Source organism: gamma proteobacterium symbiont of Axiagastus rosmarus (genome assembly GCF_059730925.1).
This window is the reverse complement of the sequence record NZ_AP035925.1, coordinates 57,672-114,112: the sequence shown is the minus strand read 5'-3', so window position 1 is coordinate 114,112 and position 56,441 is coordinate 57,672. Positions and strand designations below refer to the sequence as shown.

The window sequence follows — 56,441 nt, the reverse complement described above, 5'->3', positions numbered from 1 at the left end:
GGCTGCGTGATTTTCGCTGGCCTGAGCATGTCACCCCGGCCTCAGCGTGACAAACCGCGCGCGCAAAAATGTTATCGCTAACACACTTTTTAACATCACTCGTGTTAGCGCTAACTTTTGCGAGCAACATCACAGAACCCAGGCGATAAAATCACCTACAGTGCACCGCATCGACGAATAAACAGGAATTACTGATGCTCACTCAATGGCTGACACCGCAACATATCCGGGTAATAGACGACGTTAGCGACTGGCAGGAAGCGGTGCGTTTATCGGCCGAGCCGCTGCTGGCGGAGGGGGCAATTACCCCGGCTTATCTGGATGCGATCTTTACCTCGCACGCTGAGCTGGGGCCCTATTATGTGCTGGCGCCGGGTCTGGCGATGCCACATGCGCGTCCGGAACAGGGTGCGCGCAAAAACGGCCTGTCGCTGCTGCATGTAAAACAAGGCGTGAATTTTGCCGCCGATGAAAACGACCCGGTATTTGTCGTTATTATGCTGTGCGCCCTGTCTGGCGACGATCATATTCAGATGATCACCGCGCTGGCTGAGGTGTTCAGCGACGAATCCCGCCTGCAGCAGTTGCTGTCGGCATCGACCCTGCCAGCGATTGAAGCTGTCATTAAAGATTAATCACCAGAGAAACCTGAAAATGAAAAAAGTACTGATTGTGTGTGGAAACGGTTTAGGCAGCAGCTTCATTGTGGAAATGAACGTGAAGAAAATTATTAAGGAGCTGGGTAAAGAGGCTGAAGTGGGTCATACCGATTTAACCTCTGCCAAATCTGAGCAGGCCGATATTATCATCAGCGCTAAAGATATCGCTGACCAGCTGTCGAGCCACAGCGCACAGGTATTTGGCCTGAGCAATTTACTGGATAACGCCAGAATCAAAGAAATTCTCGCCGACAACCTGTAATTGACCCGACGAAATTTACTCACACGGAGTAATTTATGCTGCAGTTTATAATTAAGGATGTTCTTGGAACACCCGCTATACTTGTCGGCCTTTTTTCCCTGATTGGTTTATTACTGCAAAAGAAACCGGTATCCGATGTGATTTCCGGTACGCTAAAAACCATCATGGGTTTTGTTATTCTTATCGCCGGGGCCAACTTAATTGCGGCCACCCTGACCATCTTCAGCCAGCTATTCGAGCACTCGTTCAATATTCAGGGCGTAGTGCCGAATACTGATGCAATGGCCGCGCTGGCACAGAAAAACTACGGTACCGAAACCGCGATGATCATGGTGTTCGGTATGCTGGTGAATATTGTGCTGGCGCGCATCACGCCGCTGAAATACATCTTCCTGACCGGGCACCATACGCTGTATATGTCAGCCATGCTGGCGGTGATCCTGTCAGTGGGCGGCGTGCACGGCTTCTGGCTGGTGCTGATCGGTTCGCTGATTCTCGGCACCATGATGGTGGTATGTCCGGCGATTCTGCAGCCGTTCACCCGCAAAATTACCAATTCGGACGATCTGGCGCTGGGCCACTTTGGCTCCACCGGCTACCTGCTGTCGGCGCTGGTCGGCAAAGCGGTGGGCAAAGGCAGCCCGTCGATTGAAGAGCTGAAAGTACCGAAAACCCTCAACTTCCTGCGCGACTCGTCCGTGGCAATTTCGCTAACCATGATGATTCTGTTTGTCGCGCTGGTGCTGGTCGCCGGTAAAGAGTTTACCGAAAGCCAGGTGAGCGGCGGCCAGAACTTCATCGTCTTTGCCATTATCCAGTCGATCACCTTTGCTGCGGGCGTTTACATCATTCTTGCCGGTGTACGCATGGTGATTGCCGAGATCGTCCCGGCGTTCAAAGGCATCGCCGATAAACTGGTGCCAAACGCTAAACCGGCGCTGGATTGCCCGACGGTCTTCCCGTTCGCGCCGAACGCCGTGATCATCGGCTTCCTGTGCAGCTTCGCCGCCGGGCTGATCAGCATGTTCCTGTGCCCGCTGTTCGGTCTGAGCGTGATTGTGCCGGGCCTGGTGCCGCACTTCTTCTGCGGCGCGACCGCTGGCGTCTACGGCAACATCACCGGCGGACGGCGCGGTGCCATCATCGGTTCCTTTGTTCAGGGGCTGCTGATCTCCTTCCTGCCCGCCATTCTGCTGCCGCTGATGGGTGACCTTGGCTTCGCGTCCACCACCTTTGGTGATGCGGACTTCGGTATCGTCGGCATTGTGCTCGGCCATATTATTTCGTTCTTCCATTGATGTCACAGACAGCGCCTGCGGGCGCTGTTTGCGTAATGAGGAAATCAGCATGAACGCCCGCTTTTCACCGTCCCTGATGTGCATGGATTTGACCCGCTTCCGCGAGCAGATCGAAGCGATGAACGCCAGCGCCTCGTTCTATCATGTCGATATTATGGATGGCAGCTATGTTAAGAATATTACGCTGTCGCCGTTCTTTATTGAGAACCTGCGTAAAATTACCGATGTGCCGATTGATGTGCATTTAATGGTGAACCACCCGGAAGATATTATTCCGATGTGCATTGACGCCGGCGCGGATATTATCAGTTTCCATCCGGAGACGGCGAATAACAAAATTTTCCGTCTGCTGACGCAAATTAAAGAGGCCGGCCGTCGCTGCGGCGTGGTGCTGAATCCGGCTACGCCAGCCGACAGCATTCGTGAATATGCGCATCTGCTGGATAAAGTGACGGTGATGTCGGTCGATCCCGGCTTCGCCGGGCAGAAATTTATTCCGGAAACGCTGAACAAAATTCGCCAGCTGATCGCTATGCGGGAAACGCACGGTTATCACTATCTGACCGAAATCGATGGGTCGTGCAATGCGCGCACCTTTAAGCAGATTGCCGCCTCGGGCGTCGACGTGTTTATTGTCGGCACCTCCGGCCTGTTCAATCTCGACGATGATGTGGCGCAGGCGTGGCAGAAGATGGAGCAGATTTTTGCGCAGGAAACTGCCACAGCGTGATGTCCTTTCACGCCCTGCCAGATGCGCATCAACGCGCATCTGGCACATTATGCTGAAGGGTCGCCATTCATGGCGACCTGATATCTGAATAATTAACGCCCCAGCTCGGTCAGCGACTTATCCAGCGCTCCCACCAGCCAGTCGATATCACCGCTCTGGAACGCCAGCGGCGGACGCAGTTTCAGCACGTTGCCGTACGGCCCGGCCACCGACGTCAGCACATGGTGATCGCGCAGTTTCTCGATCAAATCCAGCGCCAGCGCTTTGTCCGGCATCTTACTGCTGCGATCCTGCACCAGCTCAAACCCGATAAACAGCCCGGCACCGCGCACATCACCAATGCAGTCATGGCGATCCATCAGCTTCTGCAGCTCCGCCAGCAACTGTGCGCCGACCACACGGCTGTGCTCCTGCAGCCCTTCTTCCTGAATCACCGTCAGCACCGCCTGCGCAGCCGCCATCGCCACCGGGTTACCGCCGAAGGTATTGAAGTAAGGGATCTCATCGCTGAACGCCGCCAGCACGTCGCTTTTCGCCAGCAGGCCGGAAACCGGAATGCCGTTGCCCATCGGCTTACCGGTGGTGACCACATCCGGCACCACGCCGTGACGGGCAAAGCCCCAGAAGGCATCGCCGGTGCGGGCAAAGCCGGGCTGCACTTCATCAGCGATAAAAATGCCGCCGTTAGCATGCACCACATCCACCGCTTGCTGCAGGAATCCGCGCGGATTAGGCAGCACGCCGTCGGAGGAGAAGATCGAGTCGGCGAGGAAACCGGCGAATTTAATGCCGTGCGCTTTCATGTCATCAATCTGCTGCTGTATCTGATCGGCGAACCATGCCCCGAGGTCGGGCGCATCGACACGATAAGCATCCGGCGGTGGCACCAGGCGGGTGGTCGGTGCCAGCGGCTGACCGCTACCCAGCGCCGGTGACGCGCCAGAGGTCAAATCACTGGTACCGTGGTACGCCTCCTGCGAGACAATAATGCCGGTGCCGCCGCTCCAGGCGCGCGCCACGCGAATCGCCAAATCGTTGGCTTCTGAGCCGGTACACATATACATGGCGCGGTCGATGGCTTCCGGCGTGGTCGCCAGCAACGCTTCGCTGTAGTCAAGAATGCGCTCGTGCAGATAACGCGTGTGCGTGTTCAGCATCTTCATCTGCTGATTCACCGCCTCAATGACCGCCGGATGGCAGTGGCCGATGCTCGCCACATTGTTATACACATCCAGATATTTGTTACCCGCCGCATCCCACAAATACTGCCCTTCGCCGCGCACCAGATGCACCGGCTTGCGATAAAACAGACGATACGATTCGCCCAGCACTTTGCTGCGCTTGTCCGTCAGAGTGCGGGTGGCCGGATCCAGCGCGTCGGCGTGTTCGGCGCGAAAACTGTTGGTATCCATGATGGTGGAACGTGTAACCATGGTAACTCCCGTTGCGAACGTGAAAGGGGTGTTTGCAGCCTGATCTCTGCGAACATCATGCCTGCTTTAGTGAAAAATGCAACCAAATACACAAATACAACCAAATACACATGACGCCACGATGACACTCAGGTAAGCTTAGGCCCAGCTTCGCTCTGCCACAGGGAAACGTCATGCTGCAGGAAACCCGTTTACATCGCATCCGCGCGCTGCTGAGCACGCAACATCAGCTCAGCACTGAACGCATCATCAAAGAGCTGGGCATTTCACGGGAAACGGCACGGCGCGATATCATTTCGCTTGAGGCGCAGGGGCTGGCGCGCCGCGTACATGGCGGTCTGGTGGCGCTGGAGAGCCCGCCGGAGCCGCCGCTGCAGGTGCGCCGTAACGCACAGGCCAGAGAGAAACGCGCGATTGCCGCCGCGGCGGTACAACATCTGCAGCCCGGCCAGACGCTGTTCCTCGATGCCGGCACCACCACCACGCTGCTGGCTGAAGAGCTGCGCACCATGTCCGGCCTGACCATCATCACCAACAGTCTGCAGGCGGCACTGGCGCTCAGCGCGGCCGAAGAGCATGAAACCCTGAATAACCAGGTGCTGCTGCTGGGCGGCATGATGATGGCCGGCGCGCAGCAGACGCGGGGAGAAATGACGGTGGGGGAAATTTATCGATATCGCGCCGACGTGGCGCTGCTGTCACCGGTCGGCATCGATGCCCGAAACGGCGCCAGCAGCTTCCATCCGCATGAAGCCGCCATCGCGCACGCCATGGTACAGCAGGCCAGCCGCACCCTGCTGCTGGCGGATCACAGCAAACTCGGCGTGATCAGCCGTACCCAGTACGCCCCTGTCGGCGATATCGATCTGTTGATTTGCGACGGCGGCGCGGCAAAGCCCGGTGCGCTCAACGCTCTGCAGCAGGCGTTAGCGGTGCAGGTGGTGTAAGGCACGGTCACCGTACTGACGGCACGGTGACCTCATCGATTATGGCTGAACCAGCGTGTGGATTTTTTGGCTTATTTTCTCAACCAGCCGTCCGTCATTTTTAAAAACAAACTCATCGGAAAATATCTGATGGCCGTTACTGTAGCCAGGCGACCACAGCTGATTATTTTTCAGTGAGTCCTGATAGATGCCAACCAGTGCTTTGTTATAAGCCGCCGAGATATGCACCACGGCGGTATCGGGAGTAATCACGCAATCACTTTGCTTAACCGCAGCGAAAGCGTGATACAGCGAGGGAACGCGGTATAACTTCGCGGGGTGCAGCGACGCCTGTTCCAGCGCGCCTTTGTGATCGAGCACCACGATATTGGTGGCCGCATTGTGCCTGACAATCGCCCCGATTAGCTCATTCAGCTGCTGCTCAGAGAGGTCACGATCGGCATGACTGGCATAAATATTGATTAAAATATTGTGCTCATCAGCGGAAAACATGCCGGACTGGTGAATTTCGGCATCAATTCGCTCAGGGTAAAATATTTCATAATTCAGTCCATCAACCGTCTCAACCTGAAGATAGTCAAGAACCGCACGATAGATATTTTTAACGTGGTTATTAAGGTGATCGAACTGAATGTTGATATCGTAAGGTTTAAGCCAGCCAGGCTTGTTGAAACCCAGCGTCATTTTAGGATTGATATCGGCAATCATTTTGGGCATATACAGCGCGGTTTGCCAGATAGCCGTATCGATCAATAAATCGTAAGCATTGTCTCTCAGGAGGGTCACGACCTCACTCCCGATGGCGGTGTCATATTTATCGCGCTGATGACAATCGCTGAAACTGTCCGAGAGATAGATGTTGTGAATATACGGGTTATGTCGGAAAAGGCTCTCATTCTCCTTTACCGCCAGAATATCTACACGATACCCGGCTTCAAACAGCGCTCTGAGAAAACACGTAGAAACAATGGCATCGCCGATTTTACCTTCATTGCGAACCAGCAGAATGGATTTGATATCCTGTTTATTCTGTTTGTGGCATGAAGACTTTTTCCATTTCCTTGCTGCAAAATAAAGATCAAGAGAATATTTAATCTCTTTCTTTAAATAATTACGCCTGCGATTCAGCTGCCGCAGCTTTTTAATTAAAGCCATAATGGATATATTATTATTGATTGAGACGTTAATGATAGCGCATCAACTTCTTCATTCCTATCAAAAAGAATGTCACATTAAAAACTATTGCATGCATATTATTTAGCAGGCTAACCAGAAAAGCGCAGCGTAATAAAAGATTGCCTGACACATCCCGGTACGCCGCACGCCGCGAACGATGAAATCCCCGGCATGTACCGCACATCAACCGTTAATCAGACGCTGCGGATGGCTGTACACCGTGGCGCGTCCCGGTTTAGAAAAACCGACCAGCGTCAGGTTACAGCGCTCGGCCACTTCAACGGCCAGCTGGGTGGCGGCCGAGACGGCAAACAGAATCTCTACGCCGCACATGGCAGATTTTTGCACCATCTCATAGCTGGCGCGGCTGGAAACCAGCACCGCACCCTGCTGCCAGTGCTGCTGGCTGCGCTGACCCAGCAGCTTATCCAGCGCCACGTGGCGACCCACGTCTTCGCAGCCGCCCTGCAGTTCGCCCCGCGGCGACATCCACGCGGCGGCGTGCGTACAGCCGGTCAGATTGCCGATGGGCTGGAAATCGCGCAGCTGTGCCAGCCCGTTATCAAGGCAGGCCAGATCGAAGGTCTGCGTAAACGGCAGCGGCTGCACCGGCTTGCCGATTTGATCCAGCTGCTCCACCCCGCATACGCCGCAACCGGTGCGGCCCGCCATGGCGCGACGCTGCGCCTTCAGCGCCATAAAACGCCGGCTGGAGAGTTCGATCTGCACTTCGAACCCATTGCAGCCCGGCACCACATCCATGCCATAGATCTCGCCGGGTTGCTCAATAATGCCTTCGGAGAGCGAAAAACCGAGCGCAAAAGCCTGCAGATTATCCGGCGTCGCCATCATCACCACGTGTGAAATGCCGTTGTAGACCAGCGCCACCGGCACTTCCTGCGCCAGCCAGTCGCTTTCCGCTTCAGTAATCGCGTGGCGCTGCCATACGGTGGTCTGGCTCAGTCCTGCGATCTCATTCACATTCTGGTTACTTTTTTGCTGTTTCGCTTTCACTTCTCTCGTCTCGCATAACAACCACATTAAAGTAGTGGTAATATCAGGTCGCTTTTGACGCAATCCTGCGTGGAGCCATTCTGAACCCCGGCTCCATCCAGCGCAAAAAAATTATTACAGCAATGTCGACTCAAGGATTACCCATGAACGTCAGCCGAAGAAAATTCTTCAAGATCTGCGCTGGCGGTATGGCAGGAACCACGGCAGCACTGCTCGGCTTTACGCCGGAAGCCGCGCTGGCGGAAACACGGCAGTATAAGTTGCTGCGTGCCCGCGAAACCCGTAATACCTGCACTTACTGCTCAGTCGGCTGTGGCCTGTTAATGTACAGCCTCGGCGATGGCGCGAAAAACGCCAAAGAGACCATTTTCCACATCGAAGGGGATCCGGACCATCCGGTGAGCCGCGGCGCGCTCTGTCCGAAAGGCGCGGGCCTGCTTGATTTTGTCCACAGCGACAGCCGTCTGAAATATCCGGAATACCGTGCGCCAGGCTCCGACAAATGGCAGCGCATCAGCTGGGATGACGCCTTTACGCGCATCGCGCAGCTGATGAAAGCCGATCGCGACGCCAACTTTATCGCGCAGAACGCCGCCGGCGTGACGGTAAACCGCTGGCTCTCCACCGGCATGCTGTGCGCTTCGGCCTCCAGCAACGAAACCGGCTACTTAACGCAAAAATTTACCCGATCGCTCGGTATGCTGGCGGTCGACAACCAGGCACGCGTCTGACACGGACCAACGGTAGCAAGTCTTGCTCCAACATTTGGTCGCGGTGCGATGACCAACCACTGGGTCGACATCCGTAATGCCAATCTGGTTGTGGTGATGGGCGGAAACGCTGCTGAGGCGCATCCGGTCGGTTTCCGCTGGGCGATGGAAGCCAAAATTCACAACAAAGCCAAACTGATTGTTATCGATCCGCGCTTCACGCGCACGGCATCGGTGGCAGACTTTTACACGCCTATCCGCCCCGGCACCGACATTGCCTTCCTGTCGGGAGTACTGCTGTGGCTGCTGCAGAATGACAAAATCCAGCATGAATATGTGCAGGCGTACACCAATGCCAGCCTGATCGTGCGGGAGGATTACCATTTCGACGACGGCCTGTTCAGCGGCTACGACGAAGCCAATCGCAAATATGACAAAACCAGCTGGAACTACGAGCTGGGCGACGACGGCTTTGCCAAACGCGATGACAGCCTGAGCCATCCGCGCTGCGTCTGGAATCTGCTGAAGCAGCACGTCAGCCGTTATACGCCGGAAATGGTCGAGCGCATCTGCGGCACGCCAAAGGCGGATTTCCTGCACGTCTGTGAGCTGATTGGCGAAACCAGCGCGCGCGACCGCACCACCTCGTTCCTGTATGCGCTGGGCTGGACACAGCACTCCGTCGGGGCGCAGAACATTCGCACCATGGCGATGATTCAGCTGCTGCTGGGCAATATGGGGATGGCCGGCGGCGGCGTCAATGCGCTGCGCGGACACTCCAATATTCAGGGTCTGACCGATCTCGGCCTGCTGTCGCAAAGCCTGCCGGGCTATATGACGCTGCCGTCGGAAAAACAGACCGATCTCACCAGCTATCTGGCGGCGAACACGCCGAAGCCGACGCTGCCGGGCCAGGTGAATTACTGGGGCAACTACCCGAAATTCTTCGTCAGCATGATGAAAGCCTTCTTTGGCGATAAAGCGCAGGCGGAGAACAGCTGGGGCTTTGACTGGCTGCCGAAGTGGGACAAAGGCTACGACGTGCTGCAGTACTTCGAGATGATGTCGCAGGGCAAGGTCAACGGCTATCTGTGCCAGGGCTTTAACCCGGTGGCGTCGTTCCCGAACAAGCGCAAAGTGATCGATTCGCTGTCGAAGCTGAAGTTCCTCGTCACCATCGACCCGCTCAACACCGAAACCTCGACCTTCTGGCAAAATCACGGCGAGTTTAACGATGTCGATCCGGCGCAGATTCAGACCGAAGTGTTCCGTCTGCCGTCAACCTGCTTTGCCGAGGAGAACGGCTCAATCGTCAACTCCGGCCGCTGGCTGCAGTGGCACTGGAAAGGTCAGGATGCGCCGGGCGAAGCGCTCAACGACGGTGAAATTCTCTCCGGTATCTATCTGCGCCTGCGTGAGATGTATGCGCGCGAAGGCGGTGCACAGCCAGAGCCGGTACTGAACATGACCTGGAACTACCTGACGCCCGACAATCCGGCCTCGGAAGAGGTGGCGATGGAGAGCAACGGCAAAGCGCTGGCGGACATCTACGATGACAAAGGCACGCTGCTGGTGAAAAAAGGCCAGCAGCTCAGCACTTTTGCTCATCTGAAAGATGACGGCAGCACCAGCAGCGGCTGCTGGATTTTCGCCGGTAGCTGGACACCGGACGGTAACCAGATGGCGCGCCGCGATAACACCGATCCGAGCGGGCTGGGTAATACGCTGAACTGGAGCTGGGCGTGGCCGCTGAACCGCCGCATCCTGTATAACCGCGCCTCCGCCGACCCGCAGGGCAACCCGTGGGATCCGAAACGCCAGATCCTCAAATGGGATGGCAGCAAGTGGGGCGGTATGGATATTCCGGACTACAGCACGGCCGCGCCGGGCAGTAACGTCGGGCCGTTTATCATGCAGCCGGAAGGCATGGGCCGCCTGTTCGCCATCGACAAAATGGCAGAAGGACCGTTCCCGGAGCACTACGAGCCGTTTGAAACGCCGCTCGGCACCAACCCGCTGCATCCTGACGTGGTCTCCAACCCGGCCGCGCGCGTGTTCAAAGACGATCTGGCGGCGATGGGCAAAGCGGAGCAGTTCCCGTATGTCGGCACCACGTATCGTCTGACCGAGCATTTCCATTACTGGACCAAACACGCGTTGCTCAACGCTATCGCGCAGCCGGAACAGTTTGTGGAGATTGGCGAGAAGCTGGCGAACAAGCTCGGCATCGCCCAGGGCGATACGGTGAAAGTGAGCTCCAACCGCGGCTATATCAAAGCCAAAGCGGTGGTCACCAAGCGCCTGCGGCCGCTCAACGTCGATGGCAAAACTGTCGATACCATTGGCATCCCGATTCACTGGGGCTATCAGGGCGTGGCGAAAAAAGGCTTTATCGCCAATACCCTGACGCCGTTTGTCGGTGACGCCAACACGCAAACGCCGGAGTTTAAGGCGTTCCTGGTTAACGTCGAGAAGGTGTAACGGAGAACGAAGATGGCTTATCAATCGCAAGACATTATCCGCCGCTCCGCCACCAATGGTTTCACGCCTGCCCCGCAGGCGCGTGACCATCAGCAGGAAGTGGCGAAACTGATCGACGTCACCACCTGCATCGGCTGTAAAGCGTGTCAGGTGGCGTGTTCAGAGTGGAACGACATCCGCGACGAGGTCGGTCATAACGTCGGGGTGTATGACAACCCGGCGGATTTGACCGCCAAATCCTGGACGGTGATGCGTTTCTCGGAAGTCGAGGAGAACGGCAAGCTGGAGTGGCTGATCCGCAAGGATGGCTGCATGCACTGTGCCGACCCCGGCTGTCTGAAAGCCTGCCCGTCGGAAGGCGCGATTATTCAGTACGCGAACGGGATCGTCGATTTTCAGTCGGAACAGTGCATTGGCTGCGGCTACTGCATCGCCGGCTGTCCGTTTGACGTGCCGCGGCTGAATAAAGACGACAACCGCGTGTATAAATGCACGCTGTGCGTCGATCGCGTTAACGTCGGTCAGGAACCGGCGTGCGTGAAAACCTGTCCGACCGGGGCGATTCATTTCGGCAGCAAAAGCGACATGCAGCAGCTGGCTGCCGATCGCGTCGCCGAGCTGAACACGCGCGGCTATGCCAACGCCGGGCTGTACGATCCGGCTGGCGTCGGCGGCACGCACGTCATGTACGTGCTGCACCACGCCGACAAACCGCAGCTGTATCACGGCCTGCCGGCTAACCCGAACATCAGCCCGGCGGTCACCTTCTGGAAAGGCGTCTGGAAACCGCTGGCTGCTATCGGCTTTGCCGCCACCTTCGCCGCCGCGGTGTTCCACTACGTTGGTGTCGGTCCGAACCGGGTGGAAGAGGACGACGACGAAAACCTGCATGAAAAAGAGGAGCGCGAATGATGAAAAAGCGCGATCGTCTGGTGCGCTACAGCGCGCCGGAACGCATCAATCACTGGATTGTCGCGTTCTGTTTTGTGTTTGCCGCGCTCAGCGGACTGGGTTTCTTTTTCCCGTCGTTTAACTGGCTGATGCACGTGCTCGGCACGCCACAGCTGGCGCGTATTCTGCACCCGTTCGTCGGCGTGGTGATGTTTGCAGCCTTTATTATCATGTTCTTACGCTACTGGAAGCACAATCTTATCCAGCGCGAAGATCTGGTATGGGCGAAAAATATCCGCAAAATCGTGCGTAATGAAGAGGTGGGCGATACCGGGAAATACAACTTCGGGCAGAAGTGTGTGTTCTGGGCTGCTATCATCAGCTTAGTCTTGCTGCTGGCGAGCGGAATTGTCATCTGGCGCCCCTGGTTCGCCGGGTACTTCACCATTCCGCTGATTCGCGCCGCGCTGGTGGTGCATTCGGTCTCGGCTGTGGCACTGATCATGACGATTATGGTGCATATTTATGCCGCCCTGTGGGTGAAAGGCACCATTACCGCCATGGTTGAGGGCTGGGTACCGGCCGCGTGGGCGAAGAAACATCACCCACGCTGGTATCGCGAGCAGCGCCAACGCCAAACACAACAGGAAAAACGTCCCTGATGAGTATTCGCATCATCCCGCAGGAGCAGCTGGAGAAGAGCGAAAAGAACACGGCGGAGCAAGTTCCGCCGTTACTTTTCCCCCGGCTGAAAAATCTCTACAGCCGCCGTGCGGCGCGGTTGCGTGATCTGGCGGCGAAAAATCCACTGGGCGACTACCTGCGTTTTGCCGCGGTGATCGCGCAGGCCCAGGAAATCGTGCTGTATGACCATCCGCTGCAGATCGATCTGCATCAGCGGCTGGCAGAGAGCGCGCAGCAGGGCAAACCGCCGCTGGATATCCACACTTATCCGCGCGATGTGCACTGGCAGCGGCTGCTGCATTCGCTGATCGCCGAGCTGAAGCCAGAGATGAGCGGCCAGGCGCTGGCGGTGCTGGAGAATCTGGAGAAGGCCTCGTCCACCGAGCTGGAAACCCTTGCCAGCGCGCTGCTGGAAGGCGAATTCGCCCAGGTCAGCAGTGATAAAGCCCCGTTCATCTGGGCGGCGCTGTCAATTTACTGGGCGCAGATGGCGGCGATGATCCCCGGCAAAGCGCGGGCCGAGTATGGCGAGCACCGTCAGTTCTGCCCGGTGTGCGCCAGTGTGCCGGTCGCCAGCGTGGTGCACATGGACGTTGGCCAGCAGGGTCTGCGCTATCTGCACTGTAACCTGTGCGAAAGCGAGTGGTACGTGGTGCGCAGCAAGTGCTCGAACTGCGAGCAAACGCGCGATCTGCATTACTGGTCGCTGGACAGCGAGCAGGCCGCCGTGAAAGCCGAAAGCTGCGGCGACTGCGGTACCTACCTGAAGATGCTATACCAGGAGAAAGATCCGGCGCTGGAACCGGTGGCCGACGATCTCGCCTCGCTGGTGCTGGATGCCCGCATGGAGCAGGAAGGATTCGCGCGCAGCAGCCTGAATCCGTTTATGTTTCCCGGGGATTGATGCAGTAAATTTACTCATCCTGCGATTTGTAGCGGCGCGATTTATCGCGCGGTTTTGCACCATCAAACCCTGCGCGATAAATCGCGCCGCTACAATGTGGAGCCTGGCATTTATCGCAACGGAGACATCTGATGAAACTGATTGGCAGCTATACCAGCCCGTTTGTGCGCAAAATCTCAGTGATCCTGCTGGAAAAGGGCCTGGTGTTTGAATTCGTCAACCACTCTCCGTGGGAGCCTGACAGCCACGTCCCGCAGTACAATCCGCTGGGTAAAGTGCCGGCCTTCATTGATGACCAGCAGCTGACCTGGTTTGACTCCTCAATTATTGCTCAGGTGATTGAGCTGCGTGGCGATGCGCCTGCCCTGCTGCCCGACGACGCACTGCGCGCCCTGCAGATCCGCCAGCTGGAGAAGCTGGCCGACGGCATCAATGATGCGGCGGTGATGATCGTGCGCGAACAGATGCGTCCCGGCGATCGGCAATCGGAAGAGGTGCTGCTACGTAATCGCGAGAAAATCGCGCGCGGCCTCGACGCGCTGGAAACCGCCGCCGCACAGGGCGAGTTGCTCAACAGCGGCACGCTCAACCTCGCCGATATCGCTACCGGCTGCACCCTGGGCTATCTCAATTTTCGCCGCGTGCTGCCCAACTGGTGCGTCAATCGCCCGGCGCTGGTTAAACTGGCAGAAACGCTGTTCGAGCGGGAAAGCTTTGCCCGTACGGTTCCGCCCACCCACTAAGTGATGTGATGAAAGCCCTCTACAGTCAGCTCCCTGCCATCGACAGCCTGCTGCGCGATCCGGCGCTGCAGCCGCTGCTGGCACAATCCGGTACCGCCTTTATCACGCGCCAGCTGCGCGGCATGCAGCAGGAGGCGCGCGACCACATTCAGCAACATCAATCGTTACCGCACTGGCACGCCAGCTGGCCGGATGAAGCGCTGCGCCGCGCACAGCAGCAGCAGCAAAGCGCGTTGCGCCCGGTGTTTAACCTGACCGGCACCGTGCTGCACACCAACCTCGGGCGCGCGCAGCTCAGCGATCGCGCCATCGCGGCGGTCAGCGCCTGTTTGCGCCAGCCGGTAACGCTGGAGTATGCGCTGGACGACGCGGCGCGCGGCCATCGCGATCGCGCGGTCAGCGCACTGCTGTGCGAGCTAACCGGCGCCGAAGCTGCCTGTATCGTCAATAACAACGCCGCGGCGGTACTGCTGATGCTGGCCAGCCTGGCAGCGGGCCGCGACGTGATTATGTCGCGCGGCGAACTGGTGGAGATCGGCGGCGCATTCCGTATCCCTGACGTGATGCGCCAGGCGGGCTGCCGATTGGTGGAGGTCGGCACCACCAATCGCACCCATCTGAAGGATTATCGCGGCGCCATCGCCGGGGATAGCGGCCTGCTGATGAAGGTACATACCAGTAATTACCAGATTCAGGGCTTTACCCATGCCGTGTCTGAAGCCGAGCTGGTGCAGTTAGGCGACGCGCACGGCCTGCCGGTGATCAGCGATCTCGGCAGCGGTTCGCTGGTGGATATGACGGCGTACGGGTTGCCGCCTGAACCGATGCCGCAGCAGCTGATTGCGGCCGGCGTGAGCCTGGTGAGTTTCTCCGGTGACAAACTGCTGGGTGGCCCGCAGGCCGGGATTATCGTCGGCAAAAAAGCGCTGATTGACCAGCTGCAACAGCATCCGCTGAAGCGCGCACTGCGCGTCGATAAAATGACGCTGGCGGCGCTGGAAGCGACGCTGCAGCTCTACCGTCAGCCGGAAACCCTGCACGAGGCGCTGCCGACACTGCGCCTGCTGACGCGCAGCGCGCACGATATTCTGCAACAGGCTGAACGTCTGATGCCGGCGCTGGAGCACGCCTTTAGCGCCGATTTTTCGCTGGCGATCGCCGCCTGTTCCTCGCAAATTGGCAGCGGTTCGCTGCCGGTCGAACGTCTGCCCAGCTTTGCTATCACCTTCACGCCACGCGACGGTCACGGCAGCCAGCTCAACGCCCTGGCGCAACGCTGGCGCCAGCTGGCACGCCCGGTGATTGGCCGCCTGCAGGAGGGCAAACTGTGGCTGGATTTACGCTGCCTTGATGACGAAGCCTCCCTGATACGGACCTTAGTACCATGATTATTGCCACGGCCGGACATGTCGATCACGGTAAAACCGCACTGTTGCAGGCCCTGACCGGTGTTGATGCCGATCGCCTGCCGGAAGAGAAACGGCGCGGCATGACCATCGATCTCGGTTATGCCTACTGGCCGCAGCCCGATGGCCGCACGCTGGGCTTCATTGATGTGCCTGGCCATGAAAAATTTCTCGCCAACATGCTGGCCGGCATCGGCGGCATTCATCATGCGCTGCTGGTGGTGGCCTGTGACGATGGCGTGATGCCGCAGACCCGTGAGCATTTACAGCTGCTGAGCCTCGCCGGACAGCCGCCGCTGAGCGTGGCGCTGACCAAAGCCGACCGCGTCGATGCCGCACGCATCGCGGAGGTGCAGCAGCAGGTCGCGCAGCTCACGCAGCAGCTCGGCTGGCCAGCGGCAGCGCAGTTTGTTACCAGCAGCCATACGCAGCAGGGCATTGAAACGCTGCGCCAGCACCTCAACAGCCTGAACGCACCGGCGTTTGAGCCTGGCCGCCGTTTCCGGCTCGCCATCGACCGCGCTTTCACGCTGAAAGGCACCGGGCTGGTAGTCACCGGCACCGCGCTGAGCGGTGAAGTCAGGGTGGGCGACACGCTGTGGCTCAGCAGCCTGAACCTGCCGCTGCGCGTGCGGGCGCTGCATGCGCAGAACCAGCCAGTGACGCGCGCGCAGGCGGGCGAGCGCATCGCGCTGAATATCGTCGGTGACGTAGAGAAAGCACAGATTACGCGCGGCGACTGGCTGCTGGCACAGCCGCGTCCCGCCGGCACGCAGCGGCTGATCGTCGCACTGCGCCTGCTGCAGCCGCTGAAAACGGCCTCACAGCCGGTGCATCTGCATCACGCGGCCAGCCACGTCACCGGCCGCTTAACGCAGCTCACGGACGATGTGGCTGAACTGGTGCTCAGCCAGCCGCTGTGGCTGGCGGAAAACGATCGGATAATTATTCGCGACAGCAATGCGCAGCACACGCTGGGCGGCGGACGCGTACTGCTGTGCGACAGCAAAAAGCGCGGTAAACGCCAGCCGGACTACCTGCAGTGGCTGCAACAGCTGGCCGCGGCGCGGGATGACAGCGCCAGCCTGCAGGCGCATCTGGCGTATCAACCGGCCGCGTATGACGAGCTCGGCTGGGCGCGCCAGCTCACTGCGTCGGCGCTGGACGCGCTGCTGCTGCCGCTGAATCCGGTGCGGCTGGGGACCAGCCTGATGAGCGACACCATGGCCAGCGCCTGGCAGCAGCGTTTACGGGAAGCGCTGAGCGCCTTCCACCAGCAGCATCCGGAGCTGCCGGGCATCGGCCACGATCGCCTGCGCCGTGTGGCGCTGCCGCATGCGCCGGCACCGCTGGTGCCGGGATTAATCGACCAGATGCTGGCACAAGGCGAGCTGCGGCAGAAACAGGGCTGGATGCACCTTCCCGACTTCGCGCCGCGCTTTAATCCGCAGGAAGCCACGCTGTGGCAGCAGGTCGAGCCGCTGTTCAGCGACCAGCCGCTGTGGGTGCGCGACATTGCCGATACGCTGCAGCAGGATGAAGAGCAGATTCGCGGTTTATTGCTCACCGCGGCGCGTCTCGGTCATATCACAGCGATCGTGCGCGATCGCTACTACCGCAGCGCGCAGATCCAGATCTTCGCCGATCTGATTCGTCAGCGCGCTGCCGCCGGAGGCAGCACCAGCGCCGCCGACTTCCGCAACCAGCTGGGTACCGGCCGCAAAGTCGCAGTGCAGATTCTGGAATTCTTTGACCGCAGCGGCTTTACCCGCCGTCGCGGTAACGATCACCTGCTGCGCGACGCGCGCCTGTTCACCTCTTCTGCCGCCTGAAACAAAAAAAGGGACGATTGCTCGTCCCTTCGGTTCACTTCTGCCCATCGCTTACTGCAGCAGCGAAATGTCCGCCACCTGCAGGAATAGCTGGCGCAGTTGCGCCAGCAGCGTCAGGCGATTGATACGCACCGCTTCGTCATCGGCATTCACCATGACGTTGTCGAAGAAGTTATCCACCGCTTCGCGCAGCTGCGCCAGCTCCACCAGAGCATCCTGATAGCGGCCTTCCGCAAAGTACGGCTGCAGCTTGTCGCCCAGCGCGGTGACAAAGGTCGCCAGCTGAATTTCAGCGTTCTCTTTCAGCAGGGACGCCTGCACGCTGTCGTTCAGGGTTTCGGTGGCTTTCGCCAGGATATTCGACACGCGCTTGTTAGCCGCCGCCAGCGCCGAAGCCGCTTCCAGCGTACGGAAGTGCGAAACCGCCTTCATACGTGCATCGAAATCGGCCGGACGGGTTGGACGACGCGCCAGCACCGCCTGAATGGTGTCCACGCTGTGGCCCTCTTCCTGATACCAGGCGCGGAAACGACCCAGCATGAAGTCGATGACATCATCAACCACACTGGCGTTGCTCAGCTTGCTGCCGTACAGGCGCACCGCTTCTTCCGTCAGGGTTTGCAGATCGAGCGGCAGGTTCTTCTCAACGATGATACGCAGCACGCCCAGCGCGGCACGACGCAGCGCAAACGGGTCTTTATCGCCTTTCGGATGCTGTCCGATGCCGAAGATACCGGCCAGGGTATCCATTTTATCGGCAATCGCCACGGCGCAGGCCACCGGGCTGGACGGCAGATCGTCACCGGCGAAACGCGGCTGATACTGCTCGTTAAGTGCGACCGCCACATCTTCCGCTTCGCCATCGTGGCGCGCGTAGTGCATGCCCATCACACCCTGGGTGTCGGTGAACTCGAACACCATATTGGTCATCAGGTCGCACTTCGACAGCAGCCCGGCGCGCGTGGCGTGATTGACATCAGCGCCAATCTGCGCGGCAATCCAGCCGGCCAGCGCCTGAATACGGTCGGTTTTGTCACGCAGCGTACCCAGCTCTTTCTGGAACAGCACGGTTTCCAGACGCGGCAGGTTATCTTCCAGACGCTTTTTGCGGTCGGTGTTGAAGAAGAACTCGGCATCGGCCAGACGCGGACGCACCACTTTTTCATTACCGGCAATGATCTGCTGCGGATCGCGCGATTCAATGTTAGTGACGAAGATGAAGTTTGGCAGCAGCTGGCCGTCTTCGGCGTAAACCGGGAAGTATTTCTGATCCCCTTTCATGGTGTACACCAGCGCTTCAGCCGGTACCGCGAGGAACTTCTCTTCAAACTTCGCCGTCAGTACCACCGGCCACTCCACCAGCGAAGCCACCTCTTCCAGCAGGCTGTCGCTCAGGTCGGCTTTACCGCCCAGCTGCTGCGCGGCAGCTTCGGCATCGGCTTTGATTTTGGCTTTACGCGTGGCGTAATCGGCGATCACTTTACCGCGCTCCTGCAGCAGCTGCGGATATTGATCGGCGTTGTCCAGCGTCAATTCCGGCTCGCCCATGAAGCGGTGGCCGCGAATGACGCGATCGGACTGAATGCCGAGGATGGTGGCCGGAATCAGCTCATCACCCAGCAGCAGCGTCACGGTGTGCACCGGACGCACGAACTGCACGTCGCTGGCACCCCAGCGCATCAGTTTTGGAATCGGCAGCTTGCTCAGCGCGGTCGCGACCATCGCCGGCAGCAGCGCCTGCGCGCTTTCGCCTTTTACCGCAGCACGATGCACCAGCCACTCGCCTTTGTCAGTGCTGAGACGCTCAGCCTGCTCTACGGTGATGCCGTTGCCACGTGCCCAGCCTTCTGCCGCTTTAGTCGGCTTGCCTTCGGCATCAAACGCCGCAGCGACGGCCGGGCCGCGCTTTTCTACTTCGCGATCGGGCTGCGCGGCCGCCAGCTGTGCCACCTTCAGCGCCAGACGACGCGGTGCCGCAAACCAGCTGACGTCGCCATGCGCCAGACCGGCGCTGTCGAGCTCAGCGGTAAAGTGCGCAGCAAAGGCTTCTGCCAGGCTGCGCAGGGCTTTCGGAGGCAACTCTTCGGTGCCAATTTCCACCAGGAAAGTTTTATCGGTCATGGCTGCCTCTTACTTATTACGGTTGCACATAGGGAAGCCGAGTGCCTCGCGGGAGGCATAATAGGCTTCCGCCACGGCTTTCGTCAGGGTGCGAATACGCAGGATATAGCGCTGGCGCTCGGTTACCGAGATCGCTTTGCGCGCATCAAGCAGGTTGAAGCTGTGTGCGGCTTTGAGAATGCGCTCATAGGCCGGCAGCGGCAGCGGTTTTTCCAGCGCCAGCAGCTGCTGTGCCTCTTTTTCATACTGCTCGAAGCAGCTGAACAGGAAATCGACGTCGGCGTACTCAAAGTTATAGGTCGACTGCTCCACTTCGTTCTGGTGGAACACGTCACCGTAGGTGGTTTTGCCGAACGCGCCGTCGCTCCAGGTGAGATCGTACACGCTGTCCACGCCCTGGATGTACATCGCCAGGCGCTCCAGACCGTAGGTGATCTCGCCGGTCACCGGCTTACACTCCAGGCCGCCGACCTGCTGGAAGTAGGTGAACTGCGTAACTTCCATGCCGTTCAGCCACACTTCCCAGCCGAGTCCCCAGGCGCCCAGCGTTGGGTTTTCCCAGTTATCTTCGACGAAGCGAATGTCATGCACGCCAGGGTCGATACCGAGCTCTTTCAGCGATCCGAGGTACAGCTCCTGAAGGTTGTCCGGGTTCGGCTTAATCACCACCTGGAACTGGTAGTAGTGCTGTAAACGGTTCGGGTTTTCACCGTAGCGGCCATCGGTGGGACGGCGCGATGGCTGCACGTAGGCGCTCGCCATCGGCTCTGGCCCGAGAGCACGCAGGCAAGTCATAGGGTGAGAAGTGCCAGCGCCCACTTCCATGTCCAGCGGCTGGACGATGGTGCAGCCCTGACGCGCCCAGTAATCCTGCAAGGTCAGGATCAGGCCCTGAAAGGTCTTGGTATCAAACTTTTGCATGTTGAATTCGCACGCGATACGGGTGGATTTAAAAAGAGTGCGACAGTATACCCTTTGACCGCGCATTGTGCAGCCGGAAATCCTGGCGCAGGCGGGTGCGGTTGTGCGGCGGTTAACAGAGAGCTCCGAAATCCAGGCTGTGGGGGTTGTTGGCCCGCTGTGCACTGGCTACCCTTCTTCGCACGGAGTACGCACGAGGAAGCCATGTCGCAAAAAATCTGCTGGATTGATAACTTACGCGCGGTCGCCTGTCTGATGGTGATCGTCATTCACACCACTACCTGGTACATCACCGGACCGATGGCAGTCACCGGACCCAGCTGGGACGTCGCCAATCTGCTTAACTCGGCTTCGCGCGTCTGCGTGCCGCTGTTCTTCATGATTTCCGGTTATCTGTTCTTTGGCGAACGCAGCGCGCAGGGCCGCCATCTGCTGCGCATTGTGCTGTGCCTGCTGTTCTACAGCGCCGTCGCGCTGGCCTACATCACCTGGCTGACGCCAATCAGTGAAGGCCGTTCGCTGCTGAAGCTGTTGCAGAAGCCGGTTTTCTACCATCTGTGGTTCTTCTTCGCTATTATCGGCATCTACCTGCTGTCTCCGCTGATTCAGGTGAAAAACGTGCCGCCGCGCTATGTGGCGCTGCTGGTGCTGGTCCTCGCGGTGATCGCCAATCCGAACACCGTCAGCCAGTCGCTGGGGCCGTTCCACTGGCTGCCGGTCAATCTGTATGTCAGCGGCGACTCGATTTACTACCTGCTGTACGCGCTGCTTGGACGGGCGATTGGCGTGATGGATACCGACAGGCGCGGCATCAGCTGGCTGGCCGGGCTGAGTTTTATCGCCTGCGTCATCGGTATCGCACTTGGCACCAGACAGATGCTGAAGATTAACGGCGCGTTTAATGACACCTGGTATCTTTACTGTGGCCCACTGGTGTTTATCGCGGCGATAAGCCTGCTGGTGCTGTTTAAAAATGTGCTGAACCACCGGCCGCTGCCGCTGCTGGCGACCATTTCACGCTATTCGCTGCCGATTTATGGTTTCCATGCGCTGTTCATTCACTATCTGCGTACCCATCATTACGACGATATGTCGCGGCCGTGGCTCGATCTGCCGTGGGTCTTTGGCTTAACCCTGCTGGGCAGTCTGCTGCTGGCGATGTTGCTGAAACGCGTGGACAAGCATCATCTGGTGAGCTGATCGTCCCAGCGCTGCCGGGCGCGGCGCAGCTGGCGTGCCGAGGAGAAGCCGGCGGCCAGCGCCGCTTTTTCCGCCGCTTCCCCCTGCTGCTGGCGCTGGCGCGCAATCACCAGCCGTAGCTGCTCGTGGTATTCCCGCACGCTGATACCCAAATGCTGGCGAAACAGGCGCGTCAGATGGCGCTCGCTGACGTGGGCGCGTTCGGCCAGCGCGCCCAGCGACCAGTCATGTTCCGGATGCGCAATCATCGCGTCCTGCGCGCGATGAATCGCCGGATGCAGATGATTACGGTAACGCAGCCACGGCGACAGTTGCGGATCGTCACCCGAGCGGCGGAACCACACCACCATTTCCCGCGCCACCGTTAGCGCCTGCCGCGCGCCGCACAGACGGTTGATCAGGTGCAGCGCCAGATCGATACCCGCAGTAATCCCCGCGCTGGTCCAGATGCCGGCATCTTCCACAAACACGCGGTTGTCTTTCACCAGCGCAGCCGGCGCGGCAGCTTTCAGGCGCGGCAACACATCATGGTGCGTGGTGCACTGTACGCCATCCAGCAGGCCAGCCTGCGCGGAGAGCAGCGCGCCGGAGCAAATACACACGAGGGTAATGCGCCGCGTATGAATCGCGCTGCGTTGCTGGCGCAGCCAGTCGCGCGCCTGCCCGGCTGCCCCGGTATCGAACCAGATGCGGGAATCGAACACGCCGGGTACAATCAGCAGGCTGTTATCGGGTAGCGTGGCGGGCAGCGGTGCAATATCAGCAATGGTCATGCCGGTCGAGCAGGTGACGCTCGCCTGCGGGCCGATGTAGTGCAGCGCAAAATGTCCGCCCGCCAGCTGCAGCGTCTCTGCCGGCCCGGTGAGGTCGAGCGCCATAACGCCCGGCAGGACAAGAAAATAGACGGGCTGCGGCATGGTGGGTTCCTCAGGCGATGAAGTGTAACGATGGGAGAAGATGCGCAGCCAAATCCGGCCACGTATCTTCAGCGATTCTTCCCATCATACCCGACTCTGTTCACGCCTTGCGACCTCATCCGGCCATGCGTCAGCCAAATCAGGACATCAGTGGTAACAACTGCTGGTATAGCTGCGCAAAGCGCGCACGGCGCGGCTGATAAGCCTGATGCTGCGCGGCGTCCGGCTGATGGCGCTGCACTAACGCCGGTGCCGGCCATTCGCTGGCCGGTTCCACTGCCAGCTGCGCCAGACGTGCGGCACCGAGCGCCGGCCCCACCTCGCCGCCGTGACAATAATCCAGCGTCAGTCCGCTGATGTCCGCCAGCATCTGCCGCCAGTACGCGCTGCGCGCACCGCCGCCAATCAGCATCACCGTGTTGGGCAGTACGCCACACTCATGCACCGCATCCATGCCTTCCGCCAGCGCAAAGCCCACACCTTCCAGCACCGCGCGCGCCAGTTCCGGCCGGCCGTGCTGGTGCGTCAGGCCAAAGAAAGCCCCCTGTGCCTGCGGATTATTGTGCGGCGTGCGCTCGCCGGAAAGGTAAGGCAAAAACCACACAGGCGTGGCCTGCGCGCTGGCGCGTTCAGCTTCGGCCAGCAGGTGCGGCACATCATCACAGCCGGTCAGCGCAGCGGCCCAGTCCAGACAGGCGGCGGCACTCAGCATCACCGACATCAGATGCCAGCGCTGCGGCAGCGCATGACAGAAACTGTGCACGGCGCGTTGCGGATTGCTGAGATAGCCTTCGCTCACCAGAAAATAGACGCCGGAGGTGCCGAGCGACAGCATGCCCTGTCCTGGCTCAACCATGCCAACGCCGACGGCGCCAGCCGCATTGTCGCCGCCGCCGGCCACCAGCGGCACCGGCTCCATCCCCCAGCGTGCCGCAATTTCCGCCAGCAGCGTGCCGGTAATCTGGTTGCCTTCAAACAACTGCGGCATGTGGCTGCGGTTCAGCCCGCACGCCGCCAGCATTGCATCGCTCCAGTCGCGCTGTGCCACATCCAGCCACATCGTTCCGGCCGCATCTGACATATCGGTGGCGAAATCGCCGCTCATCCGCCAGCGCAGATAATCTTTCGGCAGCAGCACTTTTGCTACCTGCGCAAATATCGCCGGTTCATGCTGCTGCACCCACAACAATTTGGGCGCGGTAAAACCCGGCATCATCAGGTTGCCGGTAATCTGACGCGACGACGGCACGCGCTGCTCCAGCTCGTGACACTGCGCGCTACTGCGCCCGTCGTTCCACAATATCGCCGGACGCAGCACCTGATGCGCGGCGTCCAGCAGCGTCGCGCCGTGCATCTGGCCGCTAAAACCGATGGCGCTGACGTGGCGTAAATCGTGCTGCTGCGCCAGCGCCTGCATGGCACTATCGGTGGCCTGCCACCAGCTTTCGGGATCCTGTTCGCTCCATAGCGGCTGCGGACGCGTCACCTGCAGCGGCGCGCTGGCCGTTGCCTGAACCTGGCCGTGCGCATCCAGCAGCGCCACTTTGACGCCGGAGGTGCCTAAATCGATCCCGATAACCATGCTTCGCTCCCGATGGATTAGAAATTATACAGATAGTGATTCACCAGATTTTCCAGCTGCTCCTGGCGTCCGCTGCGATGCTGCGGATTGAGTTGCTGTTGCTGAGCATGCGCCGCCAGCGAGGCAAGAGAAAACTCACCTTTCAGAATTTGCTGGCCGAACTCACCATTCCAGCCGCTATAGCGCTGCGCCACGCGCTTATCCAGCTCACCATCGCTCACCATACGTGCCGCCACTTTCAGCGCCAGCGCCATGGTATCCATCGCGCCGATGTGGCCATAAAACAGATCGTATTTGTCGGTGCTCTGGCGCCGTACTTTGGCATCAAAGTTTAAGCCGCCGGTGGTGAACCCGCCCGCTTTGAGGATCTCGTACATCACCAGCGCGTTTTCTTCGACGCTGTTCGGGAACTGGTCGGTATCCCAGCCGCACTGGCTGTCACCGCGGTTGGCATCGACCGAACCGAAGATGCCCAGCGCAATCGCCGTCGCAATTTCATGATGGAAAGAGTGACCCGCCAGCGTGGCATGGTTGGCTTCCACATTCACTTTGATCTCTTTTTCCAGGCCAAACTGCCGGAGGAAACCGTAGACCGTCGCGACATCAAAGTCGTACTGGTGTTTAGTCGGCTCCTGCGGCTTCGGCTCAATCAGCAGCATCCCCTGGAAACCGATTTTATGCTTGTGCTCCACCACCATCTGCATGAAGCGCCCGATCTGCTCGCGCTCCTGCCGCAAATCGGTATTCAGCAGCGTCTCGTATCCTTCGCGTCCGCCCCATAGCACATAGTTTTCACCGCCCAGCGTCTGCGTCGCCTGCATCGCGCTGCACACCTGGCTGGCTGCCCAGGCGAAAATTTCCGGATCCGGGCTGGTCGCCGCGCCGGCCGCATAGCGGGGATGCGTAAAGCAGTTCGCGGTGCCCCACAGCAATCTGACGCCGGTTTCCTGCTGTTTTTCCAGCAGCTTATCGGTCATTACCGCCAGGTTTTCCCGGTAGCTGCGCAGCGAATCACCTTCCGGTGACACATCGACATCATGGAAGCAGTAATAAGGCACGTTGAGTTTGTAAAAGAACTCGAACGCGACATCCGCTTTGAGCTTCGCCAGCTGCAGCGCATCGCCATTTTTCTGCCACGGGCGATCAAAGGCCCCCACGCCGAACATATCCGCCCCGTTCCAGCAGAACGTGTGCCAGTAACAGGCGGCAAAACGCAGGTGTTCCGCCATGGTTTTACCCAGAATCACTTCCTGCGGATTGTAATGACGAAACGCCAGTGCGTTAGGGGTATTGGCCCCTTCATAACCAACGCGCTCAAGCTGGTCGAAATAAGCGTGCATGTTGTGCTCCTTAGCATCAGACCCGAATGGTCAGCAGTGAAGCGTTATTTTGCGGAGGCGTAAGCGTTCAGCTCAATTACGATATTTCACACTGAACTTAAGATAATTATTATTTGTGCGGCAGCTCGCAAATCCATGTATTTAATTACATCGCGTACCGGCGCGCAGCGCCGCTGCAAGATTTAACAGATGGCCGCGTAAAATTTCGATCGCGCTCAAAGAATCACAAATAAACAAAAAAACGTAATAGCAGGATAAAAATCAGTAATTGATGTTGTTCACGTCGCGGGGCAACAATTCATCCGCCCTGGTTCATAGCCTTACAACGACAATAGCCTCAACCTACAGGATGACCATGATGAAAATGAGACACACGCTGTTAGCCCTCAGCGCTGCACTGGCCCTGTTCAGCCACGCCGGGCTGGCGAAAGAAGTGAAAATCGGTATGGCGATCGATGATTTACGTCTGGAACGCTGGCAGAAAGACCGGGACATTTTTGTCAGCCAGGCGGAAAAGTCTGGGGCCAAAGTATTTGTCCAGTCGGCCAACGGCAATGAAGAGACGCAAATCTCACAGATTGAAAATATGATCAACCGCGGTGTCGATGTGCTGGTCATCATTCCTTATAACGGTCAGGTATTGAGTAATGTGGTGGCCGAAGCGAAACGCGAAGGCATTAAAGTCCTCGCTTATGACCGCATGATTAATAATGCCGACATCGATTTTTATATCTCGTTTGATAATGAAAAAGTCGGCGAACTGCAGGCCGAAAGTCTGGTTAAACAGGTACCTAAAGGGAACTACTTTTTGATGGGCGGATCGCCGGTGGATAATAATGCACGTCTGTTCCGTGCCGGCCAGATGAAAGTGTTAAAACCTTACATCGATAACGGCAGCATCAAAGTGGTGGGCGATCAGTGGGTTGATGCCTGGCTGCCAGAGAATGCGCTGAAAATCATGGAAAACGCGCTGACCGCTAACAGCAACCACATTGATGCCGTCGTTGCCTCCAACGATGCCACCGCTGGTGGGGCCATTCAGGCGCTGAGCGCGCAGGGACTGGCGGGCAAAGTCGCCATTTCCGGTCAGGATGCCGATCTCGCCGCCATCAAACGCATCATGAACGGCACGCAAACCATGACGGTGTACAAACCCATCACCGAACTTGCCACCGAAGCGGCAAAAATTGCGGTGGAACTGGGCGATGGCAAAACCCCCGCCAGCAACAGCAAGCTGAATAATGGCCTGAAAGAGGTGCCGTCGCGCCTGCTGAAGCCGATTCCGGTCAACAAAGACAACATCGAAAGCACCGTAGTGAAAGACGGCTTCCATAAACAGAGCGAACTCTAAGCGCCTGAAACGCGAAGGAGCAGATCGATGCTGCTGGAAATGAACAACATCACCAAGCGTTTCGGCGCGGTAAAAGCGCTGGATGCCGTCAGCCTGCGGCTCGAAGCCGGTGAAGTCATGTCGCTGTGCGGTGAGAACGGCTCGGGCAAATCGACGCTGATGAAAGTGCTGTGCGGGCTTTACCCGCACGGCGAATTTGACGGCGAAATTCGCTTTGCCGGCGATCGCATCGAGGCGCAAACCATCCGCGACACCGAGCGTAAAGGCATTGTGATTATTCATCAGGAGCTGGCGCTGGTGCGGCAGCTTACGGTCATGGAGAACATTTTCCTCGGTGCCGAGCTCGGTCGCTTCGGTATGGTCGATGATGAAACCATGACGCTGCGCTGCCAGCAGCTGCTGGAGCGGGTCAAACTTAACGTTTCGCCTGCTACCAAAGTTGGCGAGCTCGGTCTCGGCCAGCAGCAGCTGGTAGAGATCGCGCGGGCGCTGAATAAGCAGGTGCGATTGCTAATCCTTGATGAGCCGACCTCGTCGCTCACCGAACAGGAAACCGAAGTGCTGCTTGGGATTATCACTAACCTGCGCGAGCACGGTATTGCCTGCATCTACATCTCCCACAAGCTTAATGAGGTCAAAGCGATTTCGGACACCATCTGTGTGATTCGCGATGGTCAGCACATCGCCACACGGCCAGCGGCCGGGCTGAGTGAAGATGACATCATCACGATGATGGTGGGTCGCGAGCTCACCGCACTCTATCCGCACCAGCCGCACGAGATCGGCGAAACGGTACTGAAAGTGGAAAACCTCACCGCCTGGCATCCGGTCAACCGCCATGTGCGCCGCGTTAATAATGTGTCGTTCAGCCTGAAGCGCGGCGAAATTCTCGGTATTGCCGGGCTGGTGGGCGCAGGACGCACCGAAACGGTCCAGTGCCTGTTTGGTGTCTGGCCCGGTCGCTGGCAGGGCGAAATCTGGATTGATGGCCAGCAGGTGAAGATCGACGATTGCCGGGCCGCGATTGCGCACGGCATCGCCATGGTGCCGGAGGACCGGAAAAAAGATGGCATCGTGCCACTGATGGGCGTGGGGAAAAACATCACGCTGGCCGCGCTGGATCAATACAGCCATCGCTTCTCCACGCTGGATGAAGCCCAGGAGCAGCAGGCGATCAACGATGCTATCCGCCGTCTGCGTGTCAAAACCTCCTCACCCGAGCTGGCGATTGGCCGCCTCAGCGGTGGTAATCAGCAAAAAGCGATCCTCGCCAAATGCCTGCTGCTCAATCCGCGCATTTTGATTCTGGACGAACCGACGCGCGGCATCGACGTCGGCGCTCGCCAGGAGATCTATCTGCTGATTAACGCGCTGGTGCAGCAGGGCATCGCGGTGATTGTTATCTCCTCCGAACTGCCTGAAGTGCTGGGTCTGAGTGACCGCGTATTGGTGATGCACGAAGGGCAAATCAAAGCCGATCTGATTAACGACAACCTGACTCAGGAGCAGGTCATGGAAGCTGCCCTGCGGAGCGAACATTATGCTTAAAACTGAAAGTAGCCAGAGCCTGTCCGGTACCCCGGGCAAGCCAGCGCCGGGCAAGTTTCCGCGCTTCAATCTGCAGGTGCTGGTGATGCTGGGAGCGATTGTGCTTATCGCTCTGTTCTTCACCTGGACCACCGACGGTGCCTGGCTTAGCCCACGCAACGTCTCTAACCTGCTGCGCCAGACCGCCATCACCGGCATCCTCGCGGTGGGCATGGTGTTTGTCATTATCTCGGCGGAGATCGACCTTTCCGTCGGTTCGATGATGGGCCTGCTGGGCGGTGCCGCGGCCATCTTTGACGTCTGGCTCGGCTGGCCGCTGCCGCTGACCATCGTGGTAACGCTGGTGCTTGGCCTGTTGCTGGGCACCTGGAATGGCTGGTGGGTCGCGTACCGTAAAGTGCCCTCGTTCATCGTCACGCTGGCGGGCATGCTGGCGTTTCGCGGCATTCTGGTTGGTATTACCGATGGCACCACCGTAGCGCCAACAACGCCGGCGATGTCGCAGATCGGACAAAGCTATTTGCCCGGCGGCGTCGGCTTTGGCTTCGGCTTCGCCGGTCTGGCACTGTTTATTCTCTGGCAATGGCGGCTACGGCTGCGTCGCCAGCAGCTGGGGTTATCACAACCGGCCGCCAGCGGCACGGTGGCACGCCAGGCGATTACCGCTGTTCTGGTGCTGGGTGCCATCTGGTTGCTGAACGATTACCGCGGCGTGCCGACACCGGTCCTGCTGCTGGCACTGCTGCTGCTCGGCGGCATGTTTATGGCCACACGCACCGCCTTCGGACGACGGATTTATGCTATCGGCGGCAACATTGATGCAGCGCGCCTGTCGGGCATCAACGTGGCGCGCACCAAGCTGGCGGTGTTCGCCATCAACGGCGTCATGGTGGCTATTGCCGGCCTGATCCTCAGTTCACGTCTTGGTGCTGGCTCGCCCTCAGCGGGCAATATTGCCGAACTGGACGCCATCGCTGCCTGCGTGATTGGCGGCACCAGCCTGGCGGGCGGCGTCGGTTCGGTGGCCGGCGCGGTGATGGGCGCCTTCATCATGGCGTCTCTGGATAACGGCATGAGCATGATGGACGTGCCGACCTTCTGGCAGTACATCGTTAAAGGGGCGATTTTACTGCTGGCGGTGTGGATGGATACGGCTACGCGCCGCCGGGTGTAATCGCGTGGGCGATCACAATGTGGCGCAAACAATTTCTGCTGCCTTTTCCGCCGTGCTATGCAATGCGCAACAGGTTTAAGGGAGCGCGCCACGATGCACGAAAAACGTTACCGTATTACGCTGCTGTTTAACGCCAACAAGGTGTATGACCGTCAGGTGGTGGAAGGGGTCGGCGAGTATCTGCAGGCTTCGCAAACCGACTGGGATATCTTCATTGAAGAGGATTTCCGCTGCCGCATCGACAACATCCGCGAATGGCTGGGCGACGGCGTCATTGCGGATTACGACGACAGCTCGATCGAGAGCCTGCTCAGCAATGTGCCGGTGCCGATTGTCGGCGTTGGTGGCTCTTATCACCGGCAGCAGGATTATCCGCCGGTGCACTACATCGCCACCGACAACGCTGCGCTGGTGGAGAGTGCCTTTCTGCATCTGAAAGAGAAAGGCATTCATCGCTTTGCGTTTTACGGCCTGCCCGCCGCCAGTGGCAAACGCTGGGCGCAGGAGCGCGAGCAGGCGTTTCGCCAGCTGGTGATGCGCGAGCGCTATCAGGGCGTGGTGTATCAGGGGATGGAAACCGCGCCGGAAAACTGGCAGCACGCGCAAAACCGCCTCGCCGACTGGCTGCAAACGCTACCGCCGCAGACCGGCATTATCGCGGTGACCGACGCGCGTGCACGCCATTTGCTGCAGGCTTGTGAACACCTGAAAATTCCGGTACCGGAGAAGCTCAGCGTAATCGGTATCGATAACGAAGAGCTGACGCGCTATCTGTCCCGCGTGGCGCTCTCTTCGGTAGCCCAGGGTACGCGCCAGATGGGTTATCAGGCCGCCAAACTGCTGCATCGTCTGCTCGATCGGCAAACGCTGCCGCTGCAACGCATTCTGGTGCCGCCGGTAAAAGTCATTGCCCGCCGCTCTACCGATTTTCGCTCGCTGCGCGATCCGGCGGTGATTCAGGCGATGCATTACATCCGCTTTAACGCCTGTAAAGGCATCAAGGTCGAACAGGTGCTGGATGCGATTGGCCTGTCGCGCTCCAATCTGGAAAAACGTTTTCGCGATGAGACCGGCGACACCATTCACGCCATGATTCACCGCGAGAAGCTGGAGAAAGCGCGTGAACTGCTGGCCTGCTCTTCATTGAATATTAATGAAATTTCGCAGATGTGCGGCTATCCTTCCCTGCAGTACTTCTATTCGGTGTTTAAGAAAAGCTACGCCACCACGCCAAAGGAGTATCGGCAGCATCACGGCGAGAAGGTGCAATAACGCCCCGCTGCGATCAAGATTTTACCGCCAATTGCCGCTATACTGCGCGGCATCTTCAAAGGAAGATCGTCGTCTCCGGTGAGGCGGCCGGATTTCAAATCCGGTTGGGGCCGCCAGCGGTCCCGGGCAGGTTCGACTCCTGTGATCTTCCGCCAATTTGCTTTTTCTGAATTCCACCGCTTCAGGTGATCATTTTTACAACCTATAATTAGCGCTAACTCTAATCTTTCGTTAACGCTAATGAACGCATCTGAGAGAACTACCTTAAATATTTACAGGGTGCCTTTCAGATACGTACTCATTCAAGCTTCCTTATTACTTTTAATATCCCATCCCGACTGCGACTCAGCACCTTTACCGCCAGAGGAAGACTGTTCCCAATACTGAATCTTAACTTTTGAAGCCTGAAACTGATAAGATAAGGCTAAAAGCTCTGAATGGTTTGCTCCATTGAAGAGAACGTTGGTAATAAGGACATCTTCCAATGTTATCCTGCAATATTCAGTTTGGCTGCCCCCTGCCTTACAGGCGGAAAGTTCCACCTTACTAATATGGTTGCCGTTCGAGACATACTTCATCACTGCTGGTGTGGCTTTGTCGATATGAGTCTGAACTGTTAGGTCCCGGTACTGCACTTTTCCTGCACCACCACCGCCACCCACACTCATGTTGCCTGGCTGACTGGCACCCCAGGTAAAAGAATCAACATTAATCCATCCCTTATGATTCGAGTCTTGAGATTCGCCTGTGATGCCTTCAATTTTGAGAAAAATATCAATGCTCATTTGTCTTCCTTTTCGACTCCAGTTATTTTAGGATCTGATTAGCCCTGTTAATTGAAAGCTATGTTTACACAAAGGTATCGTTATGGACAACTACTGGAATAAGAACAGATTTTCAGATTACTTCCTCACAATGGGTAATCTTCAGGCAAATCAACTAGTAAGCTTAGCTAACAATCTTTCTCTCATTCATCTGAAAGATGGAATGCTTAGGATGCGATTTCATGATGAAGTACGGGACTTCATTAATCTTCAACTTAATACCATCCGTTCTGCTACCAGCGATGAACAATGTCAGGAGTGCATTCAGAATCTTAAGAAAGAGTCTCATAACCTTTCAATTCAGGACAGAATGCTCAGAACCGGCCAGGCGACGATATCCTCATCAGTAAAGTTCTACCATGATAATGAAAAGGTCATCGGTTATGTTATTGACGGTATAAGCGTTGTCCTAAGTGGCTTACAAATTGTGGCAGGGGCGGGTGTATTAGTCGGGTCTGCAGCAACAGGCAATGTGCTAGGCGTAATCGCCGGTTCAACACTCATTATGAATGGTGTAGGTTCAGGTATTGAAGGAATTGGAAAGCTGAGAGGTGTACCTAACCCTTCAAATCCGGTCAGAGACGCATATGAGGATATAGCTGAGTTTTTTGGATTTGACCAAAGGCTGGGATTACTTGCATATCAGGTAGTTGATTTAACCACCTCTTATTATGGTATTTTCAAACTTACATTAAAGCCGGAAGCCTGGAGATTATACAAATATCTTCCTGCTGATTATTATCGCAAAGTTCAGACTATGAGCAAGCCCGCCCTTGCTATAAAAGGTGCAGGAGCGGCGATCAAAGGGACTGGAATAGGTTTGAATCTTTATCAAATGCAAAACAACCCTGCAAATAATTAACTATTATCGTTCTTCTTAATAAACCTATAGGCTTTCCAGGATAATCTCAATGGAGTAACGAAATAGATAATCAAAAAAGCGAAGCCAAGGACAATCACATAAGAGAGGAAATCTGATTTATCGGCATTAAGGGCACCATATAATCCTATGAGGATCAATATAGATACTCCGATAACACCTCCCCAAAAACGTTTGCTTAAATCAATAACCAGAGTTTTAAGGGTATCAGATTGGGACTCATCCTTTTTTACGATACTCCTGAGCTTACCGATATCTTTACTAGTGAAACCATTATCAAACAGCTTTTTCTCATATTCGTTCATATAAATCATCCCGATTAGACATCCTGTTCCGAATCAAATATATCACAATCCAATGATGAAAAGCCACATGAAATCCAGGTATGCCACGCCAGTTTGATTGAAATATGAATACAAAGTGGCATGGCTCCAATACCCATCTCAATTTATAAAATAAAAAATACATCAATCCACTCTTCGTCATATAAATCAATGAATTAATAAGTTTTGATATTAACAACCAAGCCTGAGGATTTAAAGTAGCTTCTGGCTTATACGCTCTCACTCAGACTCGTTAGATATGAATCATTAAAAAACTTGCACGAAACTCAAGTTTGATGTGCTGCCTGCAAATCCGGTATCAATTAAGCATAAATGAAACCGGAATCACTACCCTCAAATTCATAAAGTCATCAGACCAAAAGGGCAACACTGTCTTTGCTCGGAACGCTCATAATTTTTCAGGTTTTTAGTTATTGCTGCGATCTGCTGCCAGATTCAGTAAACCGGCTTGTGCTGAATGACTTGATCGGTAGTATGAATGTGAGAGCTGCCCGGTTCTTGTATCAGGTTCAACTCTCCGGTCAAAACCAGTAGCTATGAATCTCTTAAATTCATAATTTAAAAACATCACCCTACATCGGTGATCTTCCGCCACTCACCACTCAGGCCCAGCCATGCTCATCCATCCATCCGACAACCTTCCGTTCTCTGGCGATCCGCGTAAGGAAGAGCTGCGCCAGCGGCTGATGCGACCGGATGCGCCCAAAGTCATTGCCGTGTCACTGTCGAAGGAGCTGGATCGCGAGCGACGCACGCATCGTCATGCCGCCGGTCAGCTGTTTTGTCTGCGCCAGGGATTGATGACGGTGAACACCTCGTCGGGCATTTTTGCTAACCCGCCGCGGCTGGTCGGCTGGATTCCGCCGTGGTTTGACCATGCCCTTGTCGGGCCGGGGCGCGTGCTGGGCTGGACGGTACTGATTGACGAAGCGCTGGCTGCGCCGTTGCCGGATCGGCCGGTGCTGCTCTCCTGCCCGACCGTGCTGGAGCCGCTGGCAGAACGGCTGGCGGTGCTGGAGCCTGAACTGTGGAGCAGCGCGCGCTATACCCGGCTGGGTCAGGTGTTTCTTGATGAACTGTACGAATCCACGCCGCAGGAACTCACCCTGCCGCTGCCGGATGAGCCGCGGCTGCGGCAGATTGCACGCCTGCTGATGGACGATCCGGCTGATACACGCACCGGGCCGGAGCTGGCGCAGTGGGCTGGTCTGAGCGCGCGCAGCCTGAGTCGCCACTGGTCCAGCGCGGTTGGCATGAGCCTGAGTAAATATCGTCAGGTGTCGCGCCTGCTGAAATCGCTGGAAGGGCTGGCGGCAGGCCACAGTGTGCAGCAGGTTGCCTGGCAGGTGGGCTTCGACAGCGTCAGCAGCTATATCAGCGCGTTTCGCGCCGCCTTCGGCTCAACGCCAGGCAAATACTTTACGACGCCAGCCGACTCTGCGAATGCAGCATCAGCAGGCTAGCCGGACCGTCAATCGGTGGCAGGCTGTGCCGGTATTTGCGGCGATAAGCGCCCGGCGGCAGGTCAAACATGCGCCGAAAGGTGCGGCAGTAGGTTTGCTGTGAATCGAAGCCAAACTGCAGCGCAATCTGCATCAGCGACGTGTTACTGCTGAGCAGGGTGATGACGGAAGCCGTCAGCTTGCGTTCACGGATATAGGCTCCCAGCGCCACGCCAGTGTAGCTGCGGAACAGCCGCTGCAAATGCCACTGCGAATAACCGGCCCGCTGTGCGACCGTCTCCAGCATGAGCTTTTGTTCAATATTCGCCTCTATCCACATCATCAGCTGATGCATAAAAGCTGCGTTAATATCCATCCTCTCCTCCTGATGCCGTGGTGCGACTCAATCTGCGACATTGTAAAAACAGGACGACTGGCTGTGTTTGCGCATAAAGCCAATAAATAGCGATAACTCGCCAATATACTCTCCCATGTTCAGGCGCGGGAAACCGCAGTTGCGGCATGACCCATCATGTAATACTGTAAGTTACATGAAAGATGATCAGCAGCTCTCACTGCGCTTAACGACATGAAGGAGAAAAGTCTATGCAAGCATTTATAACGTCTGAATTGGGTGTCTGTGTGGCGATTGCGCTAGCCTCAGCCAGCATCGCGATGACCATGACGCAGACCGAACTGTTTGCCGGTTTGCGCGCCTGGACCGCACGCAAACACGCCTTGCTCGGTCATCTGTTTCACTGTTTCTATTGCCTGAGCCATTGGGTGGTGTTTGCCGCGATGCTGATTTACCACCCAACGCTGCTGAACAGCGGTTGGCCGCTGGTCGACTGGTTCATGACAGCCTTCATCACGCTGACGCTGACCACGTTTGTCAGCGGTATGATGTTTAAAGTGTTTCAGGCCGCCGTCACCACGCATGTGATGAAGCATGACGCGCAGATCAAATTGCAGAAGCAGGATTAACGGCCGCGCGGGTTAGTCGCTGCAGCGCGGAAAGGTGTGCGGATCCAGCCCGAGGCTGGCCATTTTTTGCAGGTAATCGTCGGCGATGTCCGCCACGGTAATCTGGCTAAAGCGCTGCAGCAGTAACGCTTCGGCTTCACCCAGCGCCTGGTCGAGCCGGGCGTCTACCGCATGTTCCACCAGGCAGGGCGAAGGATCGGCCGCCGGGCCAATGCTGAACAGCGCCGGTGAGCCGATGGCCTGGTACACATCCAGCAGCGTGATATCGCGCAGGTCCGCGCGCAGCTCCCAGCCGCCGCCGTGCCCCTTTTCCGACACCAGATACCCCTTTTCACGCAGCCCTGACATCATGCGACGCACCACCACCGGGTTGGTGCCGAGCATTTTTGCCATGGCATCGGAAGTAGTGCGTTTAACGTGACGATCAAGATGAATGAGCGCGTGCAGCGAGCGGGACAGGCGGTTATCGCGTGGCATGGACGTTTCCTCTGAAATTCCCGCTACTGTAGCAAACCATGCTGGCGGCAACAATTTATCCCGGCTGAGGGTTGATGGCGCCCTGACCAGGCATCCGCGTTAATCAGGCTGCCAAATGGGAAAAGGCAGACCGCCACAGTAAAAGAAATTACGGTGAAAAGGCGATTGGGCATCAGTTAATTAATTAATGAACTAAGTGACAGAAACGGAATGTATATTTCCCACCAGGAAACAAAACTCCCCTAGGCGGAATAATAAATTCCTTTTTGAAATTAAATTCACTCTGTAGGACATAGACTACAAATAATTATTTTATTGTTCTTGATCATACGCAATATATAAAATTCAGCGAGCGGCTAAAGTTTGACCTGTCATTCACTCATCAGGAAAAGGTTAACTATGGCTCAGGTCGTTGTGGTTGATGACCATCCGATCGCGCGGATGGCCGTTCGTTATTTGCTGGAACAAAATGGACATACGGTGCTGGCCGAAAGCGCCGATGGCCGGGAAGCGGTAACGTTGATTCAGCAGCAGCAGCCGGATATCGTCATCATTGATATCGACCTGCCGTCGCTGGACGGAATTGAAGTGGTTAAGTCGTTGCGCGATCAGAGTTTTCCAGGAAAAATCATTGTTATCTCCGGGAAAAATGAAAACGTGTATGCCGTGCAGAGCCTGCGCAGCGGCGCCAATGGCTTTGTCAGTAAAAAAACCGATATGCCAGAGATCGCCACTGCTATTCAGGCGACACAACGTGGTTACGGTTATTTCCCGCTGGGCGGTTTTATGCAGCAAATGGAGCAGGAAAGCACGCAGGCGGAGAAAAAAATGATTGAATCATTGTCACCACAGGAGTTTCAGGTTTTTCATCACATTATTAAGGGCCTGAATAATATGCGCATCGCGGCGCGGATGGGCGTCAGTAATAAAACCGTCAGCACTTATAAAAGCCGGTTAATGGATAAACTGCACTGCAAAACCATGAGTGATTTATTTGCTTTCGTGCATCGCAATCAAATGGAAGCCTCATGATCCGTCTGCTGATGTTTATCGGACTGGTGCTGTGCTGCAGCCCCACGGTGGCGCAGCCGATGCCACAGCTCTATATTCCGCTGGAGCGGGAACCGCTGGCACCGCTGATACCGCAACTGTCGCAGGACGATTGGCAGGCATTGCGTCAGTTGCCCACGCTGCGCATTGCGCTGTGGGCGCCCGATATTCCGCCTTATCTCACCTTCCTTGATATGTCATCTGAGGAAAAAAACGTGGAAGGCGTATTTGCTGATTACGCCCGGCTGATAGGCCAGGCACTCGGCATGCGGATAGAGATGCTGCGCTATGCCGATCGTGACGCGGCGCTGGCCGCTATCGCTGCCGACCAGGCTGATATGCTGTTTAGCAAAGCCGGGAACACTGTGCCTTCCAACGCCCAGCTGGACGCCTCACACAATCTGCTGATCAACCGACCGGTGGTGGTGACCCAGCGCGATCGCGCCATGCAGCCGGTGCCTTATGCAGCGCCAGTCAGACTGGCGGTGGACCAGCACTATCTCAGCGACAGCGCAATCCGGGCGCAATTTCCTCAGGCGCACATCATGCGTTATGCCTCCAGTCGCGTCGCGCTGTCGGCGCTGGCGACCGGCGAGGCGGATTACGTGCTCGATAATCTGACCTCCGCCAGCTTTTTAATTGAACGCAACTACCTCAATCAGCTGGCGCTGGCCGACATTCTCGCCCCACGCGCGCAGGATGCCAGTCGGCTACTGGTGAGTCAGCGCAGGCCGGTATTGCTGCGTGCGATAAATCGCGTCATCGCGGCGATCCCCGCAGAGCAGCATCGCGCGATCTCACGCCAGTGGACACAGCGCCCGGACATCTGGCGTCTGCAGCAGCCGCTGGCGCTTACGGCTGCTGAACAGCGCTGGCTACAGCAGCACGGCAGCGTGCGCGTGGGTTTTAATCCGTTTTTTGCGCCACTGGCGCTGCTGGATGGACGTAATCAGTTTCAGGGCATCAGTGCCGAACTGCTGCACCAAATCCACCTGCGCACCGGTATCAATTTTGTCGCCGTGCCGGAGTATCACGAAGACACGCTTCTGATGCAGCTTCAACAGCATAAAATCGACATGGTGGCCGCACTCTCCTATAACGCGCAGTGGCCAGGCCGTTTTACCCAGCCGTGGCTGCACACGCCGTTTGTGCTGATTACCGCCGCTACCGCGGGTGCACCCGCCGCGCTGCACTCGGGCTTACGTATCAGCGTAATGAAAGGCAGCCCGGTCATTGGCTGGCTGCAGCAACACTATCCTGAAGTACAGCTACAGCTGGTAGACAATGCCAGTCTCGGCATGCAGCAAGTGGTGGAAGGCAAAGCCGATGGCATGGTGCATAACCAGCTGGGCGCCGCTTACCTGATCAAACGCTATTTTTCCGGACGGATGCGCATTGCCCAGCGCGTCGGCACCCAGCCCGCTCACATCAGTTTCGCCGTGCACGCTGGCGATCCCGAGCTGCTCAGCATCATGAATAAGGCCCTGAATGAAATATTACCCAGTGAGATCTCGCAGCTCACCAGCCGCTGGCAGGGTACGCCCGAGGTGACGGCCAGCAGCTGGCCACTGTATCGCACGCCATTTTATGCGCTGGCGGGCGTGGCAGCCGTCGTCTCCCTCGCCTGCCTGCTCTGGGTGTATCAGCGCGGCCGGGAAATCCGCCGCCGCCGCCGGGCGCAGCGGCAATTGCAGATCGCCCGCGATCGTGCCGATCGTGAAAATCAGGCCAAAAGCCGTTGGGTTGCTACCGTGAGCCATGAGATTCGCAATCCGGTCAACGCGATCATCGGCCTGCTGGCGCTGGAAGCGCGTAAGGCCGGTGCCAGCGAGGCGCTGCTGACTGCATGGCAATCGGCACAGGCATTAAGCGGCCTGGTGGGCGATATTCTGGATATGGCGAAGATTGAGCGCGGGCAGCTGACGCTGGCACCGCAGTGGCATAGCATCGCGACCCTGTGCCAGCCGGTACTGCAGCTCTATCAGGGGCTGGCGCATGAAAAAAACCTTACGCTTACCTATCACACTACGCTGCCTGATCTTGAAGTCTGGGTTGATGCGCCGCGCCTGCGTCAGGTGATCGCCAATTACATCAGCAACGCCATTAAATTCACGCCGCAGGGAAACGTGGCGGTGTATCTCAGCGGTGAGCAAAACGCCACTGGCGAACTGGTGCTGGAAATTGAAGTGCAGGATAGCGGCATTGGCATCAGCGAACAGGAGCAACAGCAGCTGTTTCAGCCATTTGCGCAGACCACAGCCGGTCGTCAGCAAACTGGCAGCGGACTGGGGCTGGTGATCAGCGCGCAGCTGCTGCAACAGATGCAGGGCAGCATGCGCCTGCACAGCGAGCCGGGTGAAGGCACCCTGGTTCACGTCACGCTGCCGCTGCCGAGTCGTGCACCGCCGCCGGTAGCCCTGTGCGCGACTGATGCGCCCCCCGCCGTGCCGGCACTGCATATCCTGGTGGTTGACGATCATCCGGCGAATTGTTTGCTGCTGACCCGTCAGCTGGAAGCGCTGCAGCATCGTGTTACTGCGATCGGCCAGCCTGACCTCGCACCTGAGATCATCGCAACACAGCAAATTGACGCGGTAATCACCGATTGCCATATGCCGCAGATGGATGGTTTTACGCTGACCAGTGTGTTACGTCGCCGTGGTTATCGTCACAAAATCATCGGACTTACCGGCAGTGCACTGGTTGAGACGCGCGAACGCGGCCTCGCGGCTGGTATGGATGCGTGCCTGTTTAAGCCGCTGCATCCGGATCAGCTTAACGCTGCCCTGGCGCAGCCTGTTGCCCTGCCGGCATTGCTGTCTTTGCCGCAGCTGCGCGCCATGGTGCACCACGATGACGATATGGTGGCAAAACTGCTGCCCAGGGTATGCGAAGAGAATCAGCGCGATTTGCAACAGGCCCAGCAGGAACTGGCGCAGCAGCAGTGGCCGGCGCTGGCACGCACGCTGCACCGGCTGGCCGGGGCAGCTCAAATTATCTATGCAGCAGATATCAATCAGCTTTGCCAGCAGCTGGAGCAGGCCTGCGTCGATGCGCGCGATGGCGACCTGCTCAGCGTGGGTCTGGCTGGCCTGACTACGCGTATCGAGCAGCTACAGCTGGCCATTGATTGCTGGCTGCCGTTCAATCGTGTTGTAAAGCAATAAACATCCTGCTTACCGCTTCACCAGGCTGATTTGCCAGGCGTGGAACAGGGTGAGCCAGTTTTGCACCGGCAGATGTTGCTTCTGGCCGGTGCCAAAGCCGTGACCGCCCTGCTGGAACAGATGCAGCTCCACGTTGACCTTGTTCTGCCGCAGTGCGCTGAACATGCCCAGCGCGTTTTGCGGTGAGGCGGTGCCATCATTCAGCGCCTGCACCAGAAAAGTCGGCGGCGTGTGCGCGCTGACGCGATCTTCCTGCGAAAGCTGCGCCATTTGTTGGGCAGTGAGATCTTTACCATACAGCGCCGTGCGCGTGCCTGGGTGGGTCACGCCCTGTTTCAGCGACAGCACCGGATAGATGAGCGCGCTGAAATCCGGGCGCGCCGACACCTTATCCTGCGCATCGACCGCCTGATAGTTAGCTTCATCGGGAGTGTTGCTAAGATTGGCGGCAAGAAAGGCACCGGCGGAAAAGCCCATCACGCCAATGCGGTCAGGCGCTACCTGGTACTGCTGCGCATTGGCCCGAATCAGCCGCAGCGCTCGCTGGGTATCGGCAAAAGCCTGCTGGCGATACTGCGCTGAACCGTCGTGTGGCAGACGATAAATTAACACAAATGAAGCATAGCCCTGCTGGCTGAGCACGTTGGCCACATCCAGCCCTTCAAGATCTTTCATAATATAAGAAAAACCCCCACCGGGAATGATTAGCACCGCCGCATGATTATTTTTTCCGGTTGCCGGAACATAAATCATTTGTGGCGCATCGACGTGGGTAACAGCCCGGTTATTAATGGCCGGATTTTTACTAAAATTAATAAATTTATTATTTGCTGACACTTCATCTGGCCAGATCGGAATTTCCTTATTGGCAAACGCGGCCGGAAGATACAGTAAAAAAAACAGGCTAAATATCCGCAACCCTCTCATCGCACTGGCTCCAAATCCTGAATAAAAACAGTAACAAAAGTCAAACTGAGCGGATAAAATCGCTCAGTGACGCTCCAGCTCCCCGCGAGATAATGAAAAAAAATACTCATCGAAAAATGTCTGTGGAAACGGTAGCAAATAAATATGGCAAAACCTATTCAATATAATATCGGACCAGGAAAAATTAGACTTTTCTCATGTTTACGTTAACAAGGCCGTATGTTATAAGTGAATTTTAAACTATAAGAATCTGTGACCATGGGAATTTACTGGATCATAAGTCTTAGCCTGACTTTCGTCGCTATTGTCGAAATCATGTTAAGTAAAAATGAAAACACAGCGCAAATCAGGACGTGGCTTTATTTTGTTGCCGTTGTAGTACTTTTTACTTTTGGCGGTATTCGTGGCCTGGGAACCGGCCTTGATGACTTCCAGTATCGCGACTTCTATGCCCAGTTTATCGATAAAATTATTATCGAAGGTTTCTGGCGTGCGGTCGTGGAATTCCGTTATGAACCAGCCATTTACGCCATTGCCGGCGCGACACGTATCTTTACCGCTAATCCGGACATTTTCATCTTTGTCTTCGCGGTCATCGCTGTTGGTGTCAACGCGCACTACTTCCGTAAGCTGACACCGCTGCCGCTGGTGGCCCTCGCCGTCTACTCTGCACACCTGTTTATCAACAAAGACATGAACCAGATTCGCTTCGGTTTATGTTCGGCGTTTTTAATGGGCTTCGTCTGGCACATGTCGCGGCGCAGCAAGTCTGGCATGATCACCACCTTCATCCTGTCGTTTATCAGCCACGCCACCGCGATTGTCGCGCTGCTGATTCCGCTGGCGATGATTGTGCGTAAAAACAAATACATCCCGATTGCTATCGTGGTCGCCAGCCTGCCGCTGGCGTTTCTCGGCAGTTCAGCGCTGATCGCCGCGCTCTCCAGCCACCTCGGTGCGCTGGGCGACAGGGCCATGGGCTATGCCGATGCCGATTCTCGCCAGGAACAGGGTATTCTGACCCTGTCGAACCTGAAGAATATCGGCTTCGTCTTTATCTTCAGCTACATGTTGCTGAGCGATAAAATTAAAAATTTCGACCCGGAAAAGTTTAATACCTATTACATTCTGGTGATCACTTTTGCCATCGGCAGTGGCCTGAGGATGGCGCTACAGGATTACGCTTCTGGTGGTCGTCTGGCGAACTATTTGCTGCAGGTTGAGCCGGTGCTTATTTCGCTGTGTATCTGGGAAACCAGAAAGCTGAAGAAGGTGCTTGCCGTGGCTGTCACCATTCTGATGGTGCTGTACTATCTCTACTACAACACCGTATCGAGCAAGCAGTCGATTGTCGGCTATGAGGTGTCACGCACTTTCCAGCTGTTCCGTTAGGTCCAGAAATAACGCTAGCCAACTGGTTAGCGTTTTTTCATTAATAAGCCCTTTCTCATCGTCATCCAGGGAAAATCCGAATATTTTACTGGTCCTGAACATTGCTTGCTTTTTATGTGGATTAAAATTCTAATAGATTGCATCTGCTCACGCAGAACACCTGTGATAAGAATATTCCGAAGCAACCATGCAAAGTCTTTCATGGCTTTTCCTGGCACGTCGTCACTCAATGAAAGAATGCTGACATGAACGAAAAAAACAATTTTGACATCGTACGACTTTCCCTCGCCTTTATCGTAATGCTGGTGCATTCCGCTGAGGTGACGAGAAACGCCGATATCCGTTTCCTGGCGCATTTTCTCAATAGTGATTTTGCCGTCAAAGGATTTTTCGCAATAAGTGGTTTTCTTATTGCAAAAAGTTACTTAAGAAGTAAATCGCTGACGTCCTATTTTATTAAGCGCGCGCAACGTATATTGCCGGCTTATATTTTCACCATCATCATGTGTTTTGTGATTGGCATGTGTCTTACTACTCTGCCGCTGATGGATTTCCTGAAAAATAAAGAAACCCTTAAATATCTGGTCGCCAACTTCTCGTTTCTTAACTTTATTCAGCCGTCGCTGCCGGGCGTGTTTACCAACAACCCCAATCAGCCGCTGGATGGTTCACTGTGGACCATCAAAGCCGAGCTGACGCTCTACGTGCTGCTGCCCTTTATCGTGCCGTTGCTGAAGCGAAGCCCGCTGAAGGTGTGGAGCGTGATTTTTATTATCTCCTGCGCCTGGTACTTCTACTTCACCGCGCTGTACAGCGGCCCGAAAGCCGATACGCTGGCCAAGCAGTTTATTGCGCTGTCGTCCTACTTCTTCTTTGGCAGCCTGCTGGCGGTGCATCAGCCAACCTTTGACCGTCTGAAAGAGATCACCATTGTGTCACTGGTGGTGTTCCTGCTGTTCAAGAGCACGGATTACGCGTTTATCGTTGAGCCGGTGGCGTTTTCGGCGGTAGTGATTCTGTTCTGCACCAGCCTGTGTAAAGAGATTAAAATCAGCCAGTACGGCGATCTCTCTTACGGCATGTACCTCTATCACTGGCCGATTATTCAGGTGCTGCAGCATTTCGGTGTGTTCGATGCCAACGCGTTTGCTGGCCTGGGGCTGACAATTGTAATGACGCTGGCGCTGGCTTACACCTCGTGGAATTTGCTGGAGAGCCGTTTCCTGAAGCGCACCCATCACGCTCAGCCGTCGATTGTGCCGCCCACCGCTGCACGCGACTAAGCGTTAATTATGCAGGCGCACGTCGCGCCTGCACCAAAGCGCCACCGCTCAAATGGTGGCGCCCATCGACAGCTGATAATGCAAATCCACCTGTTCAATGGTGGGCTGCTGGTTAATCTTCTTCAGCACAATTTCCGTTGCCACTTTGCCCATCTCGAAGCGCGGTGTAATCACACTGGCCAGCCGCGGCGTTGTCGCCTGACCAATCTCCAGTCCGTGGAATCCGGCAATCGCCAGCGCCTGCGGCACTGCAATGCCTGCCGCCTGACACTCCTGCAGCACGCCGACCGCCAGATCATCGTTGGTACAGAGAATGGCATCCATCTGCGGATAGAGCTGGCGCGCCAGCGTCATCATGCCGGTGCCAATCGACACCGAAGAGACTTTGTTCGGTACGATGCGTCCGGCCGGCAATCCGGCCGCCGCCACGGCATCGCAATAGCCGGCGTAGCGCTGCTGGTCACGGCGATCGGACATCGAGCCAAAATAAATCACCCGCTGTTTACCGCTGGCCAGCAGCATCGCAGTCATGTCGTAGCCAGCACGGTAATTATCAAAGCCGACGTTAATGCGCCCGCGGGTCTCGCTCAGTCCCATCACTTCGGCGACCGGAATGGTGGCCGCGTTGAGATACTTTTCCGCGCGCACGGTGTGCACCGACTCGGTCAGGATCAATCCCTGCACGTTAAAAGCCAGTACCGTGGCAATCTGCTCCTCTTCGCGCTGCGGATTGTAATCGTAGTTGACCACCAGCGTCTGATAGCCGTGGGCGCTGGTGACCGATTCGATTCCGGCCAGCAGATCGGCAAAGATTTGATTATTGAATGAGGGGATGAGCACGCCGATGCGCGGCGGCGGGTGCCGCGACGCCGCGGTGTTTTCCTGTTCGGCGACGTAGCCGATTTCGGCCATGACGCTGGCGATTTTCGCCGCCGTTTCCGCCCTGACCTTTTCCGGCGTGCGCAGATAGCGGCTCACCGTCATCTTGGTGACCCCTGCGAGAGTCGCAATATCGTCCAGAGTGATGCGCTGCGTTTTCATTGCGCGGTCCGCAAAGAGAGCCTGTCAATCAACGTATTATGCCCGCTGGCGAGTCAAAAAAGAAACGCTGCTCAGCCGGTCATACCGGTCGTTCGTAATGCTCAATCACCGCCAGCGCCAGACCGTTGGCCGGATCGATGCGCTGCGGCAGAAAGTGCAGCGCGGTATGGGCAAAGGTAAACGCCAGCGTGCCGGCCTGCGCCGCCTGCTGTACCGCCTGCACAAACGCCGGTTGCGCATTCCACGGGCCGTCAATGATGATGCTGGCCGGATTGACCAGCTGCATCACCTGGCTCAGCGCATGGCCGAGATAGCGGCCGGTCTGCGCCATCAGCTCATACACGATCTCTGGCTCGCTGTCGCCGGACTGCCAGCGTAAGCCGGGCTTACGCCGGGCCAGCTGCTGCTGGATCGCCGGCAGGCTGACCAGCGTCTCCAGACAACCCTGTCGCCCGCAGCTGCAGCGCGCGCCGTTGGGCTGCACGCTCAGATGGCCGATCTCACCGGCGGTCCAACTGCTGCCGCTGAACACCTCGCCGCGCTCCACCAGCGCGCCGCCCACGCCATCGGCGATGCGCAGATAGAAGTGGCTTTGCGCTTTATTGAGCTCCAGCTGCTGCACCGCAAGCAGCGCGGCCGCTTTGACGTTATTCATGATGCGCAGCGGCAGCTCAACGCCGCGCCGCAGCGGCGTCAGCACATCGACATCCTGCCAGCCGAGCGGCGCAGAAAAGTGCACCCGCCCGCGCTGAGAATCAATGATGCCGGGAAAACCGATGGCGACGCCCAGCAGCGCCGGATGCGCCGCGCGCAGCGTCTGACACACTTCCGTCAGCTCGTGCAGCAGCCCGTCGGCATCGGCCGTTTCGGTGCGCCAGGTTTGCTCGGCCACCACGCGCGAAAAGTAGTCGCACACGCGCCAGTGAATCGCCTGGCGCTCCACCATGATGCCCGCGCTTTTCAGCTGACCCGCGCGCAGTTCGATCTCAATTTTGGGCCGGCCGGCCGCCGCCACGCTGACCGGGCCAAGCTCGTGAATCAGCCCCTGCGCCAGCAGGTCATCGATAATCAGGGAAACGGTGTTTTTGCTCAGGTCGAGCGCCAGCGCCAGATCCTGGCGGGAAGTGATGCGGGTGGTACGCAGCTGCGTCATCACCCGCTTGAGGTTGTTCAGTCGAAGTACCGCTGGTCCTTTCCCGGCTGCTTTCATCGCACCCTCACCTGACAAAGAGTAATAGGTGTAAGTTTAGCAGCCCGCACCGTCGGTTAATCGCCGGTAAAACCGGGTTTTTACCGCTTCTGCCGCGTATCAGTACTCGTCGCCGCGCACGCGGCTGCGGTAACTTTCCCAGTCAAAACGCACCCACAGGCTATTACCGAGGCGCATGCGATCCATCACCCGTTCGCCAAGCAGCGTATTCATGCCGGCCGGATCGAGGTTGGAGAGCATGCCGGTCGGCCGCTTTGACGACGAACGGCGATCAACAATCTGATTGATGATCACTTTCTCGTAGCGCGATTCGCTCTGCATGCCGATCTCATCGATCACCAGCAGATCGACATGGCTGAGATCCTGCAGCAGCCGCTCTTCGGTCAGGTCGCTGCCGCCGCTGAAGGTGCCTTTCATGCTCGACATCAGATCGGCCACCGTGACAATCAGCACGCTTTTGCCGCGCAGAATCAGATCGTTACCAATCGCCGCCGCCAGATGGTTTTTACCGGTGCCAGGACGGCCGGAGAAGACAAAGCTGGCGATGCTGTTCTCAAACCCGGCGGCGTATTCACGCGCCAGACTGAGCGCCTTGCGCTGGCCGTCATTTTCGACGCGGTAGTTGTCGAACGAGCAGTTCATGTGCAACTCACGGATGCCGGAGCGGCCCATGATGCGCTGCATCTTCATGGCGCGGTTTTCGCGCACAATCGCTTCTGAGCGCAGCCGGCCCTGCTCCTGATTCCACGCCAGCAGCTCGGCGCCGTTTTTAAACTTTGGCTGCACATCTGCGGGCATGATTTTTTTCAGGCGACTGAAAAGATCGTTCGGCGTTTTCATTACTCACCTCGGAATCCATCGGGAATATCATAATCAGTATTGCTGATCTGGGTGATATCGCGCTTTGGCTGACCGCCGTTGGCGGCGCGGTTCATCTGCACGCTGCGCGCCAGTTTCTGCTGCCACTGTACATGGTGAAACAGCCGGCCTTCGGCCTGCCAGTAGGCGACGAAAGCCGCCAGCTCTGCGGCGGTCACCGGCTCGCTCAGCGCCACGCCCCAGATCGCCGCCTGGCGCTGGAAGTCGCTGTCCGGCTGCCAGCCCGAATACATGGCGAACTTGCCCACCGGCACGGCGACCGGCGCGGCGTCGCTGTGAAACAGGCTGTCGTCCAGCGTGACATCATTCGGCTGCTGCGCCGCCGCTTCCAGCGCCAGCAGGTGCGCGAGACGCTGCGGCGTGATCGCGTAAAACGCCGGAACATTATTGTGCAGCACCGCCAGCGTGCCGTTATCGGCCTGCTGCAGCGTGGTGAGGGGATCGTGGCAAAAGCCGTCCAGCCCCACCAGCGTTGAAGATAAGATTTTGACTGACATGAAGAAACCTGACGTTGACTCACCCGGTGCACCGGCGACCCGGTGCTAAGCGGTCAGTGTACCTGTTTTAGCACCGGGGATCGCCATAAAACCGCGCGGATTTAGCGCGAGGCGAAGTGCGGTTCAGCCGCCTCAATGCTGACCATGCGACGGCTGGCGTGGGCCGTTGCCAGCGCCGGGCGGGTTTGCCACAGATAGCGCAGCGATGCCACCAGACACAGGCTGTAGCCAAACAGCTCGCTGCCCTCTTCCGCCATGTTCTTCACCACGCGGTTATAGCCATCCAGCATCAGTTGCTGCCACAGCTCATGCATGCCAAACAGCCGCGAGAACACCAGCACCGCCAGCAGCCCGGCGGCCATCATTTGCCAGCTGCGATGCTGCAGCAGTGCCGCCAGGCCCGGCAGGATTTGCCGCGGCTGACGCAGCGCCATCGCCAGCGAGGCCGCGGTCGTTGCCAGCGCAAACCACAGCCATGCGCCGTGCTGCACCACGTCGAACAGAAAATCCATTTCACGAATCAGCATGCAGCTGAAGAAGCCACCGACCAGAATCAGCGCGCTGCGCTGCTGCGGTCGTTGCCAGGCGGCGAGGAAGAACAGTGCGGCAATGGCCGCCAGCATCAGCTCCTGTGTCGCTTCGGTGAAAGAGGTTTCGTGCAGTGCATCGTTCATCCAGTTGACGTCGATGTAGACCATCGCCATACAGAAGACCAGCACCAATCCACTGATGATAAAGGCCGCCAGTTCGCGGCTAATAAGAATAATGTTTTCGCGCATTGTGATACCAAATCAGAAAATAATTAGCGCGCTTATTATATTTCCGCTGGCTGGCACCACTTCTCATTTCATGCCGCTTCAGAAGCTGGCGCTGACGCCGAGGTTGTAAATGAACTGTTCGCCGCTGCTGACCGCACCGGTCTGGGCGAAGGAGGCGAACGCCGCCATGTTCTGGCCGAGCGGCAGACGGGCACCGACGCTGACATCCATCCAGTTCGTTTCCCGGTTCATCTCTTCCGGCCGATCGCGCGGCGCGGCCGTGCCGTCGAAGCTGAGCTGATGGCTGTAACTCACCTGTGCCCACGGCGATATCCAGCCAAAACTGGAATCCACGCGCCAGCCCAGTGAAGCGATGTGTTCGGCGTTATTACGATCAACCGGCGCGCAGGCGGCGCAGCTGAGAGTGGAATCATCGACGGCAAACTGCGCCACCGGACCGGTGCGCAGGCGGTCATTCATTGGCAGGTTCCAGCCTGCCGAGTAGCGGTTCACCAGCGGCGAGTTGCCGACGCTGGCCGTTTCGCTATGCAGCGCCATGCCGCCGCCGGGCGGATTGAGCGCGGCATCAAGCAGATCGCTGTCGCGGTTTTCTGTCAGCATCAGATGATTACTGGAAATTTTTTCGGCAAGTATCGCATTGTAATCCGGCGCGCTGCTCTCGCTGGCCTGATCCCAGGCGTACGCCGGCAGGGCCGCCACCAGTAGCCACCCACCGCTAAAGGCCAGCGCAAGGAGACGCTGGCCGGTCCGCTGACTGTTCTGCCACATGAAAGACTCCTGACGAGCCGGAAGGGATCGGGTTGGCCTTGAAATTGATGATGATCCTGAAGCGTTCACCCGGTTGCAGCGCGAACGTCCATGACGTTATTATCGGCACCCATTGATTAACTATTAATCGATTCTTTCAAACGTCAAGCGACTGACCGCTTTTTCCTCATGCTTAGGGAGTGATGCAATGCAGCGATGTGGCTGGGTAACACAGGATGCGCTTTATCTGGCGTACCACGACACGGAATGGGGCGTGCCGCAGACCGATAAGCGCGCCTTATTTGAGATGCTGTGTCTGGAGGGGCAACAGGCTGGCCTGTCATGGATCACCGTGCTGAAAAAGCGCGAGAACTACCGCCAGGCGTTTCATGATTTTGATCCGCAGGCGGTGGCGCTGATGGATGAGGCCGATCTGCTGCGCCTGCTGCAGAACAGCGGTTTGATCCGCCATCGCGGCAAGCTGGAAGCCATCATCAATAATGCCAAAGCGCTGCTGGCGCTGGAGGCCACCGGTGAAGACTTTTCCCGCTTTATCTGGTCATTTGTCGATAACCAGCCGATTTTGCACCGTTACGCGGATTACAAACTGGCGCCCACCACCTCCGAACCGGCCATTGCACTGTCTAAAGCGCTTAAGAAGCGTGGTTTTAAATTCGTCGGGCCTACAACCTGCCACTCTTTTTTACAGGCCTGCGGGCTGATAAACGATCATCAAACCAGCTGTTTCTGCCATCCCGATAATCTTTAAGGCAAAAGTTTACAAATTAAGACTGCGCCTCACGAATTTCCCCATCATTGAACGGCATAATAGTGCCGTTTTGGGGCATTTTCCCCGTTTCCGTATGAGGGACTTTTTCATGAAAAAGCGTGTACTGGCGCTGGCCTTGTTAATGAGCGGCAGCGTGGCGCTGTCGGGTTGTACCACCAATCCTTATACCGGCGAATCGCAGGCCGGGAAATCGGGCATCGGCGCGGGTCTGGGCGCGGTGCTGGGCGCTGGCGTGGGCGTGCTCTCTTCGTCGAAGAAAGATCGCGGTAAAGGTGCGCTGATTGGCGCAGCGTCCGGTGCGGCACTGGGCGGCGGCGTCGGCTATTACATGGATGTGCAGGAAGCCAAACTGCGCGACAAGATGCGCGGCACCGGCGTCAGCGTAACGCGTCAGGGCGATAACATCGTACTGAACATGCCGAACAACGTGACTTTTGACTCCAGCAGCGCCAACCTGAAACCGGCCGGCGCAAATACGCTGACCGGCGTGGCGATGGTGCTGAAAGAGTATCCGAAAACCGCCGTCAACGTGGTCGGCTTTACCGACAGCACCGGCACACGCGCACTGAACATGCGCCTGTCGCAGCAGCGAGCAGAAAGCGTTGCCAGCGCGCTGATCGTGCAGGGCGTGGCGCAGAACCGCCTGCGCACCCAGGGCATGGGCCCGGATAACCCGGTCGCCAGCAACAGCACCGAAGCCGGTAAAGCCCAAAACCGTCGCGTCGAAATCACCCTGAGTCCGCTGGGCTAAGGCACAGGCCGGTCTGCCGCTGCAGGCCGGCTTTTGACGCGCTTTTACGCGCTTATTGACGCGCAAAGCAGCAGATAACGCGTAAACGTCGCCGGACGATAGAGCCAGCGATGACTTTATGCTAGCGTGATCAAAATTTGATCAGTGGAAAGCCATCATGTCACTCAAAGCTATCGCCTCCGCCCTTGGCCTCTCTGTGACCACCGTGAGCCGTGCGCTGAATGGGTTTGATGATGTCGCCGCTGCTACCCGCAAACGCATCGAAGAGGAAGCCGACCGGCGCGGTTATCGCCCGAATGCCGCCGCGCGTCGCCTGAAGACCGGCCGTGCCAATGCGGTCGGGCTGGTGTTTCCGGTCAGCAATGCCTCACTCAACGACAGCTACTACAGTGAAATGCTGCTGACGCTCGATCAGCGTCTCGCCCTGCACGAGATCGATCTGCTGTTGCTCCCCGACAAACCGCAGGATCAGCAGCGCAATTTGCTGCGCATGCTGCGCAGCGGCGTGCTGGACGCGCTGATAGTCACCCATACCACGCCGCAGGATGTGCGATTGCAGCGCCTACAGCAGAAGGGTTTTCGCTTTCTTACGCTGGGGCGCAGTCAGCTGCCGCAGCCTTACGCCTGGTTTGATTATGATAACCATGCCGGAACGCTACTGGCGGCGCAGCACTGCCAGCAGCAGGGCTATACGCGCATCGCTTATCTCGGCGGTAACGAGCCCAGCACCTACATTCTTGACCGCCGGCAGGGGTTTATCGACGCGCTGCCCGCCACGCCATGCGCACAGCAGGCTGGCTGGATGGCCGCGCTGCCGCCCTCGCGCCGCGCGGGCTATCAGCAAACCCGCGCCTGGCTGGCGCACGATACTCAGCCTGACGCCATCATCACCGACTGCAGCCCGCTCGGCGAAGGCGCAGCGATTGCCCTGCAGCAGGCCGGGCGTCTGAGCGGCGCGCAGGCAATTCCCCTGTACGTGTACGATGGTCTGCCGCACGACTCGATTATCACGCAACCGGTCAACGCGATTCTGCAATCATCACAGCAGCGGATTGGCGAACGCGTCGCCGAAATGGTGCTGCAGCTGCTGGAAGGCGCGCCGCCCGCGCAGTTACAGACGCTGTGGCAGCCAATGCTGCGCCTCACTTCTGACGCACAGTGATTGCGCGGGTGCCGCGCTGTGATAGTCTTCGCCTGATGCAATTAATCAGGTGTATGTGATGAAAACCAGGCCGCCACGAGCCACAATCAGTGACGTTGCCCGCACGGCAAAAACCGGTAAAACCAGCGTTTCCCGCTATCTGAATGGCGAAGTTCATCTGCTTTCGCCGGATCTGAAAGCCCGTATCGAACAGGCAATTGCCGACCTCAACTACCGCCCCAGCCAGATGGCGCGCGGACTCAAACGCGGCCGCACCCGGCTGATAGGCCTGATCATTGCCGATATCACCAACCCCTACTCGGTGGATGTGCTGAGCGGCATTGAAGCCGCCTGCCGCGCGCGCGGCTTCACGCTGCTGATGTGTAACACCAACAACGAAGTTGACCTCGAACAGCACTACCTGCAGCTGCTCAGCAGCTATCAGGTGGAAGGCATTGTGGTGAATGCGGTCGGGATGCACGAAGAGGTGCTCAACCGTCTGCAGCAGTCGATGCTGCCAATGGTGCTGATTGACCGCAAAATTCCCGACTTCGCCTGCGACGTGGTCGGGCTCAACAACCCGGAGGCCGCCCGCATCGCCACCCGGCATCTGCTGGATAACGGCTATGAAGCGCTGCTGTTTCTCAGTGAACCGCTCGGCAGCGTCAATACCCGCCGCGAACGTCTCGCCGCCTTCTTTGATACCATCAGCGGCGCGCCACAGGTGGTGGCAGAGAATGCCGAAGTGGTGTTGCATCAGCCGGCGCAGCTGGAACAGGTGCTGCAGGCGTTTCATCAGCGCCATCCGGGCAAACGCTGCGCGGTGATGGCCGCCAACGGTGCGCTGACGCTACAGGTGGCGCGGGCGTTACAGCGCCTGACGCTGCGCTGGGGCGAGAGCATTGGCCTGCTGGGCTTTGACGAACTGGAGTGGGCGGCGCTGGCTGGCGTCGGTATCACCACGCTGAAGCAGCCCACCTGGCAGATCGGCTATGCCGCGCTGGAGCAGGTGATCGCGCGTATCGAAGGCAGCGAACAGCCGATTCGCGAGCAGGTTTTCTCCGGTGAACTGATTGTGCGCGGCTCCAGCCAGCCGCTGCGCTAATCCCGCTTTTCACGGCTCACTTCGTGAGCAGGATCATAATTCCGCACTCTGCTACTTTCCTTTGGAACCGGTTCCATTAAGCTTTTTACAGCACATTAACGTGCTGTCCGGCGCAAAACGGTGCGGCGGGCAGTACAGCGAGACAGGCTGGAGGAAAGATGTCGAAAGCGGAAATTATTGTGGTCACGGCTGCCTACGGCGCGCACAAGGTGGCAGAACTGGGCGGCCAGGCAGCGCTGCTGCCGCTGATTAAAGCAGCCGGTGCCGATGGCGTCGAGATCCGCCGCGAGCTGTTCAGCGACGACGAATTGTGCCAGCTGCATACGCTCGGCGACGCGCTGCGTCAGCATCAGCTCAGCGTCAGCTATTCAGTGCCGGAAGCGCTGTGGCAGGCGGACGGTGCGCTCAATCCGCGTCTGGCGCAGTTTCTGCAGGAAGCTGAGCTGCTGGGCGCTCAGCGCCTCAAGCTGGCACTGGGTCACTATGTCTCGCTGGCCGATCGCCAGCTGGTCGAGGTGCTGGCCGGCTCGCGCGTCACGCTGGTCATCGAAAACGATCAGACGCCGGACAGTAAGCTGACGCCAATGCTGCACTTCTTCCATCACGCCTGCGATGCCGCGCTGCCGCTGGATATGACCTTCGACATGGGCAACTGGCTCTGGACCGGCGAGGACGCGCTGCAGGCGGCGGCGCAGCTCAGTCGCTACGTGAGCTACATTCATGTTAAGGCGGCGGTGCCGCACGGTGACAGCTTCCGCGCCATTGCGCTGGATGACGCCGACGACAGCTGGCGCACGCTGCTGCAGGCGCTGCCGGCCGATGCACCGCGCGGTATTGAGTTCCCATTAGCCGGCGCAGATTTACTGGCGGTGACCCGCCACTACGTCGATCTGCTGCGCGCGGTGTAAGGAGTTGAGCATGACACACACCTCTCAGCTGGATGTCGTCACCATTGGTGAAGCGATGGCGATGTTTATCGCCGGGCAAACCGGCGATCTCGCCGCAGCCGATCAGTTCACGAAGCGCATTGCCGGTGCCGAACTTAACGTGGCGATTGGTCTGGCGCGCCTCGGTTTGCAGGTGGGCTGGGTCAGCCGCGTCGGCGACGACAGCTTCGGCCGTTTTACCCTGCAGCAGCTGGCGAAAGAGCACGTTGACCACCGCTGCGTGACCATTGATAACCGCTATCGCACCGGTTTTCAGCTCAAAGCGCGCGTGGACGACGGATCCGATCCGGAAGTGGAGTATTTCCGTAAAGGCTCCGCCGCCAGCCACCTGTCACCGGATGATTTCGACGAAAGCTATTTCGGCAGCGCGCGCCATCTGCATCTGAGCGGCGTGGCCGCCGCGCTTTCCGATAGCTCACTGGCGCTGGCTAAACATGCGGCGAAAGAGATGCGCGCCCGCGGCAAAACCATCTCCTTTGATCCTAATCTGCGTCCGGTGCTGTGGCGCAGTGAAGAAGATATGCGTAAGCAGCTGAATTTGCTGGCAGAATACGCCGACTGGGTGCTGCCAGGTGAAAAAGAGGGGCTGATTCTGACCGGCTACCGTCAGCCTGAGGCGATCGCGGATTTCTACCTCGACAAAGGCGTGCGGGCGGTGGTGATCAAAACCGGCAGCGACGGCGCCTGGTATAAAACCGCCGCGGGCGAACAGGGCCAGATTGCGCCGATCCACGTGGAGAATGTGGTGGATACCGTCGGCGCGGGCGATGGCTTTGCGGTCGGGCTGATCAGCGCACTGCTGGAAGGGAAATCGCTGCCGCAGGCGATTCTGCGCGGTAACAAAATTGGTTCGCTGGCGATTCAGGTTGCCGGCGACAGCGAAGGTCTGCCGACGCGCGCAGCGCTAGGCGATTATTAAACCAACGCACGGACCCGTAGCGGCGCAATTTATTGCGCACATGCAGGACGCAACGTCAACAACGCGCGATGAATCGCGCCGCTACGATGCCGTGCCAATACGCTAAAACTGTCTCTACACCCTAATTTCGAGACGCATCCACAGAATGCGCCCGCCTCAACCAGAGGAGTCACCCATGAAATCGCAGACAATCGCGCCAAAACGCTGGTGGTATATCATGCCCATCGTGTTTATCACCTACAGTCTGGCGTATCTGGACCGGGCGAACTTTAGCTTCGCCTCTGCCGCAGGGATAAATGAGGATCTCGGTATCACCAAAGGCATGTCATCGCTGCTCGGTGCCCTGTTCTTCCTTGGCTACTTCTTCTTTCAGATCCCCGGCGCGGTCTATGCCGAGCGCCGCAGCGTAAAAAAACTGATTTTCTGGTGTCTGATTCTTTGGGGCGGCTGCGCCTCGCTGACCGGTATCGTCAGCAATATTCCGATGCTGGCCGCCATCCGCTTTGTCCTCGGCGTGGTGGAGGCGGCGGTGATGCCGGCGATGCTGATCTACATCAGCAACTGGTTTACCAAATCCGAGCGCTCACGCGCGAATACCTTCCTGATCCTCGGCAACCCGGTGACGGTGCTGTGGATGTCGGTGGTGTCCGGCTACCTGATTAACTCCTTTGGCTGGCGCGAGATGTTCATCATCGAGGGCTTCCCGGCGGTGATCTGGGCGATTGCCTGGTGGTTTATGGTGCAGGATAAACCGGCCCAGGCCAAATGGATGAGCGACGAGGAGAAAGCGGCGCTGCAGGCGCAGCTGCAGAAGGAGCAGGAGAACATTAAAGCGGTGCGCAACTACAGCGAAGCCTTCCGCAACCGCAACGTTATCCTGCTGTGCCTGCAATATTTTGCCTGGAGCATCGGCGTGTACGGTTTCGTGCTGTGGCTGCCGTCGATTCTGCGTAACGGCACGCAGATGGGCATGGTCGAAGCGGGCTGGCTGTCGGCGGTACCGTATCTGGTGGCGACCATCGCCATGCTGGTAGTGTCGTGGGCGTCAGACAAGACGCAAAACCGTAAGCTGTTTGTCTGGCCGCTGCTGCTGATTGGCGCACTGGCGTTCCTCGGCTCGTGGATGGTGGGCTCCAGCAACTTCTGGCTGTCGTATGCGCTGCTGGTGATTGCCGGCGGGGCCATGTACGCCCCCTATGGTCCGTTCTTCGCCATCATTCCGGAGATGCTGCCACGCAACGTTTCCGGCGGTGCCATGGCGCTGATTAACAGTATGGGCGCACTGGGTTCCTTCATCGGTTCATGGATCGTAGGCTATCTTAATGGGGCGACCGGCAGTCCTGCCGCCTCCTATGTCTTTATGGGTGCTGCGCTACTGGCGTCGGTGTGGCTGACGCTGATTGTTAAACCGGCGGCCAACAAAACGCCGCCGCCAATTCACGGGGCGAAGCACGCCTGAAAGCGTAAGCGATGACTTTTCCGGGCGACTCAGGTCGCCCGTCACACGTTCTACAGGGAGCAAATAATGAAACCTGCTGTGATTCTGTATAAGAGCCTGCCCGATGACCTGCGTGCTAAGCTGGACCAGCACTTCAGCGTCACGGAAGTGAAAGATGTCTCGCCGGAGACGGTGAAACAGCATGCGGCGCAGTTCGCCGCAGCGCAGGGTCTGCTGGGCTCCGGCGGCAAAGTGAATGATGAGCTGCTGGCCAGCATGCCGGCACTGCGTGCCTGTTCTACCGTCTCCGTCGGCTATGACAACTTTGACGTTGATGCGCTCAACCAGCGCAACGTTCTGCTGATGCACACGCCCACCGTCCTGACCGAAACCGTGGCCGATACCATGATGGCGCTGGTGCTGAGCACCGCGCGTCGCGTCACCGAGCTGGATAAGTGGGTCAAAGCCGGTGAATGGAAAAAGAGTATCGACGCTGAGCACTTCGGTATCGACGTACACCACAAGACGCTGGGTATTCTCGGCATGGGCCGCATTGGTCTGGCACTGGCGCAGCGCGCGCACTTTGGCTTCGGCATGAACATTCTGTACAACGCCCGCCGCCAGCATGAAGAGGCGGAAACCCGCTTTGGCGCGCGCGCCTGCGATCTGGAAACGCTGCTGAAAGAGAGCGATTTTGTCTGCATCAGCCTGCCGCTGACCGAGCAGACGCACCATATGATCGGTGCGGAACAGCTGAAACTGATGAAGCCGAGCGCGATTCTGATCAACGCCGGACGCGGTCCGGTGGTCGATGAGCAGGCGCTGACCGCC

General features: G+C 57.6%; 52 protein-coding genes and 1 tRNA gene (1 of these 53 only partly in view). 33 read left to right on the top strand and 20 right to left on the bottom strand.

Translation table 11 applies throughout. The annotated features are described in order from the left end of the window. Positions 1-194: 194 nt before the first annotated feature. The 4 genes from AC6I8F_RS00540 to alsE are packed head-to-tail and all read left to right on the top strand — an operon-like array spanning position 195 to position 2,949. Positions 195-635, top strand: coding sequence for a PTS sugar transporter subunit IIA (locus tag AC6I8F_RS00540; RefSeq protein ID WP_021506847.1), 441 nt, complete (start codon positions 195-197; stop codon positions 633-635). A gap of 19 nt (positions 636-654) precedes the next feature. Next, positions 655-921: a PTS sugar transporter subunit IIB gene (locus AC6I8F_RS00535; RefSeq protein WP_021313417.1), complete on the top strand. Its 267-nt coding sequence runs from the start codon at positions 655-657 to the stop codon at positions 919-921. A 35-nt stretch (positions 922-956) separates the two neighbouring features. Next, on the top strand, positions 957-2,219 hold the full coding sequence (gene ulaA, locus AC6I8F_RS00530) for a PTS ascorbate transporter subunit IIC (protein WP_058758148.1): 1,263 nt from the start codon (positions 957-959) through the stop codon (positions 2,217-2,219). A gap of 49 nt (positions 2,220-2,268) precedes the next feature. Continuing rightward, a complete protein-coding gene (gene alsE, locus AC6I8F_RS00525) occupies positions 2,269-2,949 on the top strand; it encodes a D-allulose 6-phosphate 3-epimerase (protein ID WP_166712451.1) in 681 nt (226 codons plus the stop codon). 92 nt (positions 2,950-3,041) lie between these two features. On the opposite strand, the gene AC6I8F_RS00520 is transcribed toward alsE, so the two are convergent. Next, positions 3,042-4,382 carry an aspartate aminotransferase family protein gene (locus tag AC6I8F_RS00520; protein ID WP_166712449.1) on the bottom strand — a complete coding sequence of 447 codons (1,341 nt, stop codon included), beginning with the start codon at positions 4,380-4,382 and terminating at the stop codon, positions 3,042-3,044. Positions 4,383-4,555: 173 nt separating this feature from the next. Here AC6I8F_RS00520 and AC6I8F_RS00515 point away from each other — a divergent pair, with 173 nt between their 5' ends. Then, positions 4,556-5,329 (top strand): DeoR/GlpR family DNA-binding transcription regulator, encoded by a 774-nt coding sequence (locus AC6I8F_RS00515; protein ID WP_021506851.1) that lies wholly within the window; start codon positions 4,556-4,558, stop codon positions 5,327-5,329. A gap of 39 nt (positions 5,330-5,368) precedes the next feature. Here the strand turns inward: AC6I8F_RS00515 and AC6I8F_RS00510 are convergent, their stop codons facing one another. Together AC6I8F_RS00510 and fdhD are read right to left on the bottom strand one after the other, a co-directional pair. Beyond that, positions 5,369-6,484: a glycosyltransferase family 9 protein gene (locus AC6I8F_RS00510; protein WP_152390315.1), complete on the bottom strand. Its 1,116-nt coding sequence runs from the start codon at positions 6,482-6,484 to the stop codon at positions 5,369-5,371. Positions 6,485-6,688: 204 nt separating this feature from the next. Continuing rightward, positions 6,689-7,519, bottom strand: a complete 831-nt coding sequence (gene fdhD / locus AC6I8F_RS00505) for a formate dehydrogenase accessory sulfurtransferase FdhD (RefSeq protein WP_058770769.1) — start codon at positions 7,517-7,519, stop codon at positions 6,689-6,691. Positions 7,520-7,662: 143 nt separating this feature from the next. On the opposite strand from fdhD, the gene fdnG reads away from it, so the two are divergent. The 7 genes from fdnG (at position 7,663) to selB (ending at position 17,170) form a co-directional block, all read left to right on the top strand. Continuing rightward, positions 7,663-10,710 carry a formate dehydrogenase-N subunit alpha gene (gene fdnG / locus AC6I8F_RS00500; protein ID WP_081049407.1) on the top strand — a complete coding sequence of 1,016 codons (3,048 nt, stop codon included), beginning with the start codon at positions 7,663-7,665 and terminating at the stop codon, positions 10,708-10,710. Positions 10,711-10,722: 12 nt separating this feature from the next. Then, positions 10,723-11,622, top strand: coding sequence for a formate dehydrogenase subunit beta (gene fdxH / locus AC6I8F_RS00495; protein ID WP_498028385.1), 900 nt, complete (start codon positions 10,723-10,725; stop codon positions 11,620-11,622). Next, positions 11,622-12,263: a formate dehydrogenase cytochrome b556 subunit gene (gene fdoI / locus AC6I8F_RS00490; protein WP_125311334.1), complete on the top strand. Its 642-nt coding sequence runs from the start codon at positions 11,622-11,624 to the stop codon at positions 12,261-12,263. Before fdxH ends, fdoI begins: the two co-directional genes overlap by 1 nt. Beyond that, a complete protein-coding gene (gene fdhE / locus AC6I8F_RS00485) occupies positions 12,263-13,189 on the top strand; it encodes a formate dehydrogenase accessory protein FdhE (protein ID WP_058770768.1) in 927 nt (308 codons plus the stop codon). The genes fdoI and fdhE overlap by 1 nt, the downstream gene beginning before the upstream one ends. A 131-nt stretch (positions 13,190-13,320) precedes the next feature. Further along, a complete protein-coding gene (locus tag AC6I8F_RS00480) occupies positions 13,321-13,932 on the top strand; it encodes a glutathione S-transferase (RefSeq protein WP_021506859.1) in 612 nt (203 codons plus the stop codon). An 8-nt stretch (positions 13,933-13,940) separates the two neighbouring features. After that, the gene (selA, locus tag AC6I8F_RS00475; protein WP_498028384.1) at positions 13,941-15,320 is read left to right on the top strand and encodes an L-seryl-tRNA(Sec) selenium transferase; all 1,380 of its coding nucleotides are present in this window, start codon (positions 13,941-13,943) and stop codon (positions 15,318-15,320) included. Beyond that, positions 15,317-17,170 carry a selenocysteine-specific translation elongation factor gene (gene selB, locus AC6I8F_RS00470; RefSeq protein ID WP_152390312.1) on the top strand — a complete coding sequence of 618 codons (1,854 nt, stop codon included), beginning with the start codon at positions 15,317-15,319 and terminating at the stop codon, positions 17,168-17,170. The genes selA and selB overlap by 4 nt, the downstream gene beginning before the upstream one ends. Before the next feature lie 51 nt (positions 17,171-17,221). Here selB and glyS read toward each other — a convergent pair whose 3' ends face one another. Further along, positions 17,222-19,291 carry a glycine--tRNA ligase subunit beta gene (gene glyS / locus AC6I8F_RS00465; protein WP_152390311.1) on the bottom strand — a complete coding sequence of 690 codons (2,070 nt, stop codon included), beginning with the start codon at positions 19,289-19,291 and terminating at the stop codon, positions 17,222-17,224. Between the two features lie 9 nt (positions 19,292-19,300). Continuing rightward, positions 19,301-20,212, bottom strand: a complete 912-nt coding sequence (glyQ, locus tag AC6I8F_RS00460; protein ID WP_021506863.1) for a glycine--tRNA ligase subunit alpha — start codon at positions 20,210-20,212, stop codon at positions 19,301-19,303. A 204-nt stretch (positions 20,213-20,416) separates the two neighbouring features. Here glyQ and AC6I8F_RS00455 point away from each other — a divergent pair, with 204 nt between their 5' ends. Then, positions 20,417-21,412: an acyltransferase gene (locus AC6I8F_RS00455; RefSeq protein ID WP_498028383.1), complete on the top strand. Its 996-nt coding sequence runs from the start codon at positions 20,417-20,419 to the stop codon at positions 21,410-21,412. On the opposite strand, the gene AC6I8F_RS00450 is transcribed toward AC6I8F_RS00455, so the two are convergent. From AC6I8F_RS00450 to xylA, 3 genes are all read right to left on the bottom strand, one after another. Then, a complete protein-coding gene (locus AC6I8F_RS00450; protein ID WP_141496809.1) occupies positions 21,397-22,329 on the bottom strand; it encodes a GlxA family transcriptional regulator in 933 nt (310 codons plus the stop codon). The two genes, AC6I8F_RS00455 and AC6I8F_RS00450, sit on opposite strands and share 16 nt — an antisense overlap. Before the next feature lie 139 nt (positions 22,330-22,468). Next, entirely contained in the window at positions 22,469-23,911 is a 1,443-nt protein-coding gene (gene xylB / locus AC6I8F_RS00445; RefSeq protein WP_282955052.1) for a xylulokinase, read from the bottom strand. Between the two features lie 17 nt (positions 23,912-23,928). After that, the gene (xylA, locus tag AC6I8F_RS00440) at positions 23,929-25,251 is read right to left on the bottom strand and encodes a xylose isomerase (protein WP_282955053.1); all 1,323 of its coding nucleotides are present in this window, start codon (positions 25,249-25,251) and stop codon (positions 23,929-23,931) included. Between the two features lie 358 nt (positions 25,252-25,609). Between xylA and xylF the strand changes: the two genes are divergently transcribed. The 5 genes from xylF (at position 25,610) to AC6I8F_RS00415 (ending at position 30,751) form a co-directional block, all read left to right on the top strand. Beyond that, a complete protein-coding gene (xylF, locus tag AC6I8F_RS00435; RefSeq protein WP_058758164.1) occupies positions 25,610-26,602 on the top strand; it encodes a D-xylose ABC transporter substrate-binding protein in 993 nt (330 codons plus the stop codon). Positions 26,603-26,629: 27 nt separating this feature from the next. Next, positions 26,630-28,150 (top strand): xylose ABC transporter ATP-binding protein, encoded by a 1,521-nt coding sequence (locus tag AC6I8F_RS00430; RefSeq protein WP_058758165.1) that lies wholly within the window; start codon positions 26,630-26,632, stop codon positions 28,148-28,150. Then, positions 28,143-29,324, top strand: a complete 1,182-nt coding sequence (xylH, locus tag AC6I8F_RS00425) for a xylose ABC transporter permease XylH (protein ID WP_058758166.1) — start codon at positions 28,143-28,145, stop codon at positions 29,322-29,324. The genes AC6I8F_RS00430 and xylH overlap by 8 nt, the downstream gene beginning before the upstream one ends. Before the next feature lie 93 nt (positions 29,325-29,417). Continuing rightward, complete coding sequence (gene xylR / locus AC6I8F_RS00420; protein WP_166712436.1) at positions 29,418-30,596, top strand: D-xylose utilization transcriptional activator XylR; 1,179 nt, start codon at positions 29,418-29,420, stop codon at positions 30,594-30,596. 60 nt (positions 30,597-30,656) lie between these two features. Further along, a tRNA-Sec gene (locus AC6I8F_RS00415) sits at positions 30,657-30,751 on the top strand. Between the two features lie 147 nt (positions 30,752-30,898). Here AC6I8F_RS00415 and AC6I8F_RS00410 read toward each other — a convergent pair. Next, a complete protein-coding gene (locus AC6I8F_RS00410; RefSeq protein WP_150059700.1) occupies positions 30,899-31,381 on the bottom strand; it encodes an Hcp family type VI secretion system effector in 483 nt (160 codons plus the stop codon). An 82-nt stretch (positions 31,382-31,463) separates the two neighbouring features. Between AC6I8F_RS00410 and AC6I8F_RS00405 the strand changes: the two genes are divergently transcribed. Further along, the gene (locus AC6I8F_RS00405) at positions 31,464-32,282 is read left to right on the top strand and encodes a DUF4225 domain-containing protein (protein WP_150059699.1); all 819 of its coding nucleotides are present in this window, start codon (positions 31,464-31,466) and stop codon (positions 32,280-32,282) included. On the opposite strand, the gene AC6I8F_RS00400 is transcribed toward AC6I8F_RS00405, so the two are convergent. Next, positions 32,279-32,605 (bottom strand): hypothetical protein, encoded by a 327-nt coding sequence (locus AC6I8F_RS00400; RefSeq protein WP_166712432.1) that lies wholly within the window; start codon positions 32,603-32,605, stop codon positions 32,279-32,281. The genes AC6I8F_RS00405 and AC6I8F_RS00400 overlap by 4 nt on opposite strands. Before the next feature lie 653 nt (positions 32,606-33,258). Between AC6I8F_RS00400 and AC6I8F_RS00395 the strand changes: the two genes are divergently transcribed. Continuing rightward, positions 33,259-34,107 (top strand): AraC family transcriptional regulator, encoded by an 849-nt coding sequence (locus AC6I8F_RS00395; RefSeq protein ID WP_058781886.1) that lies wholly within the window; start codon positions 33,259-33,261, stop codon positions 34,105-34,107. On the opposite strand, the gene AC6I8F_RS00390 is transcribed toward AC6I8F_RS00395, so the two are convergent. Then, complete coding sequence (locus AC6I8F_RS00390) at positions 34,064-34,462, bottom strand: helix-turn-helix domain-containing protein (RefSeq protein ID WP_166712430.1); 399 nt, start codon at positions 34,460-34,462, stop codon at positions 34,064-34,066. The genes AC6I8F_RS00395 and AC6I8F_RS00390 overlap by 44 nt on opposite strands. 230 nt (positions 34,463-34,692) lie before the next feature. On the opposite strand from AC6I8F_RS00390, the gene AC6I8F_RS00385 reads away from it, so the two are divergent. After that, entirely contained in the window at positions 34,693-35,070 is a 378-nt protein-coding gene (locus AC6I8F_RS00385) for a DUF1360 domain-containing protein (protein WP_498028382.1), read from the top strand. A 12-nt stretch (positions 35,071-35,082) separates the two neighbouring features. Here AC6I8F_RS00385 and AC6I8F_RS00380 read toward each other — a convergent pair whose 3' ends face one another. Beyond that, positions 35,083-35,547, bottom strand: coding sequence for an RrF2 family transcriptional regulator (locus AC6I8F_RS00380; RefSeq protein WP_260642159.1), 465 nt, complete (start codon positions 35,545-35,547; stop codon positions 35,083-35,085). Positions 35,548-35,946: 399 nt separating this feature from the next. Here AC6I8F_RS00380 and AC6I8F_RS00375 point away from each other — a divergent pair, with 399 nt between their 5' ends. Together AC6I8F_RS00375 and AC6I8F_RS00370 are read left to right on the top strand one after the other, a co-directional pair. Beyond that, positions 35,947-36,579: a response regulator gene (locus AC6I8F_RS00375; protein WP_104189529.1), complete on the top strand. Its 633-nt coding sequence runs from the start codon at positions 35,947-35,949 to the stop codon at positions 36,577-36,579. Continuing rightward, complete coding sequence (locus tag AC6I8F_RS00370) at positions 36,576-39,764, top strand: ATP-binding protein (RefSeq protein WP_498028381.1); 3,189 nt, start codon at positions 36,576-36,578, stop codon at positions 39,762-39,764. Before AC6I8F_RS00375 ends, AC6I8F_RS00370 begins: the two co-directional genes overlap by 4 nt. A gap of 9 nt (positions 39,765-39,773) precedes the next feature. Here AC6I8F_RS00370 and AC6I8F_RS00365 read toward each other — a convergent pair whose 3' ends face one another. After that, positions 39,774-40,517 carry an alpha/beta hydrolase gene (locus AC6I8F_RS00365; protein ID WP_371815521.1) on the bottom strand — a complete coding sequence of 248 codons (744 nt, stop codon included), beginning with the start codon at positions 40,515-40,517 and terminating at the stop codon, positions 39,774-39,776. Between the two features lie 489 nt (positions 40,518-41,006). On the opposite strand from AC6I8F_RS00365, the gene AC6I8F_RS00360 reads away from it, so the two are divergent. Then, positions 41,007-42,083: an EpsG family protein gene (locus AC6I8F_RS00360; protein ID WP_223815726.1), complete on the top strand. Its 1,077-nt coding sequence runs from the start codon at positions 41,007-41,009 to the stop codon at positions 42,081-42,083. 26 nt (positions 42,084-42,109) lie between these two features. Here the strand turns inward: AC6I8F_RS00360 and AC6I8F_RS00355 are convergent, their stop codons facing one another. Beyond that, positions 42,110-42,439 (bottom strand): hypothetical protein, encoded by a 330-nt coding sequence (locus AC6I8F_RS00355; RefSeq protein WP_166712405.1) that lies wholly within the window; start codon positions 42,437-42,439, stop codon positions 42,110-42,112. On the opposite strand from AC6I8F_RS00355, the gene AC6I8F_RS00350 reads away from it, so the two are divergent. Then, positions 42,329-43,366 carry an acyltransferase family protein gene (locus AC6I8F_RS00350; RefSeq protein ID WP_058758174.1) on the top strand — a complete coding sequence of 346 codons (1,038 nt, stop codon included), beginning with the start codon at positions 42,329-42,331 and terminating at the stop codon, positions 43,364-43,366. The two genes, AC6I8F_RS00355 and AC6I8F_RS00350, sit on opposite strands and share 111 nt — an antisense overlap. Before the next feature lie 48 nt (positions 43,367-43,414). On the opposite strand, the gene AC6I8F_RS00345 is transcribed toward AC6I8F_RS00350, so the two are convergent. The 6 genes from AC6I8F_RS00345 to AC6I8F_RS00320 form a co-directional block, all read right to left on the bottom strand. Beyond that, positions 43,415-44,407 (bottom strand): LacI family DNA-binding transcriptional regulator, encoded by a 993-nt coding sequence (locus AC6I8F_RS00345; RefSeq protein ID WP_058775602.1) that lies wholly within the window; start codon positions 44,405-44,407, stop codon positions 43,415-43,417. Between the two features lie 79 nt (positions 44,408-44,486). Continuing rightward, positions 44,487-45,617 carry an ROK family protein gene (locus AC6I8F_RS00340; RefSeq protein ID WP_104094305.1) on the bottom strand — a complete coding sequence of 377 codons (1,131 nt, stop codon included), beginning with the start codon at positions 45,615-45,617 and terminating at the stop codon, positions 44,487-44,489. 99 nt (positions 45,618-45,716) lie between these two features. Continuing rightward, positions 45,717-46,457 carry a replicative helicase loader DnaC gene (gene dnaC / locus AC6I8F_RS00335; protein WP_021506883.1) on the bottom strand — a complete coding sequence of 247 codons (741 nt, stop codon included), beginning with the start codon at positions 46,455-46,457 and terminating at the stop codon, positions 45,717-45,719. Continuing rightward, complete coding sequence (dnaT, locus tag AC6I8F_RS00330) at positions 46,457-46,993, bottom strand: primosomal protein DnaT (RefSeq protein WP_275027333.1); 537 nt, start codon at positions 46,991-46,993, stop codon at positions 46,457-46,459. The genes dnaC and dnaT overlap by 1 nt, the downstream gene beginning before the upstream one ends. A gap of 101 nt (positions 46,994-47,094) precedes the next feature. Further along, positions 47,095-47,772 (bottom strand): hypothetical protein, encoded by a 678-nt coding sequence (locus AC6I8F_RS00325; protein ID WP_498028380.1) that lies wholly within the window; start codon positions 47,770-47,772, stop codon positions 47,095-47,097. Between the two features lie 78 nt (positions 47,773-47,850). Then, positions 47,851-48,540 (bottom strand): autotransporter domain-containing protein, encoded by a 690-nt coding sequence (locus AC6I8F_RS00320; protein ID WP_125311765.1) that lies wholly within the window; start codon positions 48,538-48,540, stop codon positions 47,851-47,853. Positions 48,541-48,727: 187 nt separating this feature from the next. Between AC6I8F_RS00320 and AC6I8F_RS00315 the strand changes: the two genes are divergently transcribed. From AC6I8F_RS00315 to ghrB, 8 genes are all read left to right on the top strand, one after another. Next, the gene (locus AC6I8F_RS00315) at positions 48,728-49,288 is read left to right on the top strand and encodes a DNA-3-methyladenine glycosylase I (RefSeq protein WP_058781878.1); all 561 of its coding nucleotides are present in this window, start codon (positions 48,728-48,730) and stop codon (positions 49,286-49,288) included. A gap of 109 nt (positions 49,289-49,397) precedes the next feature. After that, the gene (locus AC6I8F_RS00310; RefSeq protein WP_021506888.1) at positions 49,398-50,060 is read left to right on the top strand and encodes an OmpA family lipoprotein; all 663 of its coding nucleotides are present in this window, start codon (positions 49,398-49,400) and stop codon (positions 50,058-50,060) included. 157 nt (positions 50,061-50,217) lie between these two features. Beyond that, positions 50,218-51,222 (top strand): LacI family DNA-binding transcriptional regulator, encoded by a 1,005-nt coding sequence (locus tag AC6I8F_RS00305; protein WP_338670622.1) that lies wholly within the window; start codon positions 50,218-50,220, stop codon positions 51,220-51,222. 58 nt (positions 51,223-51,280) lie between these two features. Continuing rightward, a complete protein-coding gene (locus AC6I8F_RS00300; RefSeq protein ID WP_058758181.1) occupies positions 51,281-52,306 on the top strand; it encodes a LacI family DNA-binding transcriptional regulator in 1,026 nt (341 codons plus the stop codon). A gap of 158 nt (positions 52,307-52,464) precedes the next feature. Next, a complete protein-coding gene (locus tag AC6I8F_RS00295) occupies positions 52,465-53,214 on the top strand; it encodes a sugar phosphate isomerase/epimerase family protein (protein ID WP_338670621.1) in 750 nt (249 codons plus the stop codon). A gap of 10 nt (positions 53,215-53,224) precedes the next feature. Then, entirely contained in the window at positions 53,225-54,172 is a 948-nt protein-coding gene (locus AC6I8F_RS00290) for a sugar kinase (RefSeq protein WP_336701228.1), read from the top strand. 175 nt (positions 54,173-54,347) lie between these two features. Then, the gene (locus AC6I8F_RS00285) at positions 54,348-55,631 is read left to right on the top strand and encodes an MFS transporter (protein ID WP_021506893.1); all 1,284 of its coding nucleotides are present in this window, start codon (positions 54,348-54,350) and stop codon (positions 55,629-55,631) included. Between the two features lie 66 nt (positions 55,632-55,697). Then, positions 55,698-56,441 carry the 5' portion of a glyoxylate/hydroxypyruvate reductase GhrB gene (gene ghrB, locus AC6I8F_RS00280; RefSeq protein WP_058758185.1) on the top strand. Its footprint extends 231 nt past the window's final position, so the window shows 744 of its 975 coding nt (coding positions 1-744); the start codon lies at positions 55,698-55,700; the stop codon falls past the right edge of the window.

What these genes read in the sequence shown, in the direction of transcription:
- AC6I8F_RS00540 (WP_021506847.1), top strand. Translation starts at nt 195, where the DNA reads ATGCTCACTCAATGGCTGACACCGCAACATATCCGGGTAATAGACGAC.
- AC6I8F_RS00535 (WP_021313417.1), top strand. Translation starts at nt 655, where the DNA reads ATGAAAAAAGTACTGATTGTGTGTGGAAACGGTTTAGGCAGCAGCTTC.
- ulaA (WP_058758148.1), top strand. Translation starts at nt 957, where the DNA reads ATGCTGCAGTTTATAATTAAGGATGTTCTTGGAACACCCGCTATACTT.
- alsE (WP_166712451.1), top strand. Translation starts at nt 2,269, where the DNA reads ATGAACGCCCGCTTTTCACCGTCCCTGATGTGCATGGATTTGACCCGC.
- AC6I8F_RS00520 (WP_166712449.1), bottom strand. Translation starts at nt 4,382, where the DNA reads ATGGTTACACGTTCCACCATCATGGATACCAACAGTTTTCGCGCCGAA.
- AC6I8F_RS00515 (WP_021506851.1), top strand. Translation starts at nt 4,556, where the DNA reads ATGCTGCAGGAAACCCGTTTACATCGCATCCGCGCGCTGCTGAGCACG.
- AC6I8F_RS00510 (WP_152390315.1), bottom strand. Translation starts at nt 6,484, where the DNA reads ATGGCTTTAATTAAAAAGCTGCGGCAGCTGAATCGCAGGCGTAATTAT.
- fdxH (WP_498028385.1), top strand. Translation starts at nt 10,723, where the DNA reads ATGGCTTATCAATCGCAAGACATTATCCGCCGCTCCGCCACCAATGGT.
- fdoI (WP_125311334.1), top strand. Translation starts at nt 11,622, where the DNA reads ATGAAAAAGCGCGATCGTCTGGTGCGCTACAGCGCGCCGGAACGCATC.
- fdhE (WP_058770768.1), top strand. Translation starts at nt 12,263, where the DNA reads ATGAGTATTCGCATCATCCCGCAGGAGCAGCTGGAGAAGAGCGAAAAG.
- AC6I8F_RS00480 (WP_021506859.1), top strand. Translation starts at nt 13,321, where the DNA reads ATGAAACTGATTGGCAGCTATACCAGCCCGTTTGTGCGCAAAATCTCA.
- selA (WP_498028384.1), top strand. Translation starts at nt 13,941, where the DNA reads ATGAAAGCCCTCTACAGTCAGCTCCCTGCCATCGACAGCCTGCTGCGC.
- selB (WP_152390312.1), top strand. Translation starts at nt 15,317, where the DNA reads ATGATTATTGCCACGGCCGGACATGTCGATCACGGTAAAACCGCACTG.
- glyS (WP_152390311.1), bottom strand. Translation starts at nt 19,291, where the DNA reads ATGACCGATAAAACTTTCCTGGTGGAAATTGGCACCGAAGAGTTGCCT.
- glyQ (WP_021506863.1), bottom strand. Translation starts at nt 20,212, where the DNA reads ATGCAAAAGTTTGATACCAAGACCTTTCAGGGCCTGATCCTGACCTTG.
- AC6I8F_RS00455 (WP_498028383.1), top strand. Translation starts at nt 20,417, where the DNA reads ATGTCGCAAAAAATCTGCTGGATTGATAACTTACGCGCGGTCGCCTGT.
- AC6I8F_RS00450 (WP_141496809.1), bottom strand. Translation starts at nt 22,329, where the DNA reads ATGCCGCAGCCCGTCTATTTTCTTGTCCTGCCGGGCGTTATGGCGCTC.
- xylB (WP_282955052.1), bottom strand. Translation starts at nt 23,911, where the DNA reads ATGGTTATCGGGATCGATTTAGGCACCTCCGGCGTCAAAGTGGCGCTG.
- xylA (WP_282955053.1), bottom strand. Translation starts at nt 25,251, where the DNA reads ATGCACGCTTATTTCGACCAGCTTGAGCGCGTTGGTTATGAAGGGGCC.
- xylF (WP_058758164.1), top strand. Translation starts at nt 25,610, where the DNA reads ATGAAAATGAGACACACGCTGTTAGCCCTCAGCGCTGCACTGGCCCTG.
- AC6I8F_RS00430 (WP_058758165.1), top strand. Translation starts at nt 26,630, where the DNA reads ATGCTGCTGGAAATGAACAACATCACCAAGCGTTTCGGCGCGGTAAAA.
- xylH (WP_058758166.1), top strand. Translation starts at nt 28,143, where the DNA reads ATGCTTAAAACTGAAAGTAGCCAGAGCCTGTCCGGTACCCCGGGCAAG.
- xylR (WP_166712436.1), top strand. Translation starts at nt 29,418, where the DNA reads ATGCACGAAAAACGTTACCGTATTACGCTGCTGTTTAACGCCAACAAG.
- AC6I8F_RS00410 (WP_150059700.1), bottom strand. Translation starts at nt 31,381, where the DNA reads ATGAGCATTGATATTTTTCTCAAAATTGAAGGCATCACAGGCGAATCT.
- AC6I8F_RS00405 (WP_150059699.1), top strand. Translation starts at nt 31,464, where the DNA reads ATGGACAACTACTGGAATAAGAACAGATTTTCAGATTACTTCCTCACA.
- AC6I8F_RS00400 (WP_166712432.1), bottom strand. Translation starts at nt 32,605, where the DNA reads ATGAACGAATATGAGAAAAAGCTGTTTGATAATGGTTTCACTAGTAAA.
- AC6I8F_RS00395 (WP_058781886.1), top strand. Translation starts at nt 33,259, where the DNA reads ATGCTCATCCATCCATCCGACAACCTTCCGTTCTCTGGCGATCCGCGT.
- AC6I8F_RS00390 (WP_166712430.1), bottom strand. Translation starts at nt 34,462, where the DNA reads ATGGATATTAACGCAGCTTTTATGCATCAGCTGATGATGTGGATAGAG.
- AC6I8F_RS00385 (WP_498028382.1), top strand. Translation starts at nt 34,693, where the DNA reads ATGCAAGCATTTATAACGTCTGAATTGGGTGTCTGTGTGGCGATTGCG.
- AC6I8F_RS00380 (WP_260642159.1), bottom strand. Translation starts at nt 35,547, where the DNA reads ATGCCACGCGATAACCGCCTGTCCCGCTCGCTGCACGCGCTCATTCAT.
- AC6I8F_RS00375 (WP_104189529.1), top strand. Translation starts at nt 35,947, where the DNA reads ATGGCTCAGGTCGTTGTGGTTGATGACCATCCGATCGCGCGGATGGCC.
- AC6I8F_RS00370 (WP_498028381.1), top strand. Translation starts at nt 36,576, where the DNA reads ATGATCCGTCTGCTGATGTTTATCGGACTGGTGCTGTGCTGCAGCCCC.
- AC6I8F_RS00365 (WP_371815521.1), bottom strand. Translation starts at nt 40,517, where the DNA reads ATGATTTATGTTCCGGCAACCGGAAAAAATAATCATGCGGCGGTGCTA.
- AC6I8F_RS00360 (WP_223815726.1), top strand. Translation starts at nt 41,007, where the DNA reads ATGTTAAGTAAAAATGAAAACACAGCGCAAATCAGGACGTGGCTTTAT.
- AC6I8F_RS00350 (WP_058758174.1), top strand. Translation starts at nt 42,329, where the DNA reads ATGAACGAAAAAAACAATTTTGACATCGTACGACTTTCCCTCGCCTTT.
- AC6I8F_RS00355 (WP_166712405.1), bottom strand. Translation starts at nt 42,439, where the DNA reads ATGCGCCAGGAAACGGATATCGGCGTTTCTCGTCACCTCAGCGGAATG.
- AC6I8F_RS00345 (WP_058775602.1), bottom strand. Translation starts at nt 44,407, where the DNA reads ATGAAAACGCAGCGCATCACTCTGGACGATATTGCGACTCTCGCAGGG.
- AC6I8F_RS00340 (WP_104094305.1), bottom strand. Translation starts at nt 45,617, where the DNA reads ATGAAAGCAGCCGGGAAAGGACCAGCGGTACTTCGACTGAACAACCTC.
- dnaC (WP_021506883.1), bottom strand. Translation starts at nt 46,457, where the DNA reads ATGAAAACGCCGAACGATCTTTTCAGTCGCCTGAAAAAAATCATGCCC.
- dnaT (WP_275027333.1), bottom strand. Translation starts at nt 46,993, where the DNA reads ATGTCAGTCAAAATCTTATCTTCAACGCTGGTGGGGCTGGACGGCTTT.
- AC6I8F_RS00325 (WP_498028380.1), bottom strand. Translation starts at nt 47,772, where the DNA reads ATGCGCGAAAACATTATTCTTATTAGCCGCGAACTGGCGGCCTTTATC.
- AC6I8F_RS00320 (WP_125311765.1), bottom strand. Translation starts at nt 48,540, where the DNA reads ATGTGGCAGAACAGTCAGCGGACCGGCCAGCGTCTCCTTGCGCTGGCC.
- AC6I8F_RS00315 (WP_058781878.1), top strand. Translation starts at nt 48,728, where the DNA reads ATGCAGCGATGTGGCTGGGTAACACAGGATGCGCTTTATCTGGCGTAC.
- AC6I8F_RS00310 (WP_021506888.1), top strand. Translation starts at nt 49,398, where the DNA reads ATGAAAAAGCGTGTACTGGCGCTGGCCTTGTTAATGAGCGGCAGCGTG.
- AC6I8F_RS00305 (WP_338670622.1), top strand. Translation starts at nt 50,218, where the DNA reads ATGTCACTCAAAGCTATCGCCTCCGCCCTTGGCCTCTCTGTGACCACC.
- AC6I8F_RS00300 (WP_058758181.1), top strand. Translation starts at nt 51,281, where the DNA reads ATGAAAACCAGGCCGCCACGAGCCACAATCAGTGACGTTGCCCGCACG.
- AC6I8F_RS00295 (WP_338670621.1), top strand. Translation starts at nt 52,465, where the DNA reads ATGTCGAAAGCGGAAATTATTGTGGTCACGGCTGCCTACGGCGCGCAC.
- AC6I8F_RS00290 (WP_336701228.1), top strand. Translation starts at nt 53,225, where the DNA reads ATGACACACACCTCTCAGCTGGATGTCGTCACCATTGGTGAAGCGATG.
- AC6I8F_RS00285 (WP_021506893.1), top strand. Translation starts at nt 54,348, where the DNA reads ATGAAATCGCAGACAATCGCGCCAAAACGCTGGTGGTATATCATGCCC.